The sequence below is a fragment of the Sphingobacterium sp. WOUb80 genome, from assembly GCF_050058145.1.
Taxonomy (GTDB): Bacteria; Bacteroidota; Bacteroidia; order Sphingobacteriales; family Sphingobacteriaceae; genus Sphingobacterium.
The window spans coordinates 3,863,995-3,921,665 of record NZ_CP165617.1 but is presented as its reverse complement, the minus strand read 5'-3'; the positions used below and the strand labels follow the sequence as shown (position 1 = coordinate 3,921,665).

Below are 57,671 nucleotides of genomic sequence, written 5' to 3'. Positions count from 1 at the left end.
TCTTATGGTCTTATTGCTGTTGGTTCGGATGCCTGGTTGGCTAAAGGACAGCAGGCCAAGAATGGAAGTATTGTCCTGATTCATGGTAATGGGAATGAAGAATTAGGCGTCCAGGATTTTATCCAATTGCTTCGGACAGAATCTCAGGCTATAAAAACAAAACATTGGACATTGTATAGTTTATCTGCGGGCTTGGATGAGCATTAGCCATTGAACAGCTTATTTCTTGTAATATGAGGTGAAATGCAAAAAGGCCAATCGGTTGACTGGCCTTTTTGCTGGATTAAAATTTGTGAATCTTCTTAATTTTTAAGCATTAAGAAGGATTTTTGAGATGCTGATTAAAGTAGTCAGCAATTTTTTCGTACATGTGGATCCGGTCTTTACCCATCACATTGTGTTCATGGGTAGGATAGAGGAAGTAATCCACCTGCTTGTCGGCTTTGATACAAGCTTCTAAAAATTCCATGCTATTTTGCTGTACAACGACAGGGTCCTGTGCACCGTGGATGATCAATAATCTTCCTTTCAGCTGATCGGCTTTATTGAGCAGAGAAGTCAATTTATAACCTTCCGGATTTTCTTGCGGCGTGTCCATGTAGCGTTCTCCATACATAACCTCGTAAAATTTCCAGTCGATTACAGGGCCTCCGGCAACGGCAGCTTTGAAGATGTCGTTATGGTGCAACATGAAAGAAGTGGTCATAAAACCGCCAAAACTCCATCCAAAAATTCCCATGCGCTGTTGGTCAACAAAGGATTTTGATTTAAGGAATTCAATTCCTTTCATCTGGTCCGCCATTTCGTTTTGACCGAGGTTGCGATGCGTAGCGGTGTAGAATTCACGACCTCTATAGTTTGTGCCGCGATTGTCCATGGTGAAGACGATATATCCTTGTTGTGCCATGTACATGTCAAAATAACCTGCTCCACCAAGCCATTTATTGGAAACAAGCTGCGAATGTGATCCGCCATATAGGTAGTACATGACCGGATATTTTTTTGCCGGATCAAAATCATTTGGATAAATGATACGTCCTGTTAATGGGTATTTTCCATCCGCGGATGTCAACTGTACAAATTCGATTTTAGGATCATTAATTTTTCCCGTAAAAGGGTTTTCAGCGTTGACTAAAGTTGTTTCCTTAGCAGATTTAACTTCCTTGATTTGAATTTTATTCGGTGTTTTTAAGTTGCTATATTGATCGTAGATATATTTGCCATCGTCACTTAAAGATGCATGGTGCATACCCGATTCATTTGTTAATTGAGTCGTTTTTCCTGATTTTAAATCGACTTCGAATAACTGGCGATCCAAACCGCTATTGGTCACTCCGGTATAACTTACTTTGTTGCCATCAGCCGAGAAGTCGAGCAAGGTTTCCATGACGATATCTTTATAGCCTAATTTTTTAATCAAATTGCCCTCGGTATTGTAAAGGTAAAGCTGATTGTAGCCGTCCTTATCGGATTGATAAAGAAATTGATCAGGTTTGTTTGGTAGAAACGTCAACGGGTTTTCTGGTTCCACCCAGGTTGTTGCAGTTTCTTCAAATAAGGTTTTGACCAAGGATCCGTTTTCAGCATTGTATTTGTTGACTTTAAGGTCATTTTGGCCACGGTTAAGGAGTCCGACGTAAATGTATTTTCCAGATGGATCCCAGGTAACCATGGTTAAGTATTGCTCTGAATGCTCGCCGGTTTGAAGGGTTACCTTTTGTCCCGTCGTGGTATTATAAACGATCAAAGAAACTTCCTCTGATTTTTGTCCCGTCATTGGGTATTTTATCCATTTGATGTCCGCAATTTTAGCGCTCCATTGCGGTAAAGGATAATTGGCAACCATCGTTTCGTCTTTGTGGTAGTACAGCAGTTTGTCATTCTGGTTGTTCCACCACATTCCTTTCTTGATGCCAAATTCTTGGCGGTGTGTATAATCGCTTCCGTTGACAATCCCTTTATCTGTATCGTTGGTTACAGCAGTAATTTTGCCGTTTTTGTCAATAATTACGATGTTATTGTCCACTAAATAGGCAATTTTTGAAAAATCAGAACTTAACTCGCGGTTAGCTCCTTTATTGTCGTTGCCAATAAAGCTCTCAATATTTTTTGATTTAATGTTGTAAGCTACAGTGTAGGTTTTATCTTTTCCTTCAACTTGGAGTACTAGTGAATTTCCGTCGCGCCATTTGTAGTCATAAGGAAATTGACGCAGATTGAAAGTTTCAGTCGGAATGGCCGCTTTTAATGCTGTTTCGAGGTCTGTTTTAGCGACCAGATTCGTTTCATTCCAGTTGCCAGAGGCGCTTTTGGATAGTAGATTCTGATACGATTTATCGAGATAGGAGAAGGTGTTGGATTTTGGTATCCACGATGCTCCGGCTATCGATGTCGGTGCATAAGTGCGGGGGCCAAAGACGGTTTCTTCTAAATTGAGGTTGCGTTGTGCATAGCTGCTGATGGAGCTTGCCAACAAGAAGAATAGCGCAATTCTTTTCATTAAACTTTAATATTGTGTGAATGTTTATACTCAACGGCATAAGTGAGCCCGTTTTCTATGGTTATTTGCGCTTCATTGATCTACACAGCTCGGGCTTGGAAGCCTGTTTCGGTAGGGAATTAAGGGCACAACGAGCTCATTACATTCCGTTTGTTTTTAATTTTATAGGGCTAAATTAGGGAAATAGCCCTATAAAACCTAATACAGAATTGTTGCTTTTCTAACTAAAATTGTTTGCTGTGAAGCTTTAATTCTTGCTGCAAAGCTACAGTTTACGTAGCCAGATGTTTCTGAATTGGACCAAATCACCATGATCCTGCAGTATAATTGGGCCTGGGCCGTGGCTTATTTGTTTTGGTAGACCTATATATTCTGTGGTACCGTCGATTTGGGTATTGTTTTGTACAACGACTCCATTATGTAAGACCGTTACTGTTCCTTTGTTGGTCAATATTCCATCTTTATTAAATTGGGGAGCCTTATAAATGATATCATAGACGTGCCATTTGTCTGGTGCAATTACTTGCGCCAGTGGTGGACGTTGTTTGTAGAGACTACCTGCGCCGCCATTGACATAGGTAGGGTTGTTATTGTTGTCCAGTACTTGAATTTCATAAAGTCCTTGCAAGAAAATTCCGCTATTGCCTCTGCCTTGGCCTTCGCCTTTGATCACTTCGGGGCTTTTCCACTCCACATGCAATTGGAAATCTGTAAAGTTTTCGGTGGTTTCAATAGCTCCTGCGCCCGGTTTCACTTCGAGCACGTTGTTGGCAACAGTCCAGCTGGCATTCCCTTTCTCGCTTTTCCATTTGCTGAGGTCCTTGCCGTCAAAAAGGACAATAGCATCACTTGGAATACCATGATTGATCGTTAATGTCGGTGGCACCGGACTATAATATTCGGTGTCGCTAGGTTTCATATTTGTTTGTGCCTGTAATGCCGTGGCACCAAATAAAAGTGCTATTGCTATCGCTGATGATAAAGAAAAGTTCATCTGTTGGGTTTTTGGTATGCCTAAATATACAAATAATCCCAATGTTTGGAACAATTTCGTTAGGTTTGTGCATGGCAACCATTTTACAGACAGTATCGTTGAAAGAAGCTCGGTTCTATGCGCCTATAGGTTACTATGAAGAAGAACAGGCGCTTGGTAATGAGTTTTTTGTTTCTATTGACGTTTGTTTTCCATTTTTGAATGCTGAAACGGAGAATTTGAAAAATACACTCAATTATGAAGAGCTTTACCAGATTACCGCCAGCGTCATGCAGCCTAAACGCAAACTGCTAGAATCTGCAGCTTCGGAAATATTGGATCAGATTAGGGAAAACGTTTCCCATGCGGTGACAATTGAGGTGGTGATACGTAAATCGAATCCTCCTTTCGGAGGAGATCTTTCCTGCTCCCAAGTTAGCCTCAAATATTTTAAGGATTAAAACCAAACTGGACCAGCTGTATATCGAACGGAAGATCTAGGTTTGTGGTCGGTTACCTGATAGTCTTAAATGAACATTATGAATATTTACGATCTTGTCATTGCTGATAAGGAAAAGATAGCATTGGAAGACGTTTTCTTGGAAGAAGAAAGCCGTCAGAAACTCCATCAGCTGATTAAAGAACATCGTTATATCAAAGAGCTTTCACAATACGGTCTGCCGGTTAGCAATAAGATTTTACTGCATGGTTATTCTGGCTGTGGAAAGACAACAACGGCGAAAGCGCTGGCAACTGCACTAGAGAAACCAATTTATGTGTTGAATTTGAGTAACCTCATTTCTTCTCGTATTGGGGAGACTTCGCAGCATATTAAACAGGTTTTTGATAAAGCAGGGCGTGAAAAAGCGGTTCTGTTTTTAGACGAATTCGATCAGATCGGAAAAGCGCGGATCAGTGAAGAAAAAGATGTGGGGGAGATGCGGCGTCTCGTGAATACCATTATACAGCTGATCGATTATTTTCCAGCTGAGGCGGTGTTGATTGCGGCAACGAATCATCCCGAAATATTGGATACAGCCATTATCCGGCGTTTTCAACTTCGTTTAGCTTTTGAACTACCGAGTACGGTACAGCTAGATGCCTATTATGATAAACTATTTACGCCATTTCCACATTATTCAGATGGCGTTCCACGACGCTATGGGATCTCCTACGCGGAAGCCAAGGACTATATTTATAATGCGGTCAAATCCCTATTGATTGCTACGCTTGAACAACATAAACCTTAACGGTTTTTTGAGTAATGCTGTTCATAAAAAAATAACAATTTGTGATAAACTGTTTTCCCTCTTACACGTTAATCTATGTAAGGGGCTGTCCTTGCATGGGGAGGGGGCGATGACAAATAGGTCACTCACTCGTAGCAAAATAGCTTTTGTTTAAGTCAAAATGGCATTTGTTTTTGTTTTAAAGTGACATTTTGTCTTTTAAATAGGGGTGGTACGTTAATTGAATATCACCTTTCAAATAGTTAGAACAAAAAAGCTTAACAACAATAAAACAAAAAATTAGGAGGACACAAAAAATGGCATTAATTAAATTCCCGACAAAAAGTTTAAACACTGATGCAGTAAATCCATTTGTAAATACTGTATTCGACAATTTATTCAATGATAACTTTATCTCAGATCGTTTGGTATCCCGTGTGCCAGCGGTAAATATATCCGAATCCGAAAAATCATTTAAAGTTGAAATGGCAGCACCTGGATTGGATAAATCTGATTTTAAAATCAATGTGGATAAAAATCTAATTACGATTTCAGCTGAGAAAAAAGAAGAAAGTGTGAGTGAAGAAAAATTATACAGCAAAAAAGAATTCAATTACTCTTCATTCTCACGGTCATTTACATTACCAGAGACGGTAGATTACAGCAATATCGAGGCTGCCTATGAAGGTGGGATATTAATTTTGACTGTTGGCAAGAAAGAAGATGCAATCATCGCAAAACGTTTGATTGAAGTGAAATAACTCAACAACACACAAGAAATAGTTCATTTTGGAAATGACCAAAAGGTGAATAAAAGACAATAGTTTTTAGGTTTAGTTTATGTTTTAATCCCTCGGAATTCCGTTTGTGTTCCGAGGGATTTTTCTTTTATAAGGACAGTCTTGATTTGACGGAAAGACTATTCGGTTTCCTCATAGTTTGCAGATCGGGGAATTCTGGCAAGATAAGGCTCCATCTCTTCTGGCAATTTCGTTAATTTTCGCTTTTGAAGGTCCAGCCAGGCACCATCGACGTTGACGGTACAGCATAAAACTCCGTCATCACGAAAAACCTGATGTATAAATGAAAAACGACTATTTGTTTTATTGTATTTTGTCAGTTCTACTTTTACCTGTACATATTCATCTAAATGGACTTCTTTAAAATAGATAAGTTCCTCCCTGAACAAAATCGGGCCGATATGAAATTCGGCAAATTTATCCAGCGAAAAACCCATTTTGTTCAACATATTACTGCGGGCCTGTGCACAAATATCAGCATAAGCAGAGTGTCGCATATGTCTATTTGCATCGATCTGCGCCCATATAACCTGGCCTTGATAAAATATATTTTCCATAATCTTCTACGATTAGCCTCTTTTTTAACAACAATTTACATATTTTTAAATAAAGCTGTAACACTTTGTTTGTTTGCTATACTTATTACCTAAATATATTTAAAGAAAAATCGCTAGGTGAACCCATCGGAAACAGAATTTCTTCTACTGATTGACGAGAATAAAGGTATTCTTGTTAAGGTGAGCCGTATGTATATGGATGATCATGAGGGGCGGCAAGATCTGTATCAGGAGATCGTCTATCAGCTGTGGAAATCCTATGGGACATTTAAGCAACAGAGTAAATTTTCAACATGGATGTACCGTGTCGCCCTCAATACCGCAATGGTATTCTTAAAAAAAGAAAAGAAACATCAGATTTATGATGTGTTAGAGGAACGGCACGATTTTGCAGAAGAAACTTATGACAGCGATAAAGACGAGCAGCTAAAAGTCTTTTATCAGGCGGTTCAAGAACTCAATGCAATCGAAAAGGCGCTTATCTTTTTGTTTTTGGAAGGTCAGAGCCATCGCGAGATTGCAGAAAATCTGGGTATATCGGAAGTCAATGCCCGCGTAAAATTAAACCGCACGAAGGAGCGAATTCAACAAATCATTAAAAAATACAAGTATGAATTTTGATGAGTTAAAAAAATCTTGGCAGGAACAGCCTACAGATGAGGATTTACAGAATCCAAATCTCAAATACTATAAGGAAGTCGGCAATATCATGAGCAAACTCCGCAAGAATATCAAACGCGAGTTTATCTCTTGGGTCGTTTGTATGGGGTTTCTGTTTTTGGTTCCTATTTTGCCGATATATAAGATTGAAGGTTATGCAGCATTTGCGTATTACTTTTTTATCGTACAAATATCGTTATCAAGTCTTTTATATTACAGGAGGTTCTTTTATTTGGTAAAGAGCACGAAAAAGATCGAGTTGTTGGCTTCTAAAGAACACTTGCTCAAGCTGTATTACGATTTGAAGTATGCCGTAGAGACCTATCGTATTGCGGCCTATGTGATGATCCCGCAAGCTTTATTTTTGTATCTTATTATGATAGCACAGAGCCGAACTACCGTATGGTTTGATCGATTATACCATTTCAAGGAAACTTTTGAAAAAGAACCCAACTTTATTGTTTGGATGATTCTTTCCGCAATTATCTCTATCATCCTTGTTTTTGGTCTGACAGAAATTATGATTCGTTGCTATTACGGTAGATATATCACACAGATCAAGGAGAAATTGGATCAAATGGAGACGGAATAGTTTACTGTATCCCCTTATGTCTGCAGTGCTGCTGAAGACTTGGATTTTCTAGTCAAAATGATTAGAACCAAAATAGGTAAGGTTTTTGTTTCATATGCTTATTCATAGTTTTTTTAGTCCATATGGAATATCCGCTTCGTTTTTATAAGTGTTTGTGTTTTGGGGCATGGATATTTCGTATATTGTTATCGAAAACCATTGTCCGTTATGTATAATCCGACAAAGAAGTTACAGCGCAGTTCCCAGATCCTAAGTATATTGGCCAAGTATGGTTTTAAAGATGCGATCGCTCGATTGCCGTGGAAAGGATCCAGATCAGCCGTAGAACAAGCTATTGACGTCGATAATATCAGTGTTTATGCCCGTATTCGCATGGCGCTTGAGGAACTCGGTCCTGCTTTTATCAAGCTTGGTCAATCTGCTTCTACGCGGGAAGGATTGTTGCCCAAAGATCTTGTTGATGAACTTAAGCGCCTTGAGGATAATGTTCCGCCTTTTGAAGTTGATGTTAGATCTTATCTGGCGGAAGAACTTGATCTGGATATTGAAGCGCATTTCCAGGAGATTGCTGCCGAACCTTTTGCTGCTGCCTCTATTGCGCAGGTGTATCGCGCGACTTTAAAAGATGGAACCCAAACGGTTTTGAAAGTCCGCCGTCCGGGCATTGATGAGGTTATGCGCGTTGATCTGGCACTCATGCGTGATATTGCCAAAATTCTGACCATGTACAATGATGCATTGGAAAACCTGAATCTTTCGCTGATTGTTGAGTCTTTCGCAATGACTTTGCAGGAAGAGATGTCTTTGGTGATTGAGCGGCATAACATTGAACGTTTCGCAAAAAACTTTAAAGGGAATAAGCTGATTAAAGTGCCTCAGGTTTATCCTGAACTCTCCTCAGATCGTGTTCTATGCATGGAATATCTTGATGGTTTCAAGGTAACCGATGCCGTGGAAATTAAGCGCCGGGGAATGGATGTCCAGACATTGGTAAAAAATGGAATCAATTTGTACCTGGAGCAGGTGATTATTCATGGTTTCTTCCATGGCGATCCCCATCCCGGGAATATGATGGTGATGCCAGATGGGCGGATCGCTTTTTTGGATTTTGGAAATATGGGTAAATTATTGGGCATTGACCGTAGGCAGCTTGAAGAATTTATTCAATCGGCGATTTCCGAAGATGCTGTCCGACTTGCAGACGTGATTGAAGATGTTGCTGTGGTTAGCCATATTCCAGATCGTAATCAGTTTGAACGATCTCTCTATGAGATCTTTGATATGATCGATAATGTATCGCTCGGCGATCTGAGTTTAGATTTATTGTTTAATAAATTGTGGAAAATCATTGGTGACAATCGCTTGTACTTTCCGGAGTATATCTATCAATTGATGCGGGGCATCTCCTTGATGGAAGGTATCGGGCGCCAATTGTATCCTGATCTCAATATTATGGAGAGTATCAAACCTTTTGCACGAAGGATTATGATGGAGCGGCTCTCTCCGGAGGCCATCTTCAAAAAAGGAAAACATAAAATTGAATCTTTTGCACGCGATGTCGAAAAACTTCCAGAGGATATGCGCGCTCTTGTGCGATTATTTCGGACAGGAAATTTCACACTCAACCATCGCCTGATCAGTGCACGATCCTTTAATACAATCCTCCGCAAAGGTGTCAATCGCATCGTTATTGGTATTATGTTTATGTCGCTCAATCTATTGGGCGGAATGGTTATCGTGGCAAGGGTAGAACCACAGTGGTGGGGGATCCCTGTATTTGCTTGGATATGTCTGGCGTCGGCATGGGTCTTTGCTGTCTATTTATTTATTGCTATGATCCGTGCCAAAGATAATGACTAATCACATACATATATTAGGTTGAGCGAAACCTTTTGGTTTCGATTGAATATAAACAACAAACGGAAAACAAGAAAGTATGGAAATCAATCTACATGGGAAAAAAGCATTAATTGGAGCGAGCTCTGCAGGTATAGGTGCGGGGATTGCCCAGGTGCTCGCTTCTTGCGGTGTGTCGGTAACACTGGCTTCCCGTCATGAGGAAAAGTTACAGCGTACCTGTGAAGGTCTTGACAGGTCAAAGGGACAGATTCACCAATATATTCTGGTGGATTATAACGATCACGAAGCCTACAAAAAACAGATCGAACATTATTTTCAATCAAATAAGGTCGATATATTGATCAACAATTCAAATGGCCCTCAAGCGGGCACCATAGACCAAAAAAATCTAGCGGATTACCAGCACGCTTTTGAACTGTTGTTTCAAAACCACTGTTATACGACCTCTTGCGCGCTGCCTTATATGCTGGCAAACGGATATGGCCGTATTATTAATGTTTCTTCTTCTACTGTGAAAGAACCGGTGTCCAATTTAGTATTGTCCAATACAATTCGTACAGCATTGATTAGTTGGAGCAAATCGCTGGCTGAGGATGTCGCCAAAGACGGCGTGACTGTCAACAGTATCTTAACGGGTTTGTTTGATACGGATCGCATTCAGTCATTAACTAAGCTAGATGCGCAACGTTTGGGTATATCCTATGGGGAGGCACTGCAATTGCGGTTAAAACAGGTTCCTGCACAGCGCTTGGGTAAACCCGAAGAATATGGTTATCTCGTCGCTTTTCTCTGCTCGGAATATGCTAGTTATCTAACTGGTACAAATATTCCGCTGGACGGCGGGATGTTAAAAGGCTTCTAAAAAGACGGGTATCCTATGTGAAATAGGATACCCGCCAAGTTTGTGTGATTTATTATTTTTCAATTAGTTCAATACCAATTCGGTATTTACAATGATATCCACATCAGAAGCTACGGCTTCTACACCGGAAGGTAATTTGTCATTGTATTTCATACCGAAATCCTGACGGTTAATTTTTGTTTTAGCAGTAAAGCCCGCACGTGTTTTTCCCCAAGGATCAGTAATGATTCCGCCATTTTGAGTCACGTCGAAAGTTACTTTTTTCGTTACATCACGGATCGTCAAATCTGCTACCATAATATATTTTCCTTTTACTTTCGCATTTTTAAAACTGATAGACTTTAATGTCATTTTAGGGAATTTTTCCGCAGCAAAGAAATCATCGGTCTTTAAGTGGTTGTCACGGGCAGCGATACGTGTATCGATGCTATTGACGTCGATGGAGAAATTAACTTTGGCATTGTTAAAACCTGTTCCTGTTGCAGTTTCAACTGTACCTTCTACCTTTGTGAATTCACCGTCAACAAAGCTGATTCCAAGGTGTTTTACATCGAATCTTGCATTTGTATGCGCAGGGTCTGCAGACCATTTTACTTGTGCTACAGCAACATTAACCATTAATACTGCTACAGCCAAAATTTGGAAAAATTTATTCATGTTGTTTTCTTTTTTATTTATCTAACTTTCAAAAGTTCAAAATGTTTGTTTGAACAAGCTTTTGCAAAGGTGGGATAAACTAACAAAGAAAAAATTGATGTAGGTCAAGAATTTCTTTTAGGCTTCAATATTTGCCTTTTTAGCCGGCTTAAAAACTCTTGCGTGACACCAAGATAAGAAGCTAGTTGCATATTGGAAATTCTCGGATAGATTTTTGGATATCTTTTGATGAAATCTAGGTAGCGCTCCTGCGCTGTAAAACCTATGCCTGAGATAATACGGTGCTGAGATGCAATCTGGGCGCGTTGGGCCATTATCCGCGAGAGCTTTTCAAAGATTGGATGGTCTTCGTAAAGCTTGTCTTTATCTTTTTTGGAAAGGGTCAGCACGATGGAGTTTTCCAACGCCTGGATGTTTTGCAGTGCCGGTTCCTGATAATTAAAGCTGGCAATATCACCAATCCACCAATCTTCAATCGCAAACTGTAGGATATGTTCAATGCCATCAGCAGTGACATAGAATGATTTAAATAAACCACTGATCACGTAGGCTTCATAGTGACAGACTTCTCCCGCCCGGAGAAAATATTCTTTTTTCTTTATTTTCCTTACTTGATAACGTGAAACAATGTCATCAAGCTCTTCTTCGGTGACATCAATACGTTGTTTTACAAATTCCTTGAATTGTTCCATTTGGCTGTAAAATACGAAATTTTGCGATGCTAATTTAACAAGCTCACATATTCCAGTCAATTCTGATGTAAAATCATTCAGCAGCTGATAACTGCTTAGCTTGTAGTTTTATCATAAGTGCCTTGGAATCGACATTTTGGTGTAATATTTGACTGGATATTGTCGTAATTCAGATAGTTTCATCAATAATTGGTATCTTCTGTAGGAATTAGAATATTTTGAATCGCTAAAACTATAAATGTGTCTCATGAAGTTTGTCGCACCCAACACACTTGAAAACGATAAGGTCGTATTAAGAATTATTGAACCAGCGGATTTTGATACGCTTTACGAGGTTGCCAGAGATCCTCTGATCTGGGAACAGCATCCCAATAAAGACCGATGGAAAGAAGATGTTTTTCGTGGATTTTTTGAAGGTGCTTTGGCAAGTAAATCTGCCTATTTGATCTTGGATAAGACAAGTGGTACTTGTATCGGATGTACGCGGTATTATGGGCTCGATGAAACCGAAAAATCTATTTTTGTTGGGTATACTTTTTATGCGCGTGCTTATTGGGGAGCAGGGATCAATCCCCTGGTGAAAGAGATGATGTTTGATTTTGCATTCAATTTTGTCGACAGGATTTATCTGCACGTTGGTGCGGAAAATTATCGTTCTCAGAAGGCGGTGGAGCGCTTGGGCGCAATTAAAGTGGCTGAAAAGATGGTCAGCTATGTGAATGAGCCTGAACGTAAAAATTTTGAATATGCATTGGAGAAATCTACTTGGCTGCGGGCCAAGAGATAAGCCTATTATCCCTTGACGCCACTGAGTATACTGCCTATGATGACTGTTAATACAATCAGCGTGATGATAATGTAAAGTCTATCTTTTTCGATTACAAATCCAAATAACGAACCAATCACACGTACGATAGGGGTGCAGATCAATAGCAGCACACCGAGTTGTATAATCTGTGGAATGTTTTGGCTAAATGCACCTGTAATAATTCCGGTAATTGTTGTGTTGGAATTTCCCTCGCCGACAAAATCTCTATAATTCGGTACGGCGTCCTGTCCATGAACAATGAGATAGAGGATGCCACCGAGAATAAGAATGGAAGAAGCTAGTATAACACCTATGCGTAAAATTTGCCCTACTAAAAGCGAGATGTCCTTGTCGCCCCAATAGTGTTTCGAAAATACTTGTTTCATTTTGAGTAATTATTTCCTTCATCGAAGGACGTTGCAAAACTAAAATCTTAAACCGTGTAAACTATTGTTTTAGAATTTATGTTGGAATCCGTTGAAGATCATCTCTAATGCCACCAATGTAATAGCGACAGCGAAAATAATGCGTAAAGTCTTCGGATTCATTCGTTTTAAGAGCTTGGATCCTGTAATGGCACCACATAAAACACCCAGGATAACCGGAAAAGCAATACCTGGATCCATATACCCTCTTTGTAAATACACGACCGCAGAAGCCGCTGCGGTGACACCGATCATAAAGTTGCTCGTTGTGGTACTGACTTTAAAGGGAATTTTCATCATGCTGTCCATCGCAAGTACTTTAAGGGACCCCGAACCGATTCCTAGTAGGCCAGAAAGAATTCCTGCAACCCCCATCAAAGAGAATCCTCCCGCTATGTTGGTCAGCTTGTAAGGAATTAATTTTCCATCAGCAGGATAGGTACTGTTCAGCTTCAATTTTTCCGCCAAGACCGAACCGCCGGAAAGTGCATGTTCGTTTTTCTTACGCACCGTCATTGCCGCTGAGAAGATAAGTACAACACCAAAGATGATTGCAATGGTATTCGTTGGCATGTAAATGGCAATAACAGCGCCGATAACTGCTCCAATGGTGGTTGCAATTTCAAGAAACATTCCGAGCCGGATGTTGGTGATGCCTTCCTTGACGTAAGCTGTAGCCGCACCGGATGAAGTCGCTATGGAAGCCAATAAGGCCGCTCCAATGGCATAACGTATGTCGACATGAAACAGAAGAGTCAATAAAGGGATGACAACGACCCCTCCGCCTAAGCCTGTCAGGGATCCTAAGAGTCCTGCTACAAAAGCACCCAGGAGGAGGATGATTGTAAAGGTGAGAATAGTCATAAATATGTGTTTGTTTGTGTGATCCAAAAAACAGCTGCTGCTTAATGGAAGGTAATTTGTTGTAAACTTAAGGGCTTTTTATTGCTTTTGAAACTTTAAAGCCGGAATAGATACAAATGTTACATCAAAAGTATCATCGAAAAAATGATACTGCCTATCGCTTCACAGCGTGAGGCAGTACCGATGACCTTTTAATGGTCTAAGTATATAGTATATAAAATATGGACAACCTTATTCAGCGATTGTTTGCTGTACCTTTTCTTTTCTGTTGAAGATATCATAGATGATTGGGAATACCAACAATGTCAATATCGTCGCTGAGATTAGTCCGCCAATGATGACGATCGCCAATGGTTTTTGTGATTCCGAACCTATACCGGTCGATAATGCAGCCGGCAATAGTCCGATGGAAGCCATCAAAGCCGTCATAACGACAGGACGTGTTCGCGATTTTACACCTTTGTAGATTGACTGGTCATTGGGTAGGCCATCTTTCTTGTTCTGATGGAATTCTGAGATCAGGATAACCCCATTCTGTATACATATCCCGAACAATGCAATCATGCCTACCCCTGCCGAAATACCAAAATTCATACCCGTTACGTGTAAAGCAATAATACCACCGATCAAGGCAAATGGAACGTTGGCCAATACAAGTAACGAATCCTTGATATTTCCGAACAGAATAAACAACAGGAAAAAGATGACGATCAAACTGATCGGTACAACCTGAGCTAAACGGTGTGTAGCACGTTGTTGATTTTCGAATTGTCCGGTCCAGCCAATGGAATATCCTTCCGGAAGCTTAATTTTGCTGACTTTTTGTTGCGCTTCTGCAATGGTGCTTCCCAAGTCACGGTCACGGATAGAAAATTTGATACCGATATAGCGTTTGATGTTGTCGCGATAGATAAAAGCAGCGCCATTATCTTTTTCAATGGTCGCAATGCTTTTCAGTGGAATCAAGGTACCATCACCACACGGAACCATCAGCTGTGCAATATCTTTTTCTGTTTTCCGATATTCGGGTGCATAGCGCAGTCGAATGTTGAATTTGCGTTCGCCATCGTATAAAATGGAAGCGGTCTTTCCACCAAAGGCCATTTCCAGTACCGCCTGTGCATCAGCTGGCAGCACGTTGAATGCAGCCATACGTGTCCGATCCAATACTACACTAACTTCAGGCTGGCCGATATTTAAGATAATACCAGGTTCTTTAATGCCTTGGATACCTTTGACCTGTGCATATACTTCTTTTGCGAGGCGGTCTAAAGTTGCGAGGTTGTCTCCAAAAATCTTGATGCCGTTTTCAGCTTTAAATCCTGCAACCGCTTCGGCAACGTTATCTGAAATAGGCTGTGAATAATTATAAGTGATACCCTGAAATTGCTTGAGTTTATGGTCCATCTCTTCGATCAGCTGATCCATGCTGATTTTACGCGTCCATTCCTCTTTAGGTTTTAGGGCTACAGCAAACTGGACAAAACCAAAGCCATTGGGATCGGTACCATCGTTGCTACGTCCTGTCTGGGAGAGCACACCGGTGACCTCAGGGAAGGTTTCCAACGTACTCTTTAACAGCTTGGTTGTTTTGACCGATTCACGTAAAGAAGTACTCATAGGCATTTCGGCAGTAACCCAAAGGGACCCTTCGTTTAATGTCGGTAAAAATTCTGTTCCCAAAAATTTTGCAGAAAACAAGACGGCCGCCAATAAAGCAATTGCGACGATCATACTCAGACGCTTGTTTCTGAATGTAAATCCAAAACCCTTGGCGACAATTCGATTCCAGAATTCAACAAATGGATTGTGCCGTTCTTTCACATTCTTATTAAGCAGAATATGTGAAAGAGCCGGAACTAGCGTCAATGTAAACAGTAATGCTCCCAATAACGCAAAACCCAGGGTAAAGGCGAGCGGCGAAAACATTTTACCTTCTACTTTCTGGAAGGAGAAGATAGGAATCAATGAGGTGATGATAATCAGTTTGGAAAAAAAGATGGCTTTTCCCAATCCGGTTCCTGTCTGTTTGATCCAGCCTGCTTTGGCCATTTTATTGAATTTCTCCATGCCAAGTTTGTGGGCCTGATGGTCCAGCATGACAAATATCCCTTCAACCATAACCACGGCACCGTCGATAATAATACCAAAGTCTACTGCGCCTAAAGAAAGCAAGTTGGCACTCATGCCTGCTAGTTTAAGGCATAGAAAGGCAAAAAGTAAGGCGAGTGGTATGATAATGGAAACAATAACCGTGGTGCGCCAGTCTGCCATAAAGAGCAGTACCATCAAGGTGACAAGCACGATACCTTCGATCAAGTTATGCATAACGGTATGTGTCGTGAAATCCATGAGGTTGTCACGGTCATAGAAGGTTTGCATCTTGACGTCTTTAGGAAGAATTTTGTTGTTGAGCTCGTCTATTTTCGCCTTTACAGCAGTCAAAACCTCTCTTGGATTTTCACCTTTCCGCATCACGATGGTTCCTGCTACCACATCATCATTCTTTCCAAAACCGGCTTGACCCACACGTGGCATCGCACTTTCTCTAACTTCAGCTACATTTTTGACAAATACAGGATTTCCTTTTTGGTTGATTACAGTGATATTTTCGATATCATTGATCGAGTTGACCAAACCAATACCGCGTACGACGTAAGATTGGCCACTTTTTTCGATGACATCTCCGCCAACATTCAGGTTGCTTTTGCTGACAGCATCAAATACCTGCAAAGGTGTTAGATTAAATTTGTCGAGTTTTATAGGGTCAGTACTGATTTCGTAAACCAAATCCTGTCCACCAAAAACGTTAATATCGGCGACACCTGGGACACCCCGTAAAGCGCGGTCAATGACCCAGGTCTGCAAAGTAAGGAGGTCGCGTGAATTGCGTTGATCACTGTGTAATGTATAACGGAAGATCTCTCCTGTAGGGCCATAGGGGGGTTGTACTTCGGGATCGACATCGTCTGGCAGGCTCACGGACCGCAAGAGGTTATTGACCTGGTTGCGAGCAAACGTATCGTCGACACCATCATCAAAGATGATTTTGACAATGGAGAGGCCAAACATGGTAGTACTCCGTATACTCGTTCTTTTTTGGACCGGACTCATGCCTAGTTCGATTGGTGTCGTTACAAAACGTTCGACTTCCTCGGCACTCCTTCCATTCCATTGGGTAATAATGGTTATTTGTGTATTGGTCACGTCGGGAAATGCCTCAATGGGCATGCTTTTGAAGCTAATGAAACCGGCAATAGCCAAAATACCGACCCAAATAAAGGTAAATGCTTTATTTTTAATGGAAAAGGCAATGATATTTTTAATGAATTTGTTCATTCGTATAAATGCTAAGACGGATTAATTATTCAGTGCTCTATAGATCAGAAGTTTGTTGTTGACAACAACTTTTTCACCTTCCTGTAGTCCCGTAGCCATATAGGTTGTCCCTTCGTTTTGTTTGATCGGTTGTATTTCACGAATCTTAATATCATTTTGGGATTTATAGATTAATACGAAATATTTGTTTTGATCGAAAATGACCGCGTCAGAAGGAACCGCGAGTGCTTCCGTATTGGAGCGATGCAATACTTTAATGGTCGCTTTACTATCCGGAATAAGTAAACCATCCTTATTGTCTAGTACTACCCGTGCCTGCATTGAATTCGTCTGCGGATCGATGATCTTAAATATTTTATCGATACTGCCCTGGAATTTTTTGTCCGGGTAGCTCAGGGTAGACACAACAGCTGGCATGCCCATACTAATCTTGTCGATATCTGTTTCGTTGACGTTAAGAATTGCCCATACATCTTTTGTATTGGCCACATCAAAGATGTTGTCGCTACGGTCACTACGCAACTGCATGTCCTTATTGATGTTCTTTTGGACGATGTAGCCATCGATTGGAGACACGACCGAATAAATATTGCCCGTACGGACATTGTAGATCTGACTTACGGCTTCTGAGCGACGAAGCTGTTCTTTGGCTTTGGTTAACTGTCCTTTTGCTTCCAGCATGTCTTTATCTGTGCTGAGTTTACCATTGTACATATCTTCAGCTACCCGGTAGTTTTTTTCAGCAAGTAATACATCGGTTTTGGCATCCGAAAGATCCTTCTGGATACCCGCAACTTCCGTACTCCTGATTGTGGCCAATACCTGACCTTTATGTACGTAGTCACCCAGAGAAACATTAACGGATACGACATTACCCCCAACAAGTGGGAAAATATCGATGTAATTGTTTTGATCGGCTGATATCTTTCCAAAGAAATTGAGTTCTTCGGTCACATTTTCTTTTTTTACCGTAGCAAAACTTGTCGATTTAAGCATCGTTTCACTAATTTCGAAACCTTTGACAATGGCTGCATTATCTGTTTCTTTATGATTTTGGCAAGAGTAAAGTAGTACTATTGCCACAGCGGCTATAAGAAGTTTTTTAGTTGGCATGAGTTGAATTGAATATAGAAGTTTGAGCCAGATAGTTTAATTGTTCGGCGTTAAGAATAATTTCCTTTTTCATATCGTAAAGCTTGAGAATAGATATGCGGTAGCTATCCATAAAATCGGTGAATTCAACTAAGGAAATATTACCTTTTTTGAAATTGTTGAAAATACCATCATAGACCACAGCAATGTCGCGTAGGTCATCCGGTGTAATGGTAAAATACTGGTTATATTGATTTTCCCAGGACAGATAGTTGGAACGTATCTGTGATTCCAGCAGCTGCCGTTGGACTTCAATATTTTTCTTTGCCTCTTCTTCGGCATATTTCGCTTTGATTACATTTCCTTTATTTTGTTTCCACAACGGGATCGGAATGGCGGCTGTGACATTGAGTTCATTATGGAATACACCCCCATTCTGGCTGTAGGAAAGGCCAAGATTAATATCGGGTGTATTTAAAGACTGTTGCCATCTAGTAAATAATTGAGAGTTTTCTGAGGTCTTTAAAGCAAATTGATAATCGGCATTGTTTTCCAGGGCCAATTGGTATATTTTGTCGAAAGGCATAGTCGGTTTTACGGCAAGTTCCTGATCTGCTTCTTCGTCTGTTAATTTGGGAAGCACATCTTCTGGGCTGGAAATAAGCACACGTAACTGCTGTTGTAGATTGATGCTATTATTGATCGCCGTCGTTTTTTCATTGTTGAGATCGATGGCCATTGTCTGCAGCCGGACTTGATCTTTCAAAGAAACGTTCCCTTTTTTTCCCTGTTCTTTATAAGCCGCGAGCAGATTGTTGAGATAATCCAGCTGAATTTTGATGTCGGCCAACTTATGCTGTTCAAAGTAAAGGGAGTAAAAGGTTGTACGGAGCTGCGCACGAAGACTTGCAAGCAACTGGCTAAATTGCAGCTTAGCAAGTTCAACATTTGATTTGGCAAATTCTACTTCATTTTTCTTTTTCCCACCGAGATAAATCAATTGGGATACGCTCGCTTCCTTGGATTGTCCAACATGAAATGCTTTTTTGTTCTGTGGATCATAAGCATTGACAGACATTTCCAGCTGTGGAAGATCCCAGATCCGGGCTTGTATTACATCTGCCTGAGCTTGGCTGATATCATATTGCTGGGCAAGTAAAGAAAGATTACTCTTTATAAATGCTTCCTCGCATTCTTGAAGTGTCATTTTTTTTCCTGAGATCTCACTTTGCTTTTTTCCAAGTGTACTTTCATGAATACTCGTATAATCTGTCTGTGGCGGTTTTTGCTGCGCAAAAGCCATACTATTGAAAAGCAATAAAAATATTAAAGGTTTCTTTGTCATGTCTATCAAAACTTATGTAACAAAATAACTGGTCGAATATTAAAAGCCCCTTAATAAATGCTTAAAAAAAGCTTAAAAACGCATGTTCTGCCAATAGGTAATGCTTCTGACGGATAGGTTTACTAGCGATATTTGATTGTCACAAAGGGATTTGAGACTGATATATTGCAATTTTGCTACTATCCTTCCTGGCTAGGAAACAATTTAAATAGTAATACAAAAGTATGTGTAGATTGTTTTAGGTCAGCTTGATATTCAATTGTTGCTTGATGGGATTGCATGATGCGCTGAACGATACGTAGTCCCAAACCCGAACCTGTTGTTTCGTTTGCATTTTCACCGCGGCTGAATGCATCAAAAATCCGCTTTTGATCAATTGTGCTCAGGGCTGGACCGGTATTGCTGAACAGTACTTTAAGCTCGCGCCCGGATTCCAGGATCATCACTTTAACCTCCCTATTATAAGAATAGAGTGCGGCATTTTTAAATAAGTTTACAAAAGCGATTTCAATCAATTGTGCGGAACAGAATATACTGAGTCTGGGGTCATCGATTCCGCCAATCGAAAAATCCAGTTGCAGGTCAGGGAATACCTTGGCTACCTTTTCATAAGCCATAAAGATAATTTCATCAATCCGCTCTTCCGTATAGGTCATTTTCAAACGTTCTGAATCGAATTTTGAAAGTAACATGAGCGAATCTGTTACCTCCGAAAGATGCAAGGTCTCCTTGGATATATTACGTAATACCTGCTTTACTTCTTCACTCAGCTGACTTTGATGGTAAAGGTTCTCCAATTGAAAGGACATTCGGGCAAGTGGCGTGCGTAGCTCGTGGGAGGCGCTGGAATTAAATTCTTTCTGTGATTCGAAAGCCGTCGAAAGTCGCAGCAGCATGGTGTTAAATGCGCGGGTTAGTACCGCAATTTCGTCGGTATGACCTGTATATTCAACAGGTTTGGTGAGTTTGCTGGCATTGATCTGTGTGATATTGTCTTTTAATTTATCGAGTGGGATCAACAGGCGCTGAATGAGTTTATAACTGAATATCCAGACCAAAACAGCACTTAGGACAAATAGTATCGTTAGGACGAGTGCTAAATGGTCCATTTTTTCATTTCCGGAATAATCCTGCGCTTTTACGATAATATAATAAGGCGAGCCATTGATGCGGTAATATTTGGCCAGTGTTTCATATTGGTCCTGATTGTAGAAGATCTGTCTTTCCTGATTAAGCCGGTTGATAATCGCTGCATTCCAGGTAATGGTCTGATCTTTAACGGTACTGAAGACTAGCTGCTTATTTTTGTCGAGAATGATAACATCTTCATAGAATAGGCCATCTTCGTCATCGTGAAAATAGTTTTTGTAAGACTGCCGGTTGAAATAAGGGTTACTGGCAATATAATGAGAAATATTGTCCAATTTATCAATCAGTCGCTGGCGAAATTGATCTTTACGAAAATCGAAACTAGCATAGTAGATAATCAACATCGCAATACCGAAAAGGACGGAGAATGCAATGCTAAAGCTAATCGCTATTTTCTTCTTTAAATTCATTTTTCTGCCGATAGATAATAACCAAATCCAGGCCGGGTATGGATGAGTTTATTTTCAAAGTTCTTGTCTATTTTCTTTCGCAAAAAGTTGATGTAAACTTCAATGGTATTCTGTGTTGTTTGAAATTGATTTTGCCATACTTCCTCCGAAATATGCTGTTTGGATAAGGTACGTCCTTTTGCCTGTGCTAAGATAAGCAGCAACTGAAATTCTTTTTGAGTAAGGTTAATTTCTTCATTGGCACGTAGCACACGGGCTTCCTCCGGATAAATGATCAGATCATCTATCACGAGTGTTGTTGTATCATTGGTTTCATTGTGTTGCTGTCGACGTAATAGGGAATAGATCCGCATCAGTAATTCGTCTAAGACGAAAGGTTTAACCAAATAGTCATCAGCGGCCCGGAGAAATGCCTCCTTTTTGTCGTCTATATCATCGTATGCTGAGAGAATAATAATTGGTGTAAAGGCATCATGGCTTCTTATCTTTTTACAGATCTCCAACCCATTGATTTTGGGGACGTTGATATCCAATAGGTAAAAACCATATTTCTTTTGGTGTGTTTTGGCCAAAAACTCAATACCATCAAAGGCTTGATCACAGGTAAAACCCTGGCTTAATAGGAAAGATCGGATCTCCTTAGAGAGTACCTTGTCGTCTTCGAGCAGCAAAATGTCTACCATACTTATATCTATTGTCTTTTCGTAAAAATAAACAAATTTTTATCATCCAATCAAGGAGATCTTTTCTTAGGACTTAATTTGGTAACATAAGATTTACGCGAAGAAATATGAAACAAAAAGAAATATAAGTAGATTCAAATCGAAATTATAAATAAGTGTTATGGAAACCAGAAGAGAATTCCTACGAAAGACCCTACTATTTTCGGGAGCAGCCGGTATTGCCAGCTTTATGCCCGCATCTATCCAGAAAGCCTTTGCGATAGACCCTGACCCAGGAAGTAGTTTTTTAGATGCCGAACATATCGTCATCCTGATGCAGGAGAACCGATCCTTTGATCATACCTTAGGTAGTCTTTCGGGGGTCCGGGGTTTTAATGATCCGCGTTCGATACGTTTACCGAACGGTTTACCCGTATGGTATCAAACGGATAAAGAGGGAAAAACCTATGCTCCTTTTCGATTAAATCTGAAGGAAAGTAAAGTGACCTGGATGGGTTCGCTTCCGCATAGTCGAGCAAGCCAGGTGGATGCCTTTAACCAAGGTCGCTACGATCATTGGTTGTTGTCGAAGCAATCAGGGAATAAACAATATGCGGCTATGCCTTTAACATTGGGGTATTTTACACGCGAAGATCTGCCTTTTCATTATGCTTTAGCAGATGCTTTTACAGTATGTGATCAGAATTTTTGCTCGGGCATGACAAGCACTACGCCTAACCGCTCCTTTTTCTGGACGGGTAAGATTACAGAGATGAAAGATGGTTTGCAAAAAGCTAATATTCGGAACGATGACTTTGGCTATGGTAAAATGACCTGGGGAACTTTTCCAGAATTGCTTGAAAAGAATGGAATTAACTGGCGTTTCTATCAAAATGAGACAAGCTGTGGCGGAGGATTTTCCGGACAGGAAAGGGCATGGCTATCCAATTTTGGGTGTAATCTACTGGAGTTTTTTCAGGCTTATCAGGTAAAATTTAAGGAGAACTATATCAGAAGCCTGGAAACACAGGTTCGGGATTTGCCCATGCAGATTTCGAAGTTGGAAGAGAAGTCTCCTTCCTCCGAGGAACAAGCGGAAAAGATACGTGCCGATATTCGTAAAAAAAGTGAGGTACTCGAGCGCGCTGAGACTGAACTCAAGGAATTCAATCCAGAAAACTATAAGAAGTTAAGCGATTTTACGAAGTCATTAAATGAACGTGCATTTACGGTAAATAAGGGCGACAATAATTACAGGTCGCTGGATACATTGCGTTTTAAGGAGCAGGGAAAAAAGAGATCCCTTGAGGTCCCGAAAGGAGATGTTCTTTATCAATTCAGGAAAGACGTAGACAGCGGTAAATTGCCCGCCGTATCTTGGTTGGCAGGTCCGCAGAATTTCTCAGATCACCCCAGTGCCCCTTGGTATGGCGCTTGGTACGTATCCGAAGTTTTGGATATCTTAACGAAAAACCCCGAAGTTTGGAAAAAAACAATTTTTATCATTACTTATGATGAAAACGACGGGTACTATGACCATGTTAAACCTTTCCTTGTGCCTGATTTAAAGAAGAAAGATACAGGAGCATGCTCCCCCGGGATCGATACGGAGGTGGAAATGGTCCGTTTAGAAAATGAGCTAAAACAGGGGATTCCTAAAAAACAGGCACGTGAAGGGGCGGTGGGCTTAGGTTTTCGTGTTCCCATGTATATTGCGTCGCCTTGGTCGCGAGGCGGCAAGGTCTGCTCTCAGCTATTTGATCATACGTCTACTTTGCAATTTTTGGAATCTTTCTTTAGCAGCAAGCTGAAGAAGAATATTCATCTGGATAACATCAGTGCATGGCGTCGGACAATCTGTGGTGATTTGACAGCAGCTTTTACTCCTTTTACACAGCAAAAGGAACAACTTCCTTTCCTTGATCGGGATGCTTATATCGAAACCATATACAATGCACAGTTTAAGGATGATCCCCGGGGTTTCGTCGAGGTAAATGATCCTGAGTTTGCGAAGAAAAATGTGTGGATTCCGGCATTTGACAGAATACAGGAGCGGGGGATTCGAAAATCATTGCAGTTACCTTATGCGCATGATGCAGTGGGTTATGTCCAAGACGGACAGTTTCATCTGACGATGACAGTAGACACCAAGCTTTTTGGAAAAAGAACTGCTGGTACAGCTTTCAATGTTTATAGTCCGCTGGCGTATCGTGATGAACAAGGACAAAGCGAAACCTACCGTAACTGGAATTTTGCGGTGAAGGCCGGTGACCGTTTGGAATACCAATGGGACCTAGCTAAGTTTGAAGGAGATCGTTACGCTTTCGAGTTACATGGGCCAAATGGATTTTATCGTAAATTTTCAGGGAAAAAGGGGGCAGCCGCGATACAGGCAGCGGTAGCTCCGGAGTTTAAAGCGCTGACTCAGGCAGCGACAGGGAAATTGCAACTGAGACTAAAGAACAACGGTGATCAGCGGGTAACTGTAGCGATTGAGAGCCTCAACTATGAAAAATATACCACAACAAAGGAAATCGCTCCCGCTGAAGAAGTTATATTGATCCTGGGTATTGAGAAACAAGGAAATTGGTATGATATTGCAGTAAAGCTTAAGGGAGACAGCAGCCCAGTTATTCAGCTCGCCGGGCGATTGGAAACAGGGGTAGAGAGTACAACCGATCCCTTATTGGCATAATCACGGCTGTTTCAGTAAGGATAGTTGTCATTTCTTATGAAGCTCATTATTGAACGTGTTATCTTCTGTTGCTGTAAATGCATATAAATGTAATCCGGAGACCTTATTTTTTTACATCCTAATAAATAAGGTCTCTGGATCGCGTGTTTCTATATAATGACGAGGATACAACTTCGTATCAGCACTGATCGTACAGTCGTTATTTGTCTTGCTTCTGCTTGGCGAGGTTGCGCTGGATTTTATGTCCCGGTCTCGACCATTTGGGTCTTTCACCAAGATCATGGTAATGTGCTATCTCAGTGGATATGGTTTCGGGTTGATTTTTTTTCTCAAAAGGCTGTTGTGCGACCAGACCTAATATTTTAAACATGTCCATATCTTCGTTGACATCGGGATTGGGTGTGGTGAGGAGTTTATCGCCCGAGAAAATCGAGTTGGCACCTGCGAAAAAGCATAACGCTTGCCCTTCTATACTCATGTTGGATCGGCCTGCAGAGAGACGGACTTGTGTGGTGGGCAATAGAATTCTAGTCGTAGCGACCATGCGTACCATCTCCCAGATGGATACGGTTTCCATGATCTCCATTGGCGTGCCGGCTACAGGGACTAGCGCATTGATCGGTACCGATTCGGGCTGTGGGATGAGTGAAGCAAGAGTAATTAACATGGCAGCCCGATCGGCAATACTTTCGCCCATTCCAATTATGCCGCCACTGCATACCGTTATGTTTGTTTTACGTACGTTTTCGATCGTCTGCAGACGATCGTCATAGCTTCTGGTCGAGATAATTTCTTGATAGTATTCGGCTGATGAATCGAGGTTGTGATTGTAGGCGTATAATCCGGCCTCTGAAAGACGTTGTGCCTGGTTTTCGGTCAGCATTCCTAAGGTACAGCAGACTTCCATGTCAAGTCTATTCAGTGTACGCACCATATCAAGTACATGGTCAAACTCTGGGCCATCCTTCACATTACGCCAGGCGGCGCCCATGCAGATCCGTGAACTGCCACCAGCCTTGGCAGCCAAGGCTTGCTCTTTTACCTGATCTACGCTCATCAACCCTTCGGCTTTTACATTGGTATGGTAACGTGCTGCCTGTGGACAGTAGGCACAATCTTCTGGACAGCCACCTGTTTTAATTGAGATCAATGTAGATACTTGTACTTTGTTGGGGTCGTGGTATTTTCTATGGACTGATGCCGCTTCATAAAGAAGTTCTATAATAGGTTTGTTGTATAAAGCAACGACTTCTTCCTGTGTCCATTTTGGTTTTGTTTCCATATTATTGCTAAGTTTTTATTCTAAAACCAGATCTATTTTGCTTAATGACCATTCGGATTTAGTAGTTAAATGCGATTATTTTTATGATGATTGCAAAGATTATAGTTTAAATGATAACTTTGGTAGTCCGAAATAAATATAATGAGTAGTCCGGTTGGTATAACTTTTCATTCCTTTATTAAGATAGATCGCCGTAAGGACGAAGCTGTCTATCTACAGATCGTTTATCAATTTATTCATGCAGTCAAACGAAATCTATTAGAAGATGGGGATTTGTTACCCGGGAGCAGGAAGATTGCGGATGAATTAAGAGTACACCGAAAAACTGTCGTAGCAGCTTTAGCAGAGTTGCAGGAGCAGGGCTGGGTGAAAATTTTACCTAATCGCGGAACCTTTGTGAAAAATCCCGAACGTAACGGTGCTTCCACATCGGCGATAGAAGCATTTAGACAACCGCCTGATTTTGCGCCATACACTTTCAGGAAGGAATTAATACTGGATATGCCTCTTTTAGAAGCTCCCGAAAAATATTATTTTACGGATGGGATACCTGATTACAGTGTTATTGGAGTGGAGGAATTAGTTCGTTTCTATGCATCAATAGTGAAACGGAAAAAGAAAAGCGATAATTTTCCGACCACAACGGAGGGTAATCTGTTTTTTAGGGACCAGCTAAGTTATTATCTGAACTTAACCAGGGGATTTCATATTTCCCGGAATTTCTTGTTGCCGATTGCCAGCCGCGAACAGATCTTTTCAATTTTATCCCGATTATTAATTCGACCTAACGATATAGTATTGGTGGAAAATTTAAGTTATTTTCTACCCAATATGATATTCAGTCAAGCGGGAGCCAAACTAAAAACCGTTCCGGTAGATTCCGATGGGATGGTCGTAGATCGGATCGGAGATCAATTTGGACCCGGGGAGATCAGATGTGTTTACCTCAATACGAGATGTCAGTATCCAACGACGGTTAACCTTTCCGAAAAGCGGAAAATTCAACTCTTACAGCTGGCTGAGCAGTACGACTTTATCATTATTGAGGATGATGCAGATTTTGAGTCTTCCTTTTTTCAAAAGAAAGGAGAATCGCTTTTCCGGAAAAATGCAGGCAATCGCGTGATTTATACTGGTGCTTTCGGAAGTTTTTTTGACCCCGGCTTCCAAATGAATTTTCTGATCGCGCCTCAGGATCTGTTAGATGAAGGTAGAAAATATCTGAATATCTTCGGGAAGCCGAATTTTATGATTGAGAAAACATTGGGTGAAATTATCCACCAAGGAGATATCTTTCGCTATCAGCGTAAATTTCAGAAAACAATTGCAGAGCGCAAAGAATTGTTTGCCGTATTATTGCGGGGTTATTTCGAAAATAAAGTGACTTTCACAATTCCGGCGTCGGGACTGGCCTTTTGGGTGCAATTTAAGTCTGTTTTCTCATTGACTGCTTTACAGGAAAAGGCACGAGAAAAGGGGTTGTTGCTCCCGAGTAATTGCCTTTATCAAAATAAAACGGTTACTGCGTTGCGATTGGGCTTTGCACATCTTGATGAACAAAGTATGAAGGATGCAATTTATTTGTTAAGGGTAGCTTACGCGGATTTGGTGGAGAGCTCAACTAGCTGATTTGTAATATATGGTTCAATTTTTTTTTGGTTTCCTCGTAAGGACCCATGAAATCCACAAAGTATGTGTGCTGCCATTGTTTACTTTTGGAGGCTTGTTTGTTTGTTGGTATACTCCAGTCTGGATAAACACGGAATCCACGTTTGCCCACTTGACAGCCCGCTGTGAGGATATAATTTTCAATTAACGTCTGTTTTGGAAAAACAAAGAGACCGCAATGTTGGTCCTGTTCCACCGAAATAAGGTAGTAATCGAAATGATCATCTGCAGTAAAGGGAATAGTTTGACCATCATTATCGCGTTTCCAAAGTGCAACGAATAGCCCTATTTTTTTAGGCGTAACCTTTGCTTTTCTAAATTTGAAGCGTTGGTTGTCAAGTTGAAAATCAAAACCAAAATAGGCAGCACCTGCTTGATCTTCGATTAGGGATGAGCAATCACGCGATAGCATGCTTTCGAGTTGATTCAATGTTTTTCTGATCGTTTGGGCGGGCAGATCCAATACTATTTTTCTCATATGTTATTTGCTTTAAAACTGTTGCTTGGGCTCGGGTAAAATGGAAGCCGGGATAGCTCAATATCGAATCGTCGGGATAGTGTAAAGATAGGGAAATAATAACTTTTGGGCAAATTGAAGAATAGCATATCAAAGAAAAAGCCCAGCAAAGAATGTCTGGGCTTTGAGATTATATAAGGGGAATAATACTTGCTTAAAAAGTGAAGACCTAGTCTTCATCGGTGATAATATCATCACCATCCAATTCGAAACCTTCTCCAAGGAAGATATTCTCTAGTTCGAATAAATCTGAATCTTTAATCATTTTACTTTTTTTTGATATTCAAAGTTATCACCCTTATTTAAGATAATCATCAACATAAAATGAAGTTTGTGTTAAGGGTAATGATTATATTTTTTTGAGCACGACATCCAATTTTTCTGCTTGGATGATTCTACTGAAAAACTCTTTTAAATCAAAATACTCTTCCGGCATAAATATGGGTTTGTTTAACTGTGTTGCCGATTCGATTACCAAAACGTCTGGTGCCGTATTACTGATTTTGAAAATATATCGGGCAGCGCGCTCAGGTAGGGCCATACTGATATTTTTTAATTTAGCTTCTGTTGGATAAGAATAGCCTTTTGGCAATTTGATTTCCATGTAACTTTCTTCCTGAACTAAAGACCCAAAGTCAATTGGATAATTCCTCTCGGTTAGATTGAACGGATTTTTTGACATTTTGGTATCAATATAGGGATTGAATAGGAATTGGTCATTTTGCAAGGTTGCAAAATTTTTAATCTCAATTTCAAATTCTTCAGTTAGCGGTTTATCAAGCGATTCCCGATTAGAAACTTTAAAACTATTGATTTTGATGCGATTGTTTTCTTCATCTATTTTTTCGTAGAATTCTTCTTCGGAGTTGCTTCCTTGAAGGCGTTCGCGCATTCTGGAAGCCCCATAACCATTACGTGAGGTAATCCATTTTCCTTTTAATTCTCCATTTTCCGATAGTTCTCCATAGAAGAAATTACTGTAAGTCGAAGAAAGATTTGCATCGAGTTTTACCCAGTTAGATTCACCTTCCAATGGAATTGCTCTTCCTTGATAGTTGACACATTTCATCGGAATATTTCCGAACGTTTCATAGGGGGAGGTGGCATCCAGTAGGTAATAGTTTTCATCTATTTTTACCTGTGCAATCACGTGGTTGAATTCAGATATGGCCGGTGCATAAAGTCCTGCATAGCCATTGTCACGTGTAGATAAAATAACAGGTGTGGCATCTAGCTTAGCGTACCGTAGAGCATTGACGAGTCCGAGGTTGATATCGGCACTATTTCCTGTTCTTTTCTCAATGGCATCTTTGATGTTTTTAGCGTAGATTGAATGTCGATTGTTCCATTTTATTTGTTTTTGAAAATAGGTATACAGCCGTACTGCTTTCTCTAAATCGTCTTTTGAATCCTGCAATATAGGCTCAATGAACTCCTTCAATGCAGTTTTTCTCTTTACTTGTCCACCGAAGCTTTCGTCCTGTACAAGTTTATCTCTTACATTTTCCCAAGTGAGCGAAAAGTCTTTTGTCGGTCCCATTGGAATGCTAAATCGACCAAGCTCGAAAAAGATGATTGACCTGAAATTTTTGGAAGAGGTCATGTAATCTTCGGTATGGAAAGCTGGTATATTTTCCATAATATAGGTGGTTTTACTACCTAAGACTTCTCCAATTTCAGAATTTAAGCCCGTGTTGTAATTTTCTACCTTTCGGTTACTGATGGGGAATCCACCTTTTAAATTGGCTTTATAATGAAAGATTTCAGGAATGCGAGTGACGTATTGACTATAAAGTTTCGGAAGATCTTCCTGAAATTCCCATGCATTTAAGTTAAAGAGAAAGGGGGATTCCGTACGGTAGCGGTATTCAATAATTGTACCTTCTTGGACTTGCGGAATGGCTGCTTTTGTTATCGCATAGTTTTCCGAGGAGTTTTCATTAAAAACATTTGCTTTGGTCATCTCTGTTTCCACGATCTTATCACCGTCGAGGTGGTAGGATGCCCCTTTTATGTCCATGAGGACTTCCCGATCATTTCCACTTTTATACAATGGAATACTGAAGTTAGCGTAATTATAGGCTTCCTTGTTTAATATTTTAATGCGGACGTGCCTGAAAAACTCAACAACAGGACCCTTATTCTTATTATAACTTACTTCGGCTGAGCCATATTCACGCAAGACAAAGGCATTTGCTGCAGTATCTATTTTGTCAACATTAATGGCGAAATCTTCTTTTTTTAGTTTGCCGAATGAAAAATCTTGTGCTTGTAGGTATACACCACTAAGCAGGAGGAGGCCAGTGAAAAAACTTTTCATAAAAAATGACTGTATGGTTAAGAATTATAGGGCTAATTTATGAAATAATTTTAAATCAAACCACCTAGAAATCAAATTGATTAGAAGGATTAATAAGTCGAAAGATTTCGACTATTTACTTGTTCAGATAGCGAGATAAATTTCTGTTGTAACGGATCAAATACACCCTCAGGTAGTTAATTTATAAGGTGAATTCGAAGGTTAACGTAACATATCGGTAGTCTTCTCCTTTCCATTTAGGGCCTGAAAGTAAGATTTCTTTCGCCTTAGTGTCAAGGTAGTCATTGGCACTCTGAAGAATACTGATATTGGTCGGCAATCCATCTTTATCGATATAGAAGCTTAGACGAACAGTACCCTCGTAGCGGCTTTTGGAAGTTTTTTTCTTGATATAGTTATTGAACGATTTCCAGCCCCAGATAGGTTCAGCACTTTTTGATTTGCGTGAAGACATGGTTGTGACGACGACTTCATCAAGTGAGTTGCTGGAAGGTTGCAGTTTGATCGTCGTATTTTTGCTGCGACGCATATTCAATGCAACAGTGTTGTAGCCCAGAGCCATGATGTCGACGAGTGAATCCATTGTACTAGGTTGGATGGTCGCTTGTCCCTGTGCGTCGGTATTTGTAGCAAACTTGCTATTGGGTTGAATGATTGTCACTCCCGAAATAGGTAAGCCTGTCTCCTTGTCCCGAATAGTAAGTTGTAGCGGTGTACCTTGTTGTTGTGGAATCGAAATACCTGGCGCTCTGCCTGCAAGTGTATTGCTTAAACTTGAGGTTCCCCGAATCATAATCGTTTGGGAAGCATCTTTTTTCTTTGCCATTGGCGCATAACCGATAACAATTGTACTGTCTGTAGGCCTTAATCCAAATACAGGGCGATCATTATTGAGACCTTCCTTCATTTCTTCCAGTGATTTTACGCGTAGGGAGGGTTCCCGTGATAAAATTGTGACCTCCTCTTGTGGATGTTGTTCACGAAAACGGGGGCTGTTGTTATCTGCCAATTGTGGCGAACGATCTTGTAGTTCGATTTTTGACTTGATATCATCCGTGATCCTGGTAGAATCCGCTCCAATAACCTTTGTTTTTGGCTTATCCTGAGTAACGTTTACGTCAGCAGTACGTTTCCCTTCGGATGTATTTTTTTCCTGCTGCCGGAAAAGCACAATACCTACTCCCAAAACGATTACTGCAGCGGCAGCGATGGCCAGTCTTTTCCAGTCAAATACTTTTATTTTAACAGCTTTATCCCTTTTTGCACGTTGGCTAATCTGTTGATTGATTGCTGCAATTACGGTTTTATTTTGATCCATCTCTATACCCATCAGAACATCCGCCAACATGGGGTCACGCTGTGCCTCACGCTCAATAGCGTACATCTCCGTAGGAGATAGTTCACCGTTGACGTATTTCTTTAAGTATGCTATGTCGTAATTACTGTTGCTCATTCCAAGCCTCCATGCAATTTTTTAAATTCCGTTTCCCATTTTGGATATAACTCTTTACTTCGTTCAAGCTATAACCGGTAGATTCACTAATCTCTTTGTAACATTTTTCCTCTAAAAAGAAGAGTCTGACCGACTGTTGCTGTTTTTCTGGCAATTTGCCCAGACAGCCTTCCATAGCCGTTAACTGTTCTTCTTTTTCATCATATTGTTCATACTGATGCATGTCTCCTGGAAATTTCACAAATTCATCCAAAGAAATTTGAGATTTGTTCTTTTGAGACCTTAAATACATCAGGCAATGATTCTTGCTTAATACATAGAGCCATCTCGGAAAATCCTTGATTTCTTGCTTATTGACCTTATATATTAATTCTTCAAAGATATTCATGACAGCATCTTTGCTCAGTTCGGAATCTTGGAGATACCTTAAGCAAACGTAGTATACCATCTCCGTATGTCGCTGGAATAGATCGCCCAATACCTGGAGATCCATGGACTCCTGATAGTGCAACAAGAGCTCATGGTCTTGCGGTGTATCTATTTTTGACGACTTGAATGCAAACATTTATTGGTTAAAAATATTTTTTTTTTCTGGTTTATGGAAATTTAATATTTACGGCATCCCTTGGCAAAAATGTGAATGATATGAGAACAATACTTTTTATGATAGGCTTGTTGCTATCCTTAGGTGGATACGCCAAGCAAGGATATGAAGTCAGCGGTAAGGTGGTGGATGCAAATACGGGAATTGCTCTGGCTGGTGTGCAGGTAAGCAATGCTGTAACAAAAGTGCGGGGCCTGACCGATGATAAAGGAAATTATCGCATTCAGGTCCGTGATGGTAAAAATACCTTGGTTTTTAGTTACATCGGATATCTCGAGCAACGTGTAGCGGTCAACCATCGGTCAACGGTTGATGTGGCCTTGGTGCAGCAAAACAATACACTGGATGAAGTTGTGATAACCGGATCTGAGCGCAAAGCAAAGCGCCAGACCGCACCGATGATGAATGTTAATGCAGCTATGTCTGGGCAAGTATCGGGCTTGTATATTAGAGGAACGGGTTATGTGCCTAATCAGAACCAAGAATCTTATCAAAAAATAAAGGAAAATAAGTTTATCAATCCCCGTAAAGAACCTTTATCAACGTTTGCGGCCGATGTTGATGCTGCTTCCTATAGTAATGTACGTCGTTTTATCAATTCGGGAACACTACCTGAAAAAGATGCGGTACGGGTTGAAGAGATGATCAATTACTTTCAGTATCAAGTAGCCGGACCTAAAAATGGTGAACCTGTAAATATCGTCACCGAATTGACGAAGGCGCCCTGGAATACCGCGCATCAGCTTATGCGCGTCACGTTAAAGGCGAAAGATATACCTACGGAAAAGCTTAAAGCTTCTAATCTGGTGTTTTTGATTGATGTTTCTGGGTCAATGATGGGACCGGGGCGTCTGCCTTTGGTGAAAGCTTCGCTGAAGATGTTGGTCGATCAGCTTCGTGATATAGACCATGTAGCTATTGTGACTTATGCCGGATCGGCAGGGGTAAAACTGGAGAGTACGCCCGGTGATGAAAAGATGAAAATAAAATCGGCTATCGAAGAGCTCGAAGCCGGCGGAAGTACTGCTGGTGCTGCAGGAATTAAGAAGGCTTACGAAATTGCGAAGCAACAATTTATCAAAGGTGGAAACAACCGGATTATTTTGGCTAGTGACGGCGATTTCAATGTTGGGGAGAGCAGTGACGAATCGATGGAAGAACTGATTGCCAAAGAAAGTAAATCAGGCGTTTTCCTTACGGTACTTGGTTATGGCATGGGGAATCTGAAGGACAGTAAGATGGAAATCCTGGCAGATAAAGGGCATGGGAATTATGCCTATATAGACAATATTTCTGAAGCGCGGAAGGCGATGGTGACCGAATTTGGGGGAACGTTGTTTACTGTTGCAAAAGATGTCAAGATTCAGGTCGAATTCAATCCAACTTATGTGCAAGCTTATCGCTTGGTGGGATACGAAAACCGCTTGCTGGAGGCTGAGGATTTCAATAATGATCAAAAGATGGGCGGTGATATGGGGGTAGGCCATGTGGTGACAGCCTTGTATGAAATTGTACCTGTCGGTATTGAGTCGGGAATGGTCGGAACGGTAGATCCATTAAAATATCAACAGCATGCAAATCAGGTAGCTGGACGGAGAAATGCTGAACTGGCAACAGTTAAATTTCGCTACAAGGAGCCTGGAGGGGAGAAAAGTAAGTTGCAGCAAAAGGTGGTAGGAACTGCGGTAACGGAGTTGAACACTGTGAGTGAAGATTTTCGTTTTGTAACTGCGGTAGCGGAACTTGGTTTACTACTTCGGGACTCTGATTTTAAGCAAAAGGCCAATTTTGACCAGCTGATCGTGCGTGCAAAAGCTTCTAAAGGAAAAGATGAAGAAGGTTATCGTGCTGAATTTATCCGTATGGCTGAAAATGCGCGGGACTTATCGAGATCGAAGGAATAAATTAAGATAAGAATATCCAAAAGTATTTTCAGCAAATGCAATCGAAAGGCTGCTGCTGAAAATACTTTAGTTTTTGGGATCATAGACAAAAAAGTAAATAAAATCTATATTTTTAGGCCATAAATAAAAGGAACGTATTTTGCTGTTGTGACTGATGTTACACGCTATTTGGATGAGGCGATGAATTGGATGGCTTTTTTGGTGAATAGAGGTCACGTGTAAAGGAATCGATCAGGCTGTCGATAGTGAGGCAAAATATGCGGGAATAAAAAATAATAAATAAATGAAGAATTTCTTCTTGTGCTTTTTTTTGGCGATTGGTATTGCGATACCTACAGTAGCCCAAAACGCCGGTTTGAATAAACAGCAGACGATGGCCTATATTAACAAGCTGTATAAAGTAGCTTATCATTATAAGGATACAAAAATTGATACGGTGACGGTAGACGGAAGAGTGCTGACAGTCTTTCTTTCCAGTGGCCAGCATTTTCGAAGCGATATTGCCAAATCAGATGTACTTGTCATTGCCAGGGTAAAATCAGGGTATCAGATTCGATTCAAGTCGTCGCCAAGCACGGATGAAATTTTATGGGCAATCCAAACAGAAGATGATGCCAAACGTCTGAAAAATGCGCTGGAGCATCTGATTAAAATTGTAAAAACAGAGAAAAAGACAGATCCTTTCGGTAGTTAAGTACTTTAGAAGCGTTCTGGTCGGATGAACACTAGAATGTTCGGCAAGGTATGAGCTTGCCGAACTGAATAGAGAAAGTAGTAGGGCTTGCACATGGATATGTGTTGAGGATTGCTGAGGGGGTAACCAAATGCCTACTAGATATAAAGACGATTGGCTTCATGGCCGAAATTGATGTGGCTGTTGAAACCATCGATTGTAAATCACATCGCTTATACGAAGTAAGCATATTTACATGAATTCGGTGTTAAAATGTTGTTATCTTATTGTAATTAAGTGTATTGTATTTTTGTTGTTGAATTTCTTTATTTATCCTTTTAATGAATTGTCTTGCCATGAATACCTTTATTTCCTTTCTAATTTTATATTGCCCAGATAACAGCTATTCATGCTCCGGTTTGTCCCGTCGCCAGCAATAAATCCCAAATATAGATGATATATATCGCTGTGGGTTATTGCTGGTAAGCGAATAGATTCTTTTAAATCCGTGATATAGTTTTCGAGTAAAACACCTTGTGAAGCGTTTATCGAATTCTCAGGAACTAGCAGTACTAAGGTTCGAAAATATGTTAGATCTTCATCCATGAGCTTTTGTGGGTTTTTTAACTCCCAGTTTATATGAATATTTTCTTCCTGCAATTGAAATAACGCTCCAGTAATCTCAGCATCCAGTCCTCTGCTTATGGCGATTTGATCATAATTGATGTGAAAACCATCATCGTCCTGTTGTATGGCATGTTGAAGGTTATAGGACATAGCCGCATTAAAAGCTGTCATATTTTTGGCGTAGTTTGCGAAGCCCAGCCGTATAACTTTTTTGTAGGGACTTAAGAATTGCTGCATAAGTCCAAATTTGTTTCGGTTGTTAACTTCCTTATCCGAAAGCGGCCTTCTTTTATTCACTCTTGGAAGAGATCGGACATAGTTGATTTCTTTCCATTTACAAAAAACAACTGCCCCGACTTTACCAGAAGGAGGACCGTTTATACCGTGTTTTACATTTGCCATAGTATTCAATTAAAGTTCATAGGCTTTACTAACGTACAAGTGGTGGATAAGTTTATACCAATATCTTAATTTATTGTAAGTAAACTGTTACATTCTAGGGAACTAATAGGGAGTTGAAACGCTTTCATCCGAATGAGGTCCCTATAAAGTACGTATAAAGTCCCTGTTATTTAAGAATTATTTGTTTAAAAGATAGCATATTGATAACACGTTGGATTGCACAAAAAAAGCAGACCCGATAAAAGATCTGCTTGGATTGCTATGTATTAGAAGTTGGCTGCTACATTAAAAGAGTAGTAAGGTAAATAGGGGAATTAGGGCGAGCATAGAAAACATAACTGCAGTACGCTTTTGCAGATATAAACTTATAGATAAGATCAATTCACTGTTTTCGCAACTTTCTATTTTGCCGCCATCAGATAGTGAAGATGGTTTGATTTCTACAATTTTTCCTTGTTCATCTTCGATTTGCCATGCGGTCATCCACATATTTTTTGGGCTCCATGTATATTTTTTATTGATCAGGCTAATGGTAGCCTTACTTGTCCAGGTACTGTATTCAATATCACCGATAAGGTCATTGTTTTGATTTCGAATCTCTGTATATGGATTGAAAAGTCCTTTATTTATGAAGCGATACTCGTCTTTATGGATAGAAACATGAGCATCTAGATTCCAATCAATGGATTTAAGGCTACCAATCACAGCTTCATTGCAATAGAGGGTAGACTTTGTTCCGAATAAATTATTTTTCCAGTTGTAAATTGATTTCTTTTCCATGACTGTTTATGTTTATATGTTGATTTTAATTTATTAGTATTCGATCAGTTCGTTTTGTTACAGCGTGCGGAAATATTTTTTTGCGAACTTCTTTTGTGAAAGACCTCGATGCTCATGTTCCTAGGGCTTAGTATAGGAGAAGTACACGAAAAAATCCCTATTTTTACCAAAAAAATCACATCGAATTGACACATCAGGAAAAGTCAAGCCAGATCAGGAGGGAAATAAATCAGTCCTATCAACAGCTTAAAGGAATATACCCCATATTAAAACGTCAGAACAGCATTGGGATGCTCATATTTGCAATCGCAATCCTAGCCATTGTGGTTGTATCGATCGCTTGGTATCGCGCAGTTGTGCCGACTTGGCTTATGATTGTTAGCAATGCATTTTTTATGGGCGTATTGCATGAAATAGAGCATGATCTGATCCATTGGCTTTATTTTAAAAGACACAAAGTGGTTCATCATTTTATGCTTTTTAGTGTCTGGATCTTAAGGCCACTGACTGTCAATCCTTGGATTCGCAGAACCTTGCATCATCATCACCATAAGTTTTCGGGTACATTGCACGATGTTGAAGAGCGTAGTGTGACAAATGGTGAGCGTTGGTCAATTAAACGTCTGCTGACAACACCTGATGTTGTATTGGGAGGGCTCTTTCGTCTCCATCGGATGTTTAATGACATGGATAAGGAAGTAAAAAATGGAAATCTAAAATTGGAGACTTCTTCAAAACTAAAACGAATTATGTTTTTGAGCATTGTTCCCGTGACGATTTTTGCACATGTGGTTTTATATTTCTATTTCGCAGATCTGCTAATGGATTGGTTAAATGTAATGTTTAGGTTAGATTTGAGTTTTCCACAGTATGTTGATAACATGTTAATAAGTCTTCATGGTCTAATTTATATTATTCTTTTACCAAATCTATTGCGCCAATTTTGTTTGCATTTTATCACATCAAACATGCATTATTTTGGCGATGTTGAAGCGGGCAACGTCATTGAACAGACGCAGGTACTGACCGTTTGGTGGACCTTTCCGATGCAATTGTTCTGTTTCTTTTTTGGCTGGACACATAGTATTCATCATTTTGTTGTCAATGAGACCTTTTACGTCCGGCATATCGGGCGCAAAAAAGCACAGGATATCCTGCGTAAATATGGTGTTCGATTTAATGATTTGGGAACGTTCAGAAGGGCGAACCGTTTTAGGGAATTAAGCAAGTAAGGTTAGTGGGTTACACTTTAATCCTTCTTAAGATAGGTTTTATAATTGCCATGCTGCTCGTAAACTAAAGCTCCTTCTTCACAGTAGCTTGTGAGGTAAACAGAGAACTTATTGCTTTGGCTTTTATCTATTCCCAGTTGGGAAAGAACTTCAGAAACACGTCGCGCGGTGTGGAAAAAATCGGAATGATAGACAAGATCATCCAGTTTTTTGCTTAGCAGAATTCTCTCCTGTGCATCAGGCGGCAGTGAGTAAGGGGCCTGAAAGGAGATCTCATGCTGAAAGAATGTGTTCGGTTGAATTTCCAGGGTTTGGCATAAAATTAAAAAATTTGTAAGGGTAAGATCCTTTCCTTTTTCTATTCCATTCAGTGTTCCTGTTGAAATACCTGTTAAATGCGATAGATCGCGTAGCGAATAGTACAGATCATTTCGTTTGGCACGAAAGCGTAAACCAATGGTTTCCAGCAATACTTTGTCTTGATCCGTCATACAACGAATTGAATGATAATTTGCGCAAAATATAATTCATTATTTTATTTAAAATTTTGCTGTAGATATTTTTTATTTATATATTTGTTATAACAAATATATTGAGCCTAGATGAGGTTCAGACCCTGCGTCACCCGCCTATGTAGATAGCCTAAGAATAGCCTATTGACATACAACATAGGAATGAAAAATAATTGAAGATGATATCGTCAACAATCCAGGCTTCGGTTTCTAAGAATCAATTCTGTATCTCGTTCAACCGGAGCCCTGGTAAGTTGTTGTTATCGTCCACTCATAAAATAGTAGATCAGATAAAATACGATCAATACACATACTGCGATAATAAGCGTGCGCTTAATATTTCGACCTGCGGGTTCATCATCTTTTTCTTCGACAGCTACATTCGGTAATTTTTCCTCCTGTTTTTGATCGCTATGTTCGGGGGTATCATATTTATTTTCCATCGTTCAAATTGTTTGTTATTATGAATAGAACAGCGCTGGGTGACAAATCGTTGAATCTGACTTATTTTAATTTCTATGAAAGTACGTTTATGGTGCTGAGCATGTGGTGTGAACAAATAAAACGGGAAAAGCATTGCGTTTTTTCGAGTATTTGCATACATTGCAGCTACATTTAACGCGATAAACCTAAACAACCTGTAAACGCTGTGTTTACATTATAATTGCGTTGAACGAAGTCTATAATAAATAATTGAGCACTAAATGAAAAGAAGAACTCTTATTGGAACATTGGTAGCTGGATGTATGATGTTGGCAGTGAGTCCAACATTTGCACAGCAAAAAGCTGCAAAAAAGGAAATTGGTCTACAGTTATATTCTGTACGCGAAGAAATAGGGAAAAATCCAAATTTCGACCAGATTCTACAAAAGATCTCAGCATTGGGGTATACAGGCGTGGAAGCCGCTGGATACAAAGATGGTAAATTATATAACTTAAGCCCACAGGAGTTTAAGGCAAAAGTAGAAAAGGCTGGGATGAAAGTGATTTCATCACATGCGACGAAGACTTTATCGGAACAAGAGCTTGCCTCTGGAGATTTTACTGAATCGCTAAAATGGTGGGATGAATGTATTGCTACGCACAAAGCTGCAGGAATGAAATATATCGTTACGCCTTGGATGGATGTGCCCAAAACACTTAAAGACCTAGAAACGCAATGCCGTTATCTGGATGCGGTGGGCGCCAAATGCCGCCAGCAAGGAATCGTATATGGCTATCACAACCACTCACACGAGTTTAGAAAAGTGGAAGATAAAGTGATGTACGATTATATGATAGAGCATACAAATCCCGAGAATGTATTTTTCGAGATGGACGTCTATTGGGCGGTCATGGGACAAGTAAGTCCAGTTGACTATTTTAATAAATATGCCGGCAGATTTAAGGCATTGCATATAAAAGATCACCGTGAAATTGGTCAAAGTGGCATGGTCGGTTTTGATGCAATTTTTAACAATTCAAAAGTTGCTGGCTTGCAATATATCTTTGTTGAGCTGGAAGAAACACGTAATGATATTTATACGGGTTTACAACAAAGTATCGATTATTTGAAAAAGGCTTCTTTTGTAAAAGCAAGCTACTTAAAATAGCTAAAAATCGGGAGAAAATTGACCCTGTTGAGACAATTCTCCGTTTGATAGATTTATTATTTTTCGTTAACTTGAATGTAATAAAAAGGGATTTTTTATTGAATTAAATTAGACCATATGAAACGGATTATTGTTGCCACAGACTACGCTGAAGAGGCCGAACACGCCTTAAAGTTTATTATGGAAGTTTTTGCAGGAAAAGAATACGAGCTCGTTTTATTTTCTCTTCAAAATCCTTCCATTCATGCGATGAACGCTCGACTTTCTCCCGATTCTATGTTCAAAATATTTGAACATCAAAGTAAGGTTTTACGACATAAAGCCGAGGCGATTACGGCCGAAAGTGGTGTTTTGACTATTCCTTATCTCGCTGCAGGTTTGTTTTATGACCAGATCACCAAGTGCATCCATGAGACGAATGCCGATTTGTTGGTGATGGGAATGGCCAAACGTTCCTTTGATCAGGACATGCTTGGTAATACCACGACGGCAGCAATCAGTAAATTAAAAATACCTATCCTTTCAGTTCCGCTGGGCGCAAAATTTACGGGTCTGGAACATATTCTTTTTGCCTGTGATATTGTTCGTGGTGTACAAAAGGAAATTCTTGAAAAAGTAAAGGATTTTGCCGCTGAGTTCGGTGCGGTACTGGAGGTGCTCAATATTCGTAAAACAGTGGAGCAGCTGCATGAGGAGAAGGGAAAAGAAACACGGGAAGCTATCAACGACGTGATGGGAATCGTAAGTTATTACTACAAAAATGTAACATCCAATGAGGTTGTGAAAGCCATCCGGGACGAGGTCAGGGAAAGTAGTACAGATCTGCTGGTTATGATCCCCTATAAGTATGGCTTTTGGAGCTCATTGACCCACCGTAGTAAAACGCGTATGATGGCGTCGGGGCTGGATGTTCCCTTACTAACAATTTCGATCTGATTCTTTTACTATAAAAGCCCAGGTGAGCTGAGATCAACTGGGCTTTATCTTGATTGTTGTCGTTGAAGTATTTTGATAACCTCTACGTTAGTCGGCAAACACTTTATTAGTTAATCCGTATACCTAATATTTTTAGACTACGTTCTTCCTGATCTAAGGTTGCTATATTGGGTAAGTTTGCCCATTCCTTGAAGCCCATTTTTTCAAATAATACGATACTTGGAAGATTGTGTGCAAAGATAAATCCCAATAAGGTATGTACACCTAAACTTGGCGCTTTATCAATGCAGTACTGGAGAATCTGTTTACCCAAGCCTCGGCCTCGCTGCTGTTCGTCCAGATAGATACTGATTTCTACCGTAGCATCATAAGCTGGACGACCATAGAACGATTGAAAACTTACCCAGCCAAGTACCTGATTATTTTCATCTTCTACCAGCCATAAGGGTCTTTTTGAAGCGTTATGTTCGTCAAACCATTTTTGTCTACTGGCAACAGATACAGGTGCAGTATCTGCTGTGACCATGCGGGAGGCAATTGTCGAATTGTATATTTCTACAATGCGCGGTAAATCTTGTTGTGATGCGTCACGAAATTTTAATTGATTCATGGTCTGTACTGTTTAATTGTTATTTGCTGTTTGTTTTGGCTCTAATGCCCAAGCTAAAAATCCATTCATAACCTCGTTCCAATGGGGCTTGTCGTAATCGGGCCGACCATCGTTCTGAACATCAAAATAATTGTGCTCCTGATTAGAATAGCGTTTTATAGTCAGGTTGTTTTTGTGATTTCTTATAAAATAAAGAGGCACCAGGTCATTTAATTCAGATACAATATCTTCTGTACCGAATACGAGATAGATTGGTTTATTAAAGGCCAATAGTTCATCAATAGCGGGTTGTGAAAATGACTTCCAGGAACGTAAATTGGGATTGTTTTTTAATTTTTCTGGATCGTTGGCATCTTTATAAAATGCATAGGTTCGTTCGATTTTTTGCTCTGCCTGTAGCCAGGTTATTTTTCCCTTCTGTACATCGCGTTTAGCTTGTCGTATATCTTGGTCTATTCGTCCAAACAAATTCATTCCTGATAGGCCCAGTTTGCTTATTTTTTTATACCTATTTGCTAGTTTGGCCGCTACATGCCCACCTTGGGAATGGCCAAATACAACTAATTGTGATTTATCGACCCAAGGTTGTCCGCTAAGATAATCTAATACTGCGACGGCTCGGTTTACATAATTATCTAGATAGTCTGCCTTTTGATAAGCTATACTCGGGATATTTTTATCTTTTGAGTCACCATAATACCAATAAGAGTCATTAAGCTGAGATTCATCGACGATAACAGGAGTTTCTGGCATGGAAATCACGACAAGATGATACGACTTAATAATATCATGATAGTTAAAGTTAGTTAATCCTCCCCCAAAAAGACTTAAACCTTCTTTTTTATAATTAAAGTATAGCGGCAAGGGTAACGATCCCTGACAAAACAAAAATAGGGGCTTTTTACTTTTTGGAGCAGGATCAATGACTAAAAAATCAATTTTACCATTTGGGTTTTCAAGTTCAAAAAGAGTGGATTCATTATTGATGACGCTGGTATTCTGTCCGAAGATAGTCTGTGGTGTGAATAATAAGCAGATAAAAAGAATGAATTTCATGAAGATCGGCTGTATGTAAATTTGTTTTTGCCAAACTTAGATAAATTGCTTTTGATATGCAATACAATTACACTTCATAAAAAGTAACAATTTATACATGTGTGACATTTCTTGTTGTACTTCTGTCTGGTTTATACGGGAAACTGGGGTAAATTGCATGATTTCTGTGTTTTATGAGTAAAATTTACACTAATTTGAACAATTATTTCACTATATATTGGTGTTTTTTTTTCATCTTAGATTATTCAAATAAAGAACCATCATCGTTTTTGATGATAAATCTTAGCGAAATAGTCTATCTATTCGTTCAGCTATTCGGAAATTCTTTACCAAGTTCCGGTCGCCATAAAATCACTAAAAAAACTATCTAAGAAGAATCTGGGGAAGAGGTTGGTTAAGCAGCTACGCTGATAGCTATTTTTTTTACACATAAAACCAATTATGAACGCATTGCAAGCTGTACCTACAATCCGAATCCGTTCAATGGATGTTATGCGTGGTTTCACGCTGTTCCTGATGTTATTTGTCAATGACTTGTTTATACCCGGTGTACCTAAATGGCTGGTTCACACGGAAGCAGAAGAGGACGGGATGGGTTTAGCGGACTGGGTATTTCCGGGATTTCTTTTTATGGTTGGTATGGCGGTGCCATATGCTGTTGCGGCCAGGGAAAAGATAGGTTCATCGACAACTGTAATCTTTGTACATGTTCTGTTGAGAACATTGAGTTTGCTGCTGATTGGCGTGTTGATTCTAAATGGTACACGTGTATCTCCTAATTTGACGGGGATGTCACATCTGTTGTGGCTAGGACTGCTGTATATATTCGTTTTTCTGATTTGGAATCGTTATCCGAAAGATATGCAATATCAATCCATTTATAAGGGGTTGCGTGTAGTCGGCATCATGGGGATTATTTATCTCATATATATTTTCAAAGCGTCGGATGGGAAAGGCTTGGAAGTAGGGTGGTGGGGGATTTTGGGGCTGATTGGTTGGGGATATTTTGCCGCGACTTCTATTTTCTTATTATGTAGGGGAAGGATAATAGTGCTTGTGTGTGGTTGGTTATTGTTTTTGGTACTCAATATTCTCAGCCAAACGGAATTTAAAGTTGAATTCCCTGGTATCGGAAGATATTTACAGGTTCTTCTAGCTGGCAATATACCCTGTATTGTGCTGGCCGGAACAATCATAGGTATGCTTATGAAACGATATGCGGCCACTCCGCGGGTATTGTTGCGTTTTTTGCTGGTTATTGGTATGATTTGGCTAGTTACAGGTTTTGTCTTGCGTTTTTGGTTTATTTTATCCAAAATCCATGGTACACCGAGCTGGGCATTGGTCTGTAGTGGGATTAGTGTATTGCTTTTGATCCCGATATATTATTTTATTGATGTGAAAGGCTACCATCGCGGGATAGGATTGTTTGAAGAGGCTGGAAAGAACTCATTGACGACCTATCTTGCACCCGATCTGATCTACTTTGTCTGTTGGGGCTTTCATCTTCCATTGTTCTTTTATAAACAATCGGGACATATGGGCTTAGCTATTGCTGGTTCATTGCTTTGGGCTTTTGCGATGTTGTGGTATGCGATCTTGCTTAAGAAACTACATATTTATCTGAAACTTTAGCGAGCGCCTAAGCATCAAATTTGCATGCTTTAACTGAATTATATTTTTGGAAGTCCAATATCATCAAAAAACAAACAAAACTGCAAATATGGAATGTAAATTGAAATCAATACTTAGCCAGATCTTCACTGTTCTGTTATTGACTTTATTATTGTACCCTAGTGTAAGTCGTGCACGAGCAAAAAACAAAAAAGTTGTTATTGCCTATGTCACTTCCTGGTCCAAAGTGATGCCCGATCCTGCTTATCTAACCCATATCAATTATGCTTTTGCACATGTCAACGAGAGCTTTGATGGCTTGCGTATAGATAATGAATCCAGGCTGAAGGCCATTACGGATCTTAAGAAAACACATCCACATCTAAAGGTATTGTTGTCTGTTGGCGGCTGGGGAAGCGGTCGGTTTAGCGAAATGGCTGCTGATGAATCCAATCGACAAAAGTTTGCCAAAGACTGCTTGCGTGTGGTGCGGGAGTTTAATCTTGATGGTATAGATATTGACTGGGAATACCCGACAAATTCTTCTGCCGGGATTTCGTCCTCTTTAGCCGATACCGAAAATTTCACCTTACTCATGCACGATATCCGGAAAGCTATTGGTAAGAAGAGACTGTTGACCTTGGCGTCGGTTGCGAACGGTAAGTATATCGCCTTTGATAAGATTAAAAAAGAGGTGGATTTTGTAAATATCATGACTTATGATTCGGGTCATCCGCCTTATCATCATGCGAGCTTGCACCGTTCACCCTTATCAGGACATACCACTTGCGTGGAGGCCGTTAAGGCCCATGTTGAAGGAGGGATGCCTGTTGAAAAATTGGTATTGGGAATTCCATTCTATGGCCGTGGTAATAAAACTGAAGTCAAAGGTTTTATCGATTATAAAGATCTGCTTTCGTTGCAGGGATTTGAGCAGAAATGGGACGATGAAGCGAAAGCACATTATCTTGTCAACGATAAAGGGGAGTTTGTGTTGACCTATGAAACGCCAGAGTCGATTGCACTTAAATGCGATTACGTACACACGACGGGGCTGCTCGGTGCGATGTATTGGGAATATGCAGGGGACACGGAAGCTGGTATTTTGCGGGATGCGGTTTATAAAGGCATTGTGCAATAAACAAAAAAGCCTAACGTAAGTTAGGCTTTTTTGTTTGTGGAGCTCAGGAGAGTTCAATAGAACCTTTAGTGCTTTTATTAGAGCTTATTAAGAAGATAAAAATTGGTAAATAGAATTACTTAGGAAAATCCCATATAATTTTATTTGCCTGTTTTGTTTAACTAAATTTTAATGTTGTGAGAAATGTAATATTATATATTCCTTTATTTTTCGTCGTGTCAATTGGTGTGTTTGTATAGGTCAAAATGTCGTTTGTAGAATTAATTTGGTGATTAATAAAATATGGTTTAGAATTATCAATAATTAGGGAAAGAAGACCTTTTATAATTCGAAATGAAAGTATTTAAAGTTGCTACTTTTTATTTTAACTGAACATCATAAGGGGAATGATATATCGGTGATATTGTAAAAGAAGAGGGGAAAGTTTGGGTATGAATTGTCCAATTTTAAACTTTATATATTACCGATTATGAAAAAGAAACTAAATTGTATTGCTTTAATAGCATCATTTGTGGTTTTAATCACTTCATGTTCCAAAGACCTCGTTCCGGGAGGAACCATTGAACCTAACTCTGGACTTAAAGGTCTGAAAACTTACACATTTAAACCTACCGAGATAAACCTTTCAAGTTTTGATACGGCAGGAATACAAGGCTTTACAAAAAAGAGCAAACAAAATTCCCTTACATTTCTCAGAGACAGTATTTGGCCCAACAATGCAGGAAAGACTTCATTCTATGAGACCACAGATATTCCTGCGGTTCTTGAAGAAACGAGAAGAAAATTATATTTGGGTGCTATACTAAAGGGGGAGACGGCAATTGATGTAGACAATGTGAATCCGGTTTTTGTACCAGTTACTTATAGAAATCCGATCACGATGTACGCCAATTTCCCGACCGACAGTATTTATAGGACTGTCATACCTTCGAAAATACAAGATCTTAGTTATCTACGTGCTGCATTGAGTTCGGCCGCAGGAAACCAGATCCAATCATTTACTTACGAACAAAGTCAATTTAGAAAAACGGAGGAACTTAAAAAATCTTTTGGTGCAAATCTGAATCTTGCTAAAATTTTAACCGTTAATTATCTGGATACCCTTAGTAATTCAACTGCAACAACTATAGTAAGAGCTGAATTTACACAAGAGAACTTTTCTATAGCTATCGAACCACCGATCTATGAGCCTTACCTCAAGAGCAATTTTGACTATTCTATTTTCAATGGTATCAGACCTGTAATTGTCAGTTCAGTAACCTACGGAAGAAAGGGGATTTTTATCATGGAGTCAGATTCTTCTTACAGCATGGTTAGCAAAACGCTTAATGTTGCATTAACATTATCCGCGGAAATGTTAAATGTTTCGTCGGCAGACAGTCTAGGACCAGCGTTTTCCGCAGCATTGAGCCTACGATTAACAAATGAGCAGAAAGCTACAATAAATAATTCGCGGATGAAAGTGTATATAATCGGAGCTGATGGGAAGAGTATCGTTAAGGCAATAACGACCGGTCTAACAGGTTTTGCAGAAGTTTTGGCGGGAAATGGAGGCTTTACTAAAGATAGTCCGGGGGATATTCTTTATTATTCGTTAAACTATCTCGATGATTTTTCCACCTTTAGGAATCAGTTCAAGATTAATATTGCCAATTAGGTCATTTAAATTTATTTGGTATGAGAGTCAAAATTATCATGGCCATTTTTTTCCTCTTTTCATTTATAGGATGTAAAAAGGAGGAAATTCAGAAACCATCGCCTACTGAAAAAGGCGATGGGAAACTCCTAGCGGAATATTTTAGCAAACTACGTATTGCGCCCCTGGATATTGTTGATCTTAGAAATAAAAATGTTGACATCAAAACAGTGTTTGACCGTAAGAAAACTGCGGGCATGATACATCTTCGGGATAGTGTATGGACAAATGGGGCTGGAACGAGTTCATTTTATGAATCTGATGAGATGGTTGTGACACCGGGGAATCTAAGTTATATTTATCCTGGTTCACTATTAAAGGCTGCGTCAATAGCATCGGATCAATTTGAAACCTTTTCCGGTTATCAAACTGCACCGATCAGTGTCCAATTATCATTTCCTTCCAGTTTATCAATTGGCACTCTTTCTATTCCAAGTCTTTCAAATAGCCGGATATTTTTACGAAATGCACTGTTGGCACCCGATTTTTCAGGTAATACGATACTCAATTACGCTGACTATTTTGCTGCATTTTCAAAATATGAGGAAGTGAAATATGCTTTTGGCTACAATGTAAATCAGCATAAGCTATTTTCTTCGACCAATACAAATTTCGATTCATATTCAAGCGGAACCTACTATTCCACTAAATTTATGGCTAGTTATACGGTGGAGAATTTTACCTATACGATGTCTGATCCTGCTGCTAATGAGTTGATTGATATGGCTTCTATTCCTGCCAATGCATTTGATGGAATTTCTCCGGTATATATTAATTCCGTAACTTATGGTAGATTCGGACTATTGGTACTTGAATCTAACAACAATAGTTATGGGATGAAAAGTGCTTTTGAAAAGATGGTAAAAAAGATTCTTAAAAAAACTACGGAATCCTACACACAGGAAGAAACGAATCTTTTTGCCGGTTGTCGTATAACGATCTATCTTTTGGGAAGTACCATCGGAAATAATGTGATCCAGTTACTGATTAATCCAAGTCCTGATGGTGTCTCTGATTTTATCGCACAGAACGTAGGTACATTTACAGCGAGTGATCCAGGTGTGCCGATTTTCTATACGGCAAAATATCTAAAAGATAACTCATCATTTAAAACGACGTTTAAAATTGATCATTAAATATATTTTATGATGAATGCTGCACATAAACAAAAGAGTTTAGGGTTATTAAGTATGTATTTACTAATGGTATACTTCTTATTCTCATGTAAGAAAGATACTCCAGATGTTCTTGAGAAGAAAAACGAAAAGTGGAGAACCGATGCTAAAACGGACAGTATGGGTAACCAATACTATGTGGTAAATACGTTGGACAATAATTTAGAGATCAGAGTCAATAATAAAGACGGAAAGACCATTTTTTCAGAAGTTTGCCCGACTATAGAATCAAGTGAGATTCCTGAAAACTCGAGTAAGCTTTTTACTTATTTAGTAGCACCCAGTAAATATATAAATGCCAATCATGCCACGCTTTCATTAAGGATTGTGCTCGATAACCTAGATATACAAGAAAAATATATTCAGCTTTTGGCCAATATAGATCTGGAAAGTAAGAAATTTTATACCAAGAAGTATAAAGTTGAAGAACCCCTAGACTGGACTTATAAAGTTCTGGACAATCAATTAGTTCAGTGGTATGAAAATGGTTTATTAGTAAGAGAAGGTACCGAAAAAGACCTTAACAGAGGTGGAGGTAATATGGGGCTCGGACAACGGGGAACGCAGTTGGTCTGCTATGAACGTGACTTTTCAATTCGCTATACGAAGGATATAGATGCTTCTGATGCTCACTATCCTTCTGGTAATTTATGGAATATTCCTATTAACAACTATGAATATATGCTGTTCTTAAATGACGGCTACGTGGGTAGGATGCAAATTGTCACTAGTGTAGAGGATAAATGGGCAGGAAAACAGGCTGTGGTCTGGCGTGATAACCTAAAAGAGACAAATAGCATTCCGGCAGATTACTCCATAAAAATTACCGATTATAATATTCAGAATAATGTGGTAAGCGCTAGTTATAGTATCTATGATGAAAAGGGGCAGTTAAAAGAGAAGAGAACCCGAAAATGGGCAATAGGTAATGGAATGCCGCTCGGTGGTTAATCTACAAATAAAGAATTTAAGGTTTGTAATAAAGATCTAAATTAATCAATAACACTTTTTTTAACCAATAGCATCATGTTCCCTGGATGCCAGGAAGACCTATGCTTATAAAATCTTAAAATATGAAAAGTAGAATGAATTATTTTTTGCAAAGGATCATTAAGAATGTTCCTTTGTTACTGATGTTATTCTTAGTAGCCAGTTGTTCAAAACTGGAGTCGGACTTTAACGGTGCAAACGGTAAACAAGCTTTGGATCAATTGAGAATACCGAAGATCCAAGATTTTACAGTCAGTTCAAAATCTAATCCAGACAATAATTCGTCCGCCAAAAGATCATCAGGAGGGAAAAGAGCAGACGTGACTATACCACCAGATGAAGATAATCCGTTTAAACCTAAAGCGGGTTCAGGAGGTTATAAAGACGGTCCAGGGATCATTGTTAATGGTAGTAACGCTCCAAGCTCTGATCCAAATAAACTATATTTCTATCAGAAATATAAATCCCAGATGTTCACTATTTCAGACCAATCAATGGGACTTAATATTTATCCAGGCGCCATCTTAAGGGGGCAGAGTATTGAAGGTGTTTTTTCACCACAGATGCTAACAGGGATTTCCAATAATATCCGCCCGATTACCATATCTACTTCCATGCCTGTCTCTGGTTCCGCAGTTGCCCGAACCAGTCTACCTCGTCCAACTTCTCAAGCGGCATTATACAATGCTGCACTGACGGATTTAGAGAATACAAATCCCGGTGAAGTGGGGGCAGCTTCTTTAATAGTGGAAATGGATACTTTTCGCGTATATGAGGAATTAAAGACTATCTATGGATTCAATAAGGGGTTAGATGCATTCTTGATTAACACAAATACTACTCAACAGGGAGAGAATCACTTGATTACTTCAACATCTGCTATTAAGATTAAATTTTTCCAGCACAATTTTACAATTGATATGGACGTTCCTCAAAATAATACTCAATTATTTGATCCTACTGGCCTAGATATGCAGGCCATTACAGGCGGGGTAACTCCGGTCTATGTGAAAAGTGTGACCTACGGTCGCATGGGTATTATGGTAATCGAATCTTCTTATAGTTCGACTAAATTGTATAATGCTGTATATAAGCAACTTGGAATATTGAAAAATCTGATTGGCATCGGTACCTCATTAACTAATGAAGAAAAAGATATCATAAATTCAGCGACGATAAAAGTTAAATATACGGGGATCGGTACAGATACCTCACCTGCAGTTGCAGTTGCAGGCCTGAATGGTTTTATTCAAGTATTGAGTGCTAATACTACATATTCCAAGGCAAGTCCAGGTGTCCCTATTGCCTTTCAACTAGCTTACCTGAACAGTGGAAACGGTTTGGTCGAAGCACCTTTTCAGATCAATTATGGGCCTTTTGACAAGCCTTATGTTCGTATTGAATATAAAAACAGCAAGTGGGAAAAGGATGAAAATGTGACCAACCCCAGATTTACAGATTCCGATATTTATATGAGCTTTTATAGAGATCCTGTCGCTACACAAAAATATACTGATCCTCCGATTTTTATCACTTATAATTATGAGCGGAGTTTTGGCTCGAAAAGTACCTATAATTGGGTGGGTTCTTGGAGTACCTCACAGCGGACTGATAATTTGATCCTAAAGTATCCGACAGCAGATCAACTAATTGAAAATTGTAGAGTTTTCTATTATGTAAAATATGGTTCTGACGCAACAACTTCTAGAAATTATACACATTTTGATATGGTAGCAAGTGAAAATTACCGTATTCTTCCTAAAGTAGTTGACCATTATAATGCTCGCAGGTCTAATGAGAGTTATTAAAGATGGCTAGAATACTATATATTTTTATATTCATTGCCACATTTAGTGTGATGCAATCCTGTAATAAAGACAGTGATGAGATTTCCGAAATGTCTAAGGAACAACAGAGGATAAGTAAAAATCTTGACTCTGTTTTTCTTCTTGCGCAAGGAGTATATTTATGGAACGATCAACTTCCTCTAGCTGATCGTTTCAGCTCCTCGCGGTTTTATAATGAGGGTTTGAGTGAGTTTCGGTGTTATGAGAATGAAATATTTGAAATTACACAATATGCGAAAAATGAGGAAATGGGAGAACTCTATGAATGGAATCCATTAGATCCGAATAGACCCAAGTATTCCGGTATTGTGTTTAGGGAATTTCAAGGAAAAGAATCTCAAGATGTTTATAATGTGAGTAATACGTTTGGACTTTCTGTTGTGGTTAGAAATAATATTCTCCGTTTATTGTATGTCGATCCAAATTCACCTGCTGGTAAAGCAGGGCTAAGGCGCGGTATGCAAGTTTTATCCATAAATGGGGAACATGTGTTAACAGAAGATTCATTTCTAGAGCAATGGGAAAAATCACTTTCTATGTCGTTCATTAAATTAGAAGTGACAGAGGATGGTATTAATAAGCGGGAAGTACGTCTAAATGCTGCTTCGTATGAGATAAATCCAGTGGTAAAGCGAAATATATTGAGAAATGGGGAAAGAAAAATTGGCTATTTTGCATTAAATAGTTTCACCCCAATTCAAAATGCGCAAAAATATCTTACTCCAATTTTTCTTTCTTTTACACAGGAAAAAATTAATGAACTCATCATTGATCTTCGGTACAATCAGGGCGGATATCAGATTACAGCCGATTTTATAGCGAATCTGGTTGCACCTAAAAATGCAGACGCAAAGATTATGTATACTGAACATTATAATGCAAAGATGCAGGATGGGAAATCAAAAATATTGGAAAATTACAAATTGTATGATGAATATAATCGGCCTGTTATCATTAACGGTAAAGAGATAAGTCTGTATGATATTGATTATAGTGTGGAATCCAATACAACGTATTTTCATAAAGATGACGGGTTGACGGATTTAAAAAAAGTTTACTTTATTGTAAGCAACAGAACTGCATCTGCAAGTGAGCTACTGATCAATATTTTAAAACCATATATGGATGTTCAGGTCATAGGTGTATCAGAGGATAACCTTTATGCTGTATATACTTATGGTAAGCCAGTTGGATCATTTGGAATTCCAGTAGGGCAGTTTGACCTTTATTTAGGGATGTATGAACTGAAAAATGCCAATAAGGAAAGCAATTATTTCAAAGGTATCAAAGCTGATATCTCCCTGAACGACGATACTGAGACTGACTTTGGAATGCAAGATGACCCAGCTATCGCTTGGATTTTAGGAATGGAAAAGAAGAGAATGGAACTAAAGTCTATTAGTAAAATTAGGCAGGATAGATTTTTGTTTTATTTTAATACAGATCGGTTAATTGGAAATGTAAAAAATATGAGCGAGTTAAAAATTAAGATCAAATAGTCGTGAATTAGATATACATTCTAATTTGGAATAAAGGTAGTGATATTACAGCTGAGATTGGATTGGAGTGAACGCCTAATGTAATAAGACAATTGTGAGTAAGTTCAACCTCGCTTGTCGTAGGGTTCGTTTGTATATAAGCTGAATCTACTTCAATTAAAGAACCATCATTCGTTCCTTGGCAAGCGTTGTCATCATTGGGTATATTTTTCCATTAAGTTCTGTCACTTTCGTTACCAGGTGTACTGAGGCTGTAATGTAAACTTTATCAACGGAATAATTCATTAAGGTTTTTTATATTTAATTATTCAACTGACATGGTCATGAAAGAAAAGACTCCATTCGATTTTTCGTTAGTGTTTGTTTTAAAGGAACTCAGGAGGGCTTCGCCGTTTTGAGCGCTTCAAAAGGAAATTTATGCAAGGTCTTTATAATGGAAAAAGTTTATCTCCGAACGACAGCGTTCTGGTGTCTTAAATGAAGTATTTACTGGATTCAATGATGGATAGTGGGCTAGAGAGTGACCTTCAGGAAGGTAAGGCCTCCGCTAATGCCAATCGTCGGAAAGGTAAGCTCAAGTACACACTACATTACCGAAGGGATAAAAAAGCGTTTATTGAAGATCTAAAGCCGGTTTACAATACTGTCAGGGAAGGCAGGCTATGAATATCTACTGGTCTTTGACGAAAAATGGGGAAAGAAATATCCGATTGCAGTTAAATCATGACTGAATAATTAAGCCATCTCTCTATTTACTTTGAGTATGATGCACAGATGTGTAAGACTATCTATATCCTTAATCTATTTGAGGGGGATGCAGCGTCAGATCCGTAAAATCAGGAAGTCCAAAGATGCAGTCAGTTCGCCGCAGGCTCTTATGAAGTTGATGCTCCGGATAATAAAGGACATTTCTAAAAGTGGACAATGCCAGTACACAACTGGGGTTTGATTATATCCCAAATTCTACATTAAATTTGAGGATAGGCTCAAACTTGATGGATGCTTTTAGAATTAAGTTAATTATCCGATGACATAGTTCGAGTTACACTCCCTTGACTGTATTATAAAATTTGGTCATCAGCTTAAGGTCTTCCTTCGAAAATTACCTGTTTTAATAAATTAAATCATTTGCTCAAAAAATTAATTTGGTGAAGGTTAGCCAATATCGGCTTATGATATCGCTTTTTTTATTTGCAAACATGGAAAATAAGATGTTTATTGTTTTTTTATGCTCAGGCTTGAGTTTTGCTATCGCATTACCCCACAACATCATTCTGTTTTATCTCAATTAACTTGTCTGGCGTTCGGCTAAAGATTTTGTATCCTCATTGATTGTGAAATGAAGTGAAGTTGTTTAGTCGTTCGCTAATACTTTATACATTTTAAAAGCTTTTTACTTTTCTTTCGGAGTGTAGTTGGGAAGTAATCTGTTTAATTCCTAACAATTGGGAAATGTTGTTGGTGAAGTGTAGTCGATTGTAACTATTATTTCAATAACGGGTAAATCTATTTCTAATATAAGTTAAACTATTTTATAATTTGACTGTGAATTTACAATAATGCGGTTTGTGCATTACAATCTTTGAATCATAATTTTTTTATAACAACTTTCTATATTAACAACTTCTTTCATAAGCTCGGGATTACGATGTGGTATTAATTTTTAAGCATTTACGGTCAAATATTGGTGGACGATATGCTTAAATGAAAAATAAATATGGGCAATAAAACCTTATATATAATTTTTAAAGATACAATTTGAACTATACTTTTGAACATTGGACCTCGGTGAATTATTTATAATGCTATCGCTATAATTATTATTATTTATTAAATTGAATGTTTTATGTATTTTTTATTTACATTAGGGTAACTAAAATTATACTAAATTAAATGTTTTGGCAGTTTATTATAGCTCGTAATTAATGGTAAGTGAGATTATTTGGGGAAAGTGGTATAAACCAAGAATTAGGATTATAGTCCATATTCTGTTTTGGCTGTTAGTAACAATCTTATATTATCTTACATTAAAAAGACTCGCGGGAGACTATGTCAAGTTTCTCGTAATTAAAGAGCTTTTAGTAACTGGTAGTCTTTTTTATTCAGTAAACTGGATTATTTCAAAATGGGTATCAAAAGGAAGAATAGGTCCATTAATAATTTTCTTTGTGTTTGCATACTTTTGGTGGCTATTTTGGACCTATTTTGCCTGGGATCTTTTGGAAGATATTGTACCATCTTCTGACGTTCGTGTAAATAGGTATATGCATTTTTGGCTTGATAATGGATATTTGGGGCTTTTCGCTTTTGAAAAATTTCCAGTATTCATTTTGGATTTTCTATTGCTTGTCTCAGTGCCTCTTACCCCAAAAATGATTAAAGTAATAGTCGAGGATTCTAATAAACTTGTGGCTTTGGAGAGGGACAATTTAGCAATGGAATTGGAGATGTTAAAGTCTCAGATTTCTCCGCATTTTTTGTTTAACACACTAAACAGTATTTATAGGATGTCAGAAACAGGAGATCTTAAAACGTCGGAATCAATAATGCGATTGTCCAACATGTTGCGCTACCTGCTTTATCAGACAAATGATGAAAAGATTCTATTGTCAAAGGAACTGGAATTCCTTCAGGACTATTTGAACTTAGCAAAGTTAAGATTTGGAAATACTACCAAAGTCGAGTTGGAGCTGGAAAATATTGATGAACCCTATAAAATTTTGCCCCTTATTTTGATTCCCTTTGTAGAGAACGCCATTAAACATGGGCCTGAAAGAAGTAGGAATGATTCATGGATAAAAGTCTCTCTGAAATTGATAGATAACAAATTGGATTTTGTCGTATCAAATAGCGTCAACACAAACAGTGAAAAGCCAATACCTGGTGGCATCGGGCTGAAAAATGTTTCAAGAAGGCTGGACCTTCGTTATTTGAATAACTATACTTTAGATATTGAAGATGTGGGAAATTTTTACTCAATCCATTTGATAATTAAGCTTTAAAAATTTGTTTTATGATAAAATGTATTGTAATTGACGATGAGCCGTTGGCGCAAGATTTACTAGTTTCGCAATTGATAAAAATACCGAATATTGAACCAATTGCTGTTTTTGACAATGCCTTTGATGCAATGAAATTTATAAAAACTAAAGACGTTGATTTGGTTTTCTGTGATATCCATATGCCAGATATGAATGGTATTAGTCTCTTAAAAAGTTTGTCGAAGCCCCCTTTATTCGTTTTTGTGACCGGAAATCCCGATTATGCCATTGCAGGATATGAATTAAATGTGTTGGATTATATTCTTAAACCATTTGATGTTGAACGTTTGGTTAAAACCGTAAATAAGGCACAGGCTGTTCTTAATTATAGCAACTCTTCAGTTAAGGATTATTTAATAATTAAAGATAGATCCCACTTAATCATTACTCCTTACAATGAGGTTTTTTCTATAAAGGGAGACAAAGATTATGTCTGGGTAGAAACTCTTGAGAAAAATTACAATGTTTACAAGAAGCTTATAGATATGGAATCTTCACTCATTAATGCAAAACAGTTTGTTAGAGTCCACAAATCCTATATTGTTAACCTAGATTTTGCAAAAAGAGTAGAAGGCAATGTTATCGTTATGAAAGGAAGCATTCAGGATATACCAATTGGAAAACAATACAGAAACGACCTTTATAGAAGATTAGGAGTTTCAGGTAGCGACTGATCAGATTTCTTTATTTCAGAAATAAGAAACTTGCACAGGAAGTGGTATATAACCATTTCTTGTTGTCTTTGTTGAGTGTAGAATATTCTATTAAGCAACATGTGCACTAATGAAGCAACAATTTCCCTTGGTCTAAGCAAATAATCGCTACTTGTTAGACATTGGATATGGAGTGATTTAAGTTTTAAAAAGTGTTGCTCCAAGATGGCTTTGATTCTTCCGTCTTGGTAAATAGTGTTGTTAAAAAAGTGGCTTATCTCTTTATAATTCCTCCGATAATTTTGGTCGAGTGTAAATTTGAGTTTATGGTACCTATTGAATTCATTATAAAAACCCTCATTTAGAGTTTTAAGAAAATTTAGCTTTTCTTGGCTTTCAAAACCAAATGCAGAAAGCAAATTGTTGGTAGAAGCCATTGCAAATTTCCATCGAATATGTTCTCCATATTGTTTCACAATTGGAAGAAAATTCAAGAGAATATTACTCTCTAGTTCGAAAATTCTTTCGCAATTCTCGATATTATTGGGCCCATAACGCTCTAGTTCCCTTTCGTATGTGTCGAAGATTATACGTGATATTCTGCCTTCCATAACCAGTTTGCCTAAGACATTCTGGACAGATGTTGTGATCTTTAAGTATGATTTCGCTATATCTTTGTTTAATTTAAAGCGAATGCGAATATGAGGTTCAGGATCGTAATATCTAACAAAAAACCATTTTTGAATTAATTTTTCCTTTGTAAAAGTTGAAATAAATGCCTTTATCTGGTCAATCAGAATATTGTCACCTTCTTTTTCGCCACAATATATTTTAAGATAAAGCCATTCACTACCGGGTATAAACTTTCTAACTATGTGTTTAGAAGCAGTATAATATAGTTTCGTCTTAATAGCTAAAGAATCGCCAAGCAAAGGAAATATTACTTCGTTAGTTACCATATTTCCTTTCGAATCGATGATAGGACTCTCAAATGAGTCGTAAATATTCTCATACAACATGAGATCCCTCTTTTTTAATTCCTTTAACAATATTTTTATGCCAATATCATTTCGTAAGTCGATCATTAATTCATTGTCTCCATGTACTAGCAAAACTTTTTCTGGTAATCCGTAGGAAGTGATCAAAAAATTGGCTTTTTGTCTGTCGTCGTAAGTATTGATGGCATCAAAAATATCTCTATCTATCCTCCACTGAGCACGGGAAAGAATTAAATGTTTATATTCTACTCTAGGAAGAAAAGTTCTGTTGTATTTTTTTCCCCAGTCCCAAACGAAATAGATAGGGTTGTCTTGCCTTTGGAGGTCACATAGAAATCTATATATTGTCATACTATAGTGAAAGTTGTGGGCACTGCTTAATCTGGGAAGGATGACTTTATTTAGCCTTTTGGATCTTAGTTCAATTCTTCCATTCACAATCCTCAACAATAGATCATTTAATAAAATGGTATGGTCCTGATCCACGGCAGCTTGTCCAATAATTGGAATTTCATACTTAAATAAGCTTGGTCTCGTTAGAATATTACCTGCTTTCCCTTCCGGGAAAAATACTATTTCAGCGATAATAGCCTCGCCCGCAAGTTCTTCTTCTGCTTCAGCACATTTTTTTAGTTTATTTGTTAGATCGGTATCTAAGTGACTGAATCTTGTCAACAA

51 protein-coding genes (2 of these 51 only partly in view) are annotated in these 57,671 nt (G+C 39.0%); 26 read left to right on the top strand and 25 right to left on the bottom strand.

The annotated features are described in order from the left end of the window. Positions 1-207: the 3' end of a polysaccharide deacetylase family protein gene (locus AB1Z56_RS16460; protein ID WP_426789679.1), read on the top strand. It extends 759 nt beyond the left edge of the window; only the last 207 of its 966 coding nucleotides appear in the window; the start codon falls outside the window, past its left edge; its stop codon occupies positions 205-207. A gap of 109 nt (positions 208-316) precedes the next feature. Here AB1Z56_RS16460 and AB1Z56_RS16455 read toward each other — a convergent pair whose 3' ends face one another. Continuing rightward, on the bottom strand, positions 317-2,500 hold the full coding sequence (locus AB1Z56_RS16455) for a DPP IV N-terminal domain-containing protein (RefSeq protein WP_426789678.1): 2,184 nt from the start codon (positions 2,498-2,500) through the stop codon (positions 317-319). 265 nt (positions 2,501-2,765) lie between these two features. Continuing rightward, positions 2,766-3,494 carry a 3-keto-disaccharide hydrolase gene (locus AB1Z56_RS16450; RefSeq protein WP_309366065.1) on the bottom strand — a complete coding sequence of 243 codons (729 nt, stop codon included), beginning with the start codon at positions 3,492-3,494 and terminating at the stop codon, positions 2,766-2,768. Positions 3,495-3,535: 41 nt separating this feature from the next. Between AB1Z56_RS16450 and AB1Z56_RS16445 the strand changes: the two genes are divergently transcribed. The 3 genes from AB1Z56_RS16445 to AB1Z56_RS16435 all read left to right on the top strand — a co-directional run bounded on the left by AB1Z56_RS16445 (position 3,536) and on the right by AB1Z56_RS16435 (position 5,463). Further along, complete coding sequence (locus tag AB1Z56_RS16445) at positions 3,536-3,934, top strand: dihydroneopterin aldolase (RefSeq protein ID WP_426789677.1); 399 nt, start codon at positions 3,536-3,538, stop codon at positions 3,932-3,934. Between the two features lie 78 nt (positions 3,935-4,012). Continuing rightward, the gene (locus AB1Z56_RS16440) at positions 4,013-4,723 is read left to right on the top strand and encodes an AAA family ATPase (protein WP_309366063.1); all 711 of its coding nucleotides are present in this window, start codon (positions 4,013-4,015) and stop codon (positions 4,721-4,723) included. Positions 4,724-5,019: 296 nt separating this feature from the next. After that, complete coding sequence (locus tag AB1Z56_RS16435; protein WP_075994089.1) at positions 5,020-5,463, top strand: Hsp20/alpha crystallin family protein; 444 nt, start codon at positions 5,020-5,022, stop codon at positions 5,461-5,463. Between the two features lie 158 nt (positions 5,464-5,621). Here the strand turns inward: AB1Z56_RS16435 and AB1Z56_RS16430 are convergent, their stop codons facing one another. After that, entirely contained in the window at positions 5,622-6,059 is a 438-nt protein-coding gene (locus AB1Z56_RS16430; RefSeq protein ID WP_309366062.1) for an acyl-CoA thioesterase, read from the bottom strand. Positions 6,060-6,176: 117 nt separating this feature from the next. Between AB1Z56_RS16430 and AB1Z56_RS16425 the strand changes: the two genes are divergently transcribed. The 4 genes from AB1Z56_RS16425 to AB1Z56_RS16410 all read left to right on the top strand — a co-directional run bounded on the left by AB1Z56_RS16425 (position 6,177) and on the right by AB1Z56_RS16410 (position 10,033). Beyond that, on the top strand, positions 6,177-6,680 hold the full coding sequence (locus AB1Z56_RS16425) for an RNA polymerase sigma factor (RefSeq protein ID WP_426789676.1): 504 nt from the start codon (positions 6,177-6,179) through the stop codon (positions 6,678-6,680). Next, on the top strand, positions 6,670-7,311 hold the full coding sequence (locus AB1Z56_RS16420) for a hypothetical protein (RefSeq protein WP_309366060.1): 642 nt from the start codon (positions 6,670-6,672) through the stop codon (positions 7,309-7,311). Before AB1Z56_RS16425 ends, AB1Z56_RS16420 begins: the two co-directional genes overlap by 11 nt. Positions 7,312-7,518: 207 nt before the next feature. Then, on the top strand, positions 7,519-9,171 hold the full coding sequence (locus tag AB1Z56_RS16415) for an ABC1 kinase family protein (RefSeq protein ID WP_313268523.1): 1,653 nt from the start codon (positions 7,519-7,521) through the stop codon (positions 9,169-9,171). Between the two features lie 76 nt (positions 9,172-9,247). Next, positions 9,248-10,033 (top strand): SDR family oxidoreductase, encoded by a 786-nt coding sequence (locus tag AB1Z56_RS16410; protein WP_309366058.1) that lies wholly within the window; start codon positions 9,248-9,250, stop codon positions 10,031-10,033. 63 nt (positions 10,034-10,096) lie between these two features. Here the strand turns inward: AB1Z56_RS16410 and AB1Z56_RS16405 are convergent, their stop codons facing one another. Both AB1Z56_RS16405 and AB1Z56_RS16400 read right to left on the bottom strand, forming a co-directional pair. Continuing rightward, entirely contained in the window at positions 10,097-10,690 is a 594-nt protein-coding gene (locus AB1Z56_RS16405) for a YceI family protein (protein ID WP_309366057.1), read from the bottom strand. A gap of 104 nt (positions 10,691-10,794) precedes the next feature. Next, complete coding sequence (locus AB1Z56_RS16400; RefSeq protein WP_309366056.1) at positions 10,795-11,382, bottom strand: Crp/Fnr family transcriptional regulator; 588 nt, start codon at positions 11,380-11,382, stop codon at positions 10,795-10,797. Positions 11,383-11,629: 247 nt separating this feature from the next. On the opposite strand from AB1Z56_RS16400, the gene AB1Z56_RS16395 reads away from it, so the two are divergent. Further along, entirely contained in the window at positions 11,630-12,169 is a 540-nt protein-coding gene (locus AB1Z56_RS16395; RefSeq protein ID WP_426789675.1) for a GNAT family N-acetyltransferase, read from the top strand. A 5-nt stretch (positions 12,170-12,174) separates the two neighbouring features. Here AB1Z56_RS16395 and AB1Z56_RS16390 read toward each other — a convergent pair whose 3' ends face one another. From AB1Z56_RS16390 to AB1Z56_RS16360, 7 genes are all read right to left on the bottom strand, one after another. After that, complete coding sequence (locus AB1Z56_RS16390; RefSeq protein ID WP_309366054.1) at positions 12,175-12,576, bottom strand: DUF1634 domain-containing protein; 402 nt, start codon at positions 12,574-12,576, stop codon at positions 12,175-12,177. A gap of 69 nt (positions 12,577-12,645) precedes the next feature. Next, positions 12,646-13,479, bottom strand: coding sequence for a sulfite exporter TauE/SafE family protein (locus AB1Z56_RS16385; RefSeq protein ID WP_088162862.1), 834 nt, complete (start codon positions 13,477-13,479; stop codon positions 12,646-12,648). Positions 13,480-13,710: 231 nt separating this feature from the next. Then, positions 13,711-16,818: an efflux RND transporter permease subunit gene (locus AB1Z56_RS16380; protein WP_426789674.1), complete on the bottom strand. Its 3,108-nt coding sequence runs from the start codon at positions 16,816-16,818 to the stop codon at positions 13,711-13,713. A 21-nt stretch (positions 16,819-16,839) separates the two neighbouring features. Continuing rightward, a complete protein-coding gene (locus tag AB1Z56_RS16375; protein ID WP_309366052.1) occupies positions 16,840-17,901 on the bottom strand; it encodes an efflux RND transporter periplasmic adaptor subunit in 1,062 nt (353 codons plus the stop codon). 19 nt (positions 17,902-17,920) lie between these two features. After that, complete coding sequence (locus AB1Z56_RS16370; RefSeq protein ID WP_309366051.1) at positions 17,921-19,255, bottom strand: TolC family protein; 1,335 nt, start codon at positions 19,253-19,255, stop codon at positions 17,921-17,923. Positions 19,256-19,434: 179 nt separating this feature from the next. Further along, complete coding sequence (locus tag AB1Z56_RS16365) at positions 19,435-20,814, bottom strand: ATP-binding protein (protein ID WP_426789673.1); 1,380 nt, start codon at positions 20,812-20,814, stop codon at positions 19,435-19,437. Further along, on the bottom strand, positions 20,811-21,497 hold the full coding sequence (locus AB1Z56_RS16360) for a response regulator transcription factor (RefSeq protein WP_426789672.1): 687 nt from the start codon (positions 21,495-21,497) through the stop codon (positions 20,811-20,813). Before AB1Z56_RS16360 ends, AB1Z56_RS16365 begins: the two co-directional genes overlap by 4 nt. A 160-nt stretch (positions 21,498-21,657) precedes the next feature. On the opposite strand from AB1Z56_RS16360, the gene AB1Z56_RS16355 reads away from it, so the two are divergent. Beyond that, a complete protein-coding gene (locus tag AB1Z56_RS16355) occupies positions 21,658-24,171 on the top strand; it encodes a phosphocholine-specific phospholipase C (RefSeq protein ID WP_426789671.1) in 2,514 nt (837 codons plus the stop codon). Positions 24,172-24,370: 199 nt separating this feature from the next. Here AB1Z56_RS16355 and bioB read toward each other — a convergent pair whose 3' ends face one another. Then, on the bottom strand, positions 24,371-25,453 hold the full coding sequence (bioB, locus tag AB1Z56_RS16350; RefSeq protein WP_426789670.1) for a biotin synthase BioB: 1,083 nt from the start codon (positions 25,451-25,453) through the stop codon (positions 24,371-24,373). A gap of 141 nt (positions 25,454-25,594) precedes the next feature. Between bioB and AB1Z56_RS16345 the strand changes: the two genes are divergently transcribed. After that, positions 25,595-27,082, top strand: coding sequence for a PLP-dependent aminotransferase family protein (locus AB1Z56_RS16345; protein WP_426789669.1), 1,488 nt, complete (start codon positions 25,595-25,597; stop codon positions 27,080-27,082). On the opposite strand, the gene AB1Z56_RS16340 is transcribed toward AB1Z56_RS16345, so the two are convergent. The 4 genes from AB1Z56_RS16340 to AB1Z56_RS16325 form a co-directional block, all read right to left on the bottom strand. Further along, positions 27,075-27,599 carry a MepB family protein gene (locus AB1Z56_RS16340; protein WP_309366045.1) on the bottom strand — a complete coding sequence of 175 codons (525 nt, stop codon included), beginning with the start codon at positions 27,597-27,599 and terminating at the stop codon, positions 27,075-27,077. The two genes, AB1Z56_RS16345 and AB1Z56_RS16340, sit on opposite strands and share 8 nt — an antisense overlap. A gap of 388 nt (positions 27,600-27,987) precedes the next feature. Further along, complete coding sequence (locus AB1Z56_RS16335; protein ID WP_426789668.1) at positions 27,988-29,958, bottom strand: transglutaminase domain-containing protein; 1,971 nt, start codon at positions 29,956-29,958, stop codon at positions 27,988-27,990. A gap of 181 nt (positions 29,959-30,139) precedes the next feature. Beyond that, positions 30,140-31,411, bottom strand: a complete 1,272-nt coding sequence (locus AB1Z56_RS16330) for a TonB family protein (protein WP_426789667.1) — start codon at positions 31,409-31,411, stop codon at positions 30,140-30,142. Next, positions 31,398-31,976, bottom strand: coding sequence for an RNA polymerase sigma factor (locus AB1Z56_RS16325; protein ID WP_309366042.1), 579 nt, complete (start codon positions 31,974-31,976; stop codon positions 31,398-31,400). Before AB1Z56_RS16325 ends, AB1Z56_RS16330 begins: the two co-directional genes overlap by 14 nt. Positions 31,977-32,056: 80 nt before the next feature. Between AB1Z56_RS16325 and AB1Z56_RS16320 the strand changes: the two genes are divergently transcribed. Together AB1Z56_RS16320 and AB1Z56_RS16315 are read left to right on the top strand one after the other, a co-directional pair. Beyond that, entirely contained in the window at positions 32,057-33,919 is a 1,863-nt protein-coding gene (locus AB1Z56_RS16320; RefSeq protein WP_426789666.1) for a YfbK domain-containing protein, read from the top strand. Between the two features lie 283 nt (positions 33,920-34,202). After that, on the top strand, positions 34,203-34,613 hold the full coding sequence (locus tag AB1Z56_RS16315; RefSeq protein WP_293903748.1) for a hypothetical protein: 411 nt from the start codon (positions 34,203-34,205) through the stop codon (positions 34,611-34,613). A 345-nt stretch (positions 34,614-34,958) separates the two neighbouring features. Here the strand turns inward: AB1Z56_RS16315 and AB1Z56_RS16310 are convergent, their stop codons facing one another. Both AB1Z56_RS16310 and AB1Z56_RS16305 read right to left on the bottom strand, forming a co-directional pair. Next, positions 34,959-35,621 (bottom strand): DUF6266 family protein, encoded by a 663-nt coding sequence (locus AB1Z56_RS16310; protein WP_309366040.1) that lies wholly within the window; start codon positions 35,619-35,621, stop codon positions 34,959-34,961. 285 nt (positions 35,622-35,906) lie between these two features. Next, positions 35,907-36,401 (bottom strand): hypothetical protein, encoded by a 495-nt coding sequence (locus tag AB1Z56_RS16305; protein WP_309366039.1) that lies wholly within the window; start codon positions 36,399-36,401, stop codon positions 35,907-35,909. Between the two features lie 185 nt (positions 36,402-36,586). On the opposite strand from AB1Z56_RS16305, the gene AB1Z56_RS16300 reads away from it, so the two are divergent. Continuing rightward, complete coding sequence (locus tag AB1Z56_RS16300) at positions 36,587-37,633, top strand: fatty acid desaturase (protein ID WP_309366038.1); 1,047 nt, start codon at positions 36,587-36,589, stop codon at positions 37,631-37,633. Positions 37,634-37,650: 17 nt separating this feature from the next. Here the strand turns inward: AB1Z56_RS16300 and AB1Z56_RS16295 are convergent, their stop codons facing one another. Both AB1Z56_RS16295 and AB1Z56_RS16290 read right to left on the bottom strand, forming a co-directional pair. Further along, entirely contained in the window at positions 37,651-38,124 is a 474-nt protein-coding gene (locus AB1Z56_RS16295; protein ID WP_426789665.1) for a helix-turn-helix domain-containing protein, read from the bottom strand. A gap of 281 nt (positions 38,125-38,405) precedes the next feature. Beyond that, complete coding sequence (locus tag AB1Z56_RS16290) at positions 38,406-38,588, bottom strand: hypothetical protein (protein WP_309366036.1); 183 nt, start codon at positions 38,586-38,588, stop codon at positions 38,406-38,408. A 261-nt stretch (positions 38,589-38,849) separates the two neighbouring features. On the opposite strand from AB1Z56_RS16290, the gene AB1Z56_RS16285 reads away from it, so the two are divergent. Both AB1Z56_RS16285 and AB1Z56_RS16280 read left to right on the top strand, forming a co-directional pair. Beyond that, positions 38,850-39,737 (top strand): sugar phosphate isomerase/epimerase family protein, encoded by an 888-nt coding sequence (locus AB1Z56_RS16285; RefSeq protein WP_426789664.1) that lies wholly within the window; start codon positions 38,850-38,852, stop codon positions 39,735-39,737. A gap of 117 nt (positions 39,738-39,854) precedes the next feature. Then, positions 39,855-40,673, top strand: a complete 819-nt coding sequence (locus tag AB1Z56_RS16280) for a universal stress protein (RefSeq protein ID WP_426789663.1) — start codon at positions 39,855-39,857, stop codon at positions 40,671-40,673. 106 nt (positions 40,674-40,779) lie between these two features. On the opposite strand, the gene AB1Z56_RS16275 is transcribed toward AB1Z56_RS16280, so the two are convergent. After that, a complete protein-coding gene (locus AB1Z56_RS16275) occupies positions 40,780-41,283 on the bottom strand; it encodes an N-acetyltransferase family protein (RefSeq protein ID WP_426789662.1) in 504 nt (167 codons plus the stop codon). 12 nt (positions 41,284-41,295) lie between these two features. After that, positions 41,296-42,339: an alpha/beta hydrolase fold domain-containing protein gene (locus AB1Z56_RS16270; protein ID WP_426789661.1), complete on the bottom strand. Its 1,044-nt coding sequence runs from the start codon at positions 42,337-42,339 to the stop codon at positions 41,296-41,298. 441 nt (positions 42,340-42,780) lie between these two features. On the opposite strand from AB1Z56_RS16270, the gene AB1Z56_RS16265 reads away from it, so the two are divergent. The 7 genes from AB1Z56_RS16265 to AB1Z56_RS16235 all read left to right on the top strand — a co-directional run bounded on the left by AB1Z56_RS16265 (position 42,781) and on the right by AB1Z56_RS16235 (position 52,301). Next, positions 42,781-43,974 carry a DUF5009 domain-containing protein gene (locus AB1Z56_RS16265; RefSeq protein WP_426789660.1) on the top strand — a complete coding sequence of 398 codons (1,194 nt, stop codon included), beginning with the start codon at positions 42,781-42,783 and terminating at the stop codon, positions 43,972-43,974. A gap of 88 nt (positions 43,975-44,062) precedes the next feature. After that, positions 44,063-45,094: a glycoside hydrolase family 18 protein gene (locus AB1Z56_RS16260; protein ID WP_426789659.1), complete on the top strand. Its 1,032-nt coding sequence runs from the start codon at positions 44,063-44,065 to the stop codon at positions 45,092-45,094. Between the two features lie 469 nt (positions 45,095-45,563). Further along, the gene (locus AB1Z56_RS16255) at positions 45,564-46,751 is read left to right on the top strand and encodes a thiol-activated cytolysin family protein (RefSeq protein WP_426789658.1); all 1,188 of its coding nucleotides are present in this window, start codon (positions 45,564-45,566) and stop codon (positions 46,749-46,751) included. 20 nt (positions 46,752-46,771) lie between these two features. Beyond that, complete coding sequence (locus AB1Z56_RS16250) at positions 46,772-47,926, top strand: thiol-activated cytolysin family protein (protein ID WP_426789657.1); 1,155 nt, start codon at positions 46,772-46,774, stop codon at positions 47,924-47,926. A 9-nt stretch (positions 47,927-47,935) separates the two neighbouring features. Next, entirely contained in the window at positions 47,936-48,916 is a 981-nt protein-coding gene (locus tag AB1Z56_RS16245) for a hypothetical protein (RefSeq protein WP_426789656.1), read from the top strand. A 122-nt stretch (positions 48,917-49,038) separates the two neighbouring features. Further along, on the top strand, positions 49,039-50,763 hold the full coding sequence (locus tag AB1Z56_RS16240; protein WP_426789655.1) for a thiol-activated cytolysin family protein: 1,725 nt from the start codon (positions 49,039-49,041) through the stop codon (positions 50,761-50,763). Positions 50,764-50,765: 2 nt separating this feature from the next. Next, positions 50,766-52,301 (top strand): S41 family peptidase, encoded by a 1,536-nt coding sequence (locus AB1Z56_RS16235; RefSeq protein ID WP_426789654.1) that lies wholly within the window; start codon positions 50,766-50,768, stop codon positions 52,299-52,301. A 156-nt stretch (positions 52,302-52,457) separates the two neighbouring features. Here the strand turns inward: AB1Z56_RS16235 and AB1Z56_RS16230 are convergent, their stop codons facing one another. Beyond that, positions 52,458-52,586, bottom strand: a complete 129-nt coding sequence (locus tag AB1Z56_RS16230) for a hypothetical protein (RefSeq protein WP_426789653.1) — start codon at positions 52,584-52,586, stop codon at positions 52,458-52,460. Between the two features lie 192 nt (positions 52,587-52,778). On the opposite strand from AB1Z56_RS16230, the gene AB1Z56_RS16225 reads away from it, so the two are divergent. From AB1Z56_RS16225 to AB1Z56_RS16215, 3 genes are all read left to right on the top strand, one after another. Next, entirely contained in the window at positions 52,779-52,967 is a 189-nt protein-coding gene (locus AB1Z56_RS16225; protein WP_426789652.1) for a hypothetical protein, read from the top strand. 1,259 nt (positions 52,968-54,226) lie between these two features. Continuing rightward, the gene (locus AB1Z56_RS16220) at positions 54,227-55,303 is read left to right on the top strand and encodes a sensor histidine kinase (protein WP_426789651.1); all 1,077 of its coding nucleotides are present in this window, start codon (positions 54,227-54,229) and stop codon (positions 55,301-55,303) included. A gap of 11 nt (positions 55,304-55,314) precedes the next feature. Then, on the top strand, positions 55,315-56,016 hold the full coding sequence (locus AB1Z56_RS16215; protein ID WP_313269966.1) for a LytR/AlgR family response regulator transcription factor: 702 nt from the start codon (positions 55,315-55,317) through the stop codon (positions 56,014-56,016). On the opposite strand, the gene AB1Z56_RS16210 is transcribed toward AB1Z56_RS16215, so the two are convergent. Then, positions 55,983-57,671, bottom strand: partial view of a lantibiotic dehydratase gene (locus AB1Z56_RS16210; protein ID WP_426789650.1) — the 3' portion only. It continues 1,431 nt past the right edge of the window; 1,689 of the gene's 3,120 nt are visible here — the last part of the coding sequence; its start codon lies off the right edge, out of view — the gene reads right to left on this strand; its stop codon occupies positions 55,983-55,985. The two genes, AB1Z56_RS16215 and AB1Z56_RS16210, sit on opposite strands and share 34 nt — an antisense overlap.

What these genes read in the sequence shown, in the direction of transcription:
- AB1Z56_RS16370 (WP_309366051.1), bottom strand. Translation starts at nt 19,255, where the DNA reads ATGACAAAGAAACCTTTAATATTTTTATTGCTTTTCAATAGTATGGCT.
- AB1Z56_RS16215 (WP_313269966.1), top strand. Translation starts at nt 55,315, where the DNA reads ATGATAAAATGTATTGTAATTGACGATGAGCCGTTGGCGCAAGATTTA.
- AB1Z56_RS16255 (WP_426789658.1), top strand. Translation starts at nt 45,564, where the DNA reads ATGAAAAAGAAACTAAATTGTATTGCTTTAATAGCATCATTTGTGGTT.
- AB1Z56_RS16445 (WP_426789677.1), top strand. Translation starts at nt 3,536, where the DNA reads ATGTTTGGAACAATTTCGTTAGGTTTGTGCATGGCAACCATTTTACAG.
- AB1Z56_RS16240 (WP_426789655.1), top strand. Translation starts at nt 49,039, where the DNA reads ATGAAAAGTAGAATGAATTATTTTTTGCAAAGGATCATTAAGAATGTT.
- AB1Z56_RS16450 (WP_309366065.1), bottom strand. Translation starts at nt 3,494, where the DNA reads ATGAACTTTTCTTTATCATCAGCGATAGCAATAGCACTTTTATTTGGT.
- AB1Z56_RS16415 (WP_313268523.1), top strand. Translation starts at nt 7,519, where the DNA reads ATGTATAATCCGACAAAGAAGTTACAGCGCAGTTCCCAGATCCTAAGT.
- AB1Z56_RS16275 (WP_426789662.1), bottom strand. Translation starts at nt 41,283, where the DNA reads ATGAATCAATTAAAATTTCGTGACGCATCACAACAAGATTTACCGCGC.
- AB1Z56_RS16320 (WP_426789666.1), top strand. Translation starts at nt 32,057, where the DNA reads ATGAGAACAATACTTTTTATGATAGGCTTGTTGCTATCCTTAGGTGGA.
- AB1Z56_RS16410 (WP_309366058.1), top strand. Translation starts at nt 9,248, where the DNA reads ATGGAAATCAATCTACATGGGAAAAAAGCATTAATTGGAGCGAGCTCT.
- AB1Z56_RS16290 (WP_309366036.1), bottom strand. Translation starts at nt 38,588, where the DNA reads ATGGAAAATAAATATGATACCCCCGAACATAGCGATCAAAAACAGGAG.
- AB1Z56_RS16225 (WP_426789652.1), top strand. Translation starts at nt 52,779, where the DNA reads ATGAAGTATTTACTGGATTCAATGATGGATAGTGGGCTAGAGAGTGAC.
- bioB (WP_426789670.1), bottom strand. Translation starts at nt 25,453, where the DNA reads ATGGAAACAAAACCAAAATGGACACAGGAAGAAGTCGTTGCTTTATAC.
- AB1Z56_RS16380 (WP_426789674.1), bottom strand. Translation starts at nt 16,818, where the DNA reads ATGAACAAATTCATTAAAAATATCATTGCCTTTTCCATTAAAAATAAA.
- AB1Z56_RS16250 (WP_426789657.1), top strand. Translation starts at nt 46,772, where the DNA reads ATGAGAGTCAAAATTATCATGGCCATTTTTTTCCTCTTTTCATTTATA.
- AB1Z56_RS16325 (WP_309366042.1), bottom strand. Translation starts at nt 31,976, where the DNA reads ATGTTTGCATTCAAGTCGTCAAAAATAGATACACCGCAAGACCATGAG.
- AB1Z56_RS16330 (WP_426789667.1), bottom strand. Translation starts at nt 31,411, where the DNA reads ATGAGCAACAGTAATTACGACATAGCATACTTAAAGAAATACGTCAAC.
- AB1Z56_RS16385 (WP_088162862.1), bottom strand. Translation starts at nt 13,479, where the DNA reads ATGACTATTCTCACCTTTACAATCATCCTCCTCCTGGGTGCTTTTGTA.
- AB1Z56_RS16265 (WP_426789660.1), top strand. Translation starts at nt 42,781, where the DNA reads ATGAACGCATTGCAAGCTGTACCTACAATCCGAATCCGTTCAATGGAT.
- AB1Z56_RS16340 (WP_309366045.1), bottom strand. Translation starts at nt 27,599, where the DNA reads ATGAGAAAAATAGTATTGGATCTGCCCGCCCAAACGATCAGAAAAACA.
- AB1Z56_RS16270 (WP_426789661.1), bottom strand. Translation starts at nt 42,339, where the DNA reads ATGAAATTCATTCTTTTTATCTGCTTATTATTCACACCACAGACTATC.
- AB1Z56_RS16405 (WP_309366057.1), bottom strand. Translation starts at nt 10,690, where the DNA reads ATGAATAAATTTTTCCAAATTTTGGCTGTAGCAGTATTAATGGTTAAT.
- AB1Z56_RS16245 (WP_426789656.1), top strand. Translation starts at nt 47,936, where the DNA reads ATGATGAATGCTGCACATAAACAAAAGAGTTTAGGGTTATTAAGTATG.
- AB1Z56_RS16310 (WP_309366040.1), bottom strand. Translation starts at nt 35,621, where the DNA reads ATGGCAAATGTAAAACACGGTATAAACGGTCCTCCTTCTGGTAAAGTC.
- AB1Z56_RS16455 (WP_426789678.1), bottom strand. Translation starts at nt 2,500, where the DNA reads ATGAAAAGAATTGCGCTATTCTTCTTGTTGGCAAGCTCCATCAGCAGC.
- AB1Z56_RS16230 (WP_426789653.1), bottom strand. Translation starts at nt 52,586, where the DNA reads ATGAATTATTCCGTTGATAAAGTTTACATTACAGCCTCAGTACACCTG.
- AB1Z56_RS16260 (WP_426789659.1), top strand. Translation starts at nt 44,063, where the DNA reads ATGGAATGTAAATTGAAATCAATACTTAGCCAGATCTTCACTGTTCTG.
- AB1Z56_RS16335 (WP_426789668.1), bottom strand. Translation starts at nt 29,958, where the DNA reads ATGAAAAGTTTTTTCACTGGCCTCCTCCTGCTTAGTGGTGTATACCTA.
- AB1Z56_RS16360 (WP_426789672.1), bottom strand. Translation starts at nt 21,497, where the DNA reads ATGGTAGACATTTTGCTGCTCGAAGACGACAAGGTACTCTCTAAGGAG.
- AB1Z56_RS16305 (WP_309366039.1), bottom strand. Translation starts at nt 36,401, where the DNA reads ATGGAAAAGAAATCAATTTACAACTGGAAAAATAATTTATTCGGAACA.
- AB1Z56_RS16355 (WP_426789671.1), top strand. Translation starts at nt 21,658, where the DNA reads ATGGAAACCAGAAGAGAATTCCTACGAAAGACCCTACTATTTTCGGGA.
- AB1Z56_RS16315 (WP_293903748.1), top strand. Translation starts at nt 34,203, where the DNA reads ATGAAGAATTTCTTCTTGTGCTTTTTTTTGGCGATTGGTATTGCGATA.
- AB1Z56_RS16345 (WP_426789669.1), top strand. Translation starts at nt 25,595, where the DNA reads ATGAGTAGTCCGGTTGGTATAACTTTTCATTCCTTTATTAAGATAGAT.
- AB1Z56_RS16420 (WP_309366060.1), top strand. Translation starts at nt 6,670, where the DNA reads ATGAATTTTGATGAGTTAAAAAAATCTTGGCAGGAACAGCCTACAGAT.
- AB1Z56_RS16220 (WP_426789651.1), top strand. Translation starts at nt 54,227, where the DNA reads ATGGTAAGTGAGATTATTTGGGGAAAGTGGTATAAACCAAGAATTAGG.
- AB1Z56_RS16285 (WP_426789664.1), top strand. Translation starts at nt 38,850, where the DNA reads ATGAAAAGAAGAACTCTTATTGGAACATTGGTAGCTGGATGTATGATG.
- AB1Z56_RS16440 (WP_309366063.1), top strand. Translation starts at nt 4,013, where the DNA reads ATGAATATTTACGATCTTGTCATTGCTGATAAGGAAAAGATAGCATTG.
- AB1Z56_RS16295 (WP_426789665.1), bottom strand. Translation starts at nt 38,124, where the DNA reads ATGACGGATCAAGACAAAGTATTGCTGGAAACCATTGGTTTACGCTTT.
- AB1Z56_RS16395 (WP_426789675.1), top strand. Translation starts at nt 11,630, where the DNA reads ATGAAGTTTGTCGCACCCAACACACTTGAAAACGATAAGGTCGTATTA.
- AB1Z56_RS16430 (WP_309366062.1), bottom strand. Translation starts at nt 6,059, where the DNA reads ATGGAAAATATATTTTATCAAGGCCAGGTTATATGGGCGCAGATCGAT.
- AB1Z56_RS16365 (WP_426789673.1), bottom strand. Translation starts at nt 20,814, where the DNA reads ATGAATTTAAAGAAGAAAATAGCGATTAGCTTTAGCATTGCATTCTCC.
- AB1Z56_RS16390 (WP_309366054.1), bottom strand. Translation starts at nt 12,576, where the DNA reads ATGAAACAAGTATTTTCGAAACACTATTGGGGCGACAAGGACATCTCG.
- AB1Z56_RS16435 (WP_075994089.1), top strand. Translation starts at nt 5,020, where the DNA reads ATGGCATTAATTAAATTCCCGACAAAAAGTTTAAACACTGATGCAGTA.
- AB1Z56_RS16235 (WP_426789654.1), top strand. Translation starts at nt 50,766, where the DNA reads ATGGCTAGAATACTATATATTTTTATATTCATTGCCACATTTAGTGTG.
- AB1Z56_RS16400 (WP_309366056.1), bottom strand. Translation starts at nt 11,382, where the DNA reads ATGGAACAATTCAAGGAATTTGTAAAACAACGTATTGATGTCACCGAA.
- AB1Z56_RS16280 (WP_426789663.1), top strand. Translation starts at nt 39,855, where the DNA reads ATGAAACGGATTATTGTTGCCACAGACTACGCTGAAGAGGCCGAACAC.